This is a genomic window from Kitasatospora sp. LaBMicrA B282, assembly GCF_050325825.1.
Classification (GTDB): Bacteria; Actinomycetota; Actinomycetes; order Streptomycetales; family Streptomycetaceae; genus Kitasatospora.
Window position 1 is genome coordinate 1 of sequence record NZ_JBNQTI010000030.1, and the last position, 56,484, is coordinate 56,484.

General features: G+C 71.0%; 60 protein-coding genes and 1 pseudogene (1 of these 61 only partly in view). 46 read left to right on the top strand and 15 right to left on the bottom strand.

The genetic code is table 11. The annotated features are described in order from the left end of the window. Positions 1-389: 389 nt before the first annotated feature. Entirely contained in the window at positions 390-1,142 is a 753-nt protein-coding gene (locus ACQRUO_RS11270) for an XF1762 family protein (RefSeq protein WP_428315663.1), read from the bottom strand. 305 nt (positions 1,143-1,447) lie between these two features. On the opposite strand from ACQRUO_RS11270, the gene ACQRUO_RS11275 reads away from it, so the two are divergent. From ACQRUO_RS11275 to ACQRUO_RS11310, 8 genes are all read left to right on the top strand, one after another. Further along, positions 1,448-1,867 (top strand): DUF3052 domain-containing protein, encoded by a 420-nt coding sequence (locus tag ACQRUO_RS11275; RefSeq protein WP_428315664.1) that lies wholly within the window; start codon positions 1,448-1,450, stop codon positions 1,865-1,867. Positions 1,868-3,538: 1,671 nt separating this feature from the next. Further along, a complete protein-coding gene (locus ACQRUO_RS11280; protein WP_428315724.1) occupies positions 3,539-4,048 on the top strand; it encodes a transposase in 510 nt (169 codons plus the stop codon). A gap of 315 nt (positions 4,049-4,363) precedes the next feature. Then, positions 4,364-5,170, top strand: a complete 807-nt coding sequence (locus ACQRUO_RS11285; RefSeq protein ID WP_428315665.1) for a S1 family serine peptidase — start codon at positions 4,364-4,366, stop codon at positions 5,168-5,170. A gap of 63 nt (positions 5,171-5,233) precedes the next feature. Next, positions 5,234-6,042 (top strand): IS5 family transposase gene (locus tag ACQRUO_RS11290; protein WP_428315666.1). Its coding sequence is split into 2 segments (ribosomal slippage): positions 5,234-5,573 and positions 5,573-6,042, totalling 810 coding nucleotides; the frame shifts between segments, so codons are not numbered across the junction. Between the two features lie 68 nt (positions 6,043-6,110). Then, positions 6,111-6,485 (top strand): peptidase inhibitor family I36 protein, encoded by a 375-nt coding sequence (locus ACQRUO_RS11295; protein ID WP_428315667.1) that lies wholly within the window; start codon positions 6,111-6,113, stop codon positions 6,483-6,485. Positions 6,486-6,744: 259 nt separating this feature from the next. Beyond that, the gene (locus ACQRUO_RS11300; RefSeq protein ID WP_428315668.1) at positions 6,745-7,422 is read left to right on the top strand and encodes a helix-turn-helix domain containing protein; all 678 of its coding nucleotides are present in this window, start codon (positions 6,745-6,747) and stop codon (positions 7,420-7,422) included. Positions 7,423-7,517: 95 nt separating this feature from the next. Continuing rightward, positions 7,518-9,794 carry a Helicase associated domain protein gene (locus ACQRUO_RS11305; protein ID WP_428315669.1) on the top strand — a complete coding sequence of 759 codons (2,277 nt, stop codon included), beginning with the start codon at positions 7,518-7,520 and terminating at the stop codon, positions 9,792-9,794. Positions 9,795-9,977: 183 nt separating this feature from the next. Further along, positions 9,978-10,109 (top strand): hypothetical protein, encoded by a 132-nt coding sequence (locus ACQRUO_RS11310; RefSeq protein ID WP_428315670.1) that lies wholly within the window; start codon positions 9,978-9,980, stop codon positions 10,107-10,109. A 91-nt stretch (positions 10,110-10,200) separates the two neighbouring features. Here ACQRUO_RS11310 and ACQRUO_RS11315 read toward each other — a convergent pair whose 3' ends face one another. Further along, complete coding sequence (locus ACQRUO_RS11315) at positions 10,201-10,776, bottom strand: 3'-5' exonuclease (protein ID WP_428315671.1); 576 nt, start codon at positions 10,774-10,776, stop codon at positions 10,201-10,203. Between the two features lie 1,425 nt (positions 10,777-12,201). On the opposite strand from ACQRUO_RS11315, the gene ACQRUO_RS11320 reads away from it, so the two are divergent. Further along, entirely contained in the window at positions 12,202-12,594 is a 393-nt protein-coding gene (locus tag ACQRUO_RS11320) for a hypothetical protein (RefSeq protein ID WP_428315672.1), read from the top strand. A gap of 335 nt (positions 12,595-12,929) precedes the next feature. Here ACQRUO_RS11320 and ACQRUO_RS11325 read toward each other — a convergent pair whose 3' ends face one another. From ACQRUO_RS11325 to ACQRUO_RS11350, 6 genes are all read right to left on the bottom strand, one after another. Continuing rightward, positions 12,930-13,115 carry a hypothetical protein gene (locus ACQRUO_RS11325; RefSeq protein ID WP_428315673.1) on the bottom strand — a complete coding sequence of 62 codons (186 nt, stop codon included), beginning with the start codon at positions 13,113-13,115 and terminating at the stop codon, positions 12,930-12,932. Positions 13,116-13,315: 200 nt separating this feature from the next. Then, entirely contained in the window at positions 13,316-13,831 is a 516-nt protein-coding gene (locus ACQRUO_RS11330; RefSeq protein ID WP_428315674.1) for an NUDIX domain-containing protein, read from the bottom strand. Then, complete coding sequence (locus ACQRUO_RS11335) at positions 13,828-14,412, bottom strand: NUDIX hydrolase (protein ID WP_428315675.1); 585 nt, start codon at positions 14,410-14,412, stop codon at positions 13,828-13,830. The genes ACQRUO_RS11330 and ACQRUO_RS11335 overlap by 4 nt, the downstream gene beginning before the upstream one ends. A 76-nt stretch (positions 14,413-14,488) precedes the next feature. After that, positions 14,489-15,880 (bottom strand): sporulation protein, encoded by a 1,392-nt coding sequence (locus ACQRUO_RS11340; protein ID WP_428315676.1) that lies wholly within the window; start codon positions 15,878-15,880, stop codon positions 14,489-14,491. 315 nt (positions 15,881-16,195) lie between these two features. Then, positions 16,196-16,795 carry an HD domain-containing protein gene (locus ACQRUO_RS11345; protein ID WP_428315677.1) on the bottom strand — a complete coding sequence of 200 codons (600 nt, stop codon included), beginning with the start codon at positions 16,793-16,795 and terminating at the stop codon, positions 16,196-16,198. A 21-nt stretch (positions 16,796-16,816) separates the two neighbouring features. Continuing rightward, positions 16,817-17,914, bottom strand: a complete 1,098-nt coding sequence (locus ACQRUO_RS11350) for a helix-turn-helix domain-containing protein (RefSeq protein ID WP_428315678.1) — start codon at positions 17,912-17,914, stop codon at positions 16,817-16,819. A 281-nt stretch (positions 17,915-18,195) separates the two neighbouring features. On the opposite strand from ACQRUO_RS11350, the gene ACQRUO_RS11355 reads away from it, so the two are divergent. The 9 genes from ACQRUO_RS11355 to ACQRUO_RS11395 all read left to right on the top strand — a co-directional run bounded on the left by ACQRUO_RS11355 (position 18,196) and on the right by ACQRUO_RS11395 (position 25,859). Next, positions 18,196-19,389 (top strand): metallophosphoesterase, encoded by a 1,194-nt coding sequence (locus tag ACQRUO_RS11355; protein WP_428315679.1) that lies wholly within the window; start codon positions 18,196-18,198, stop codon positions 19,387-19,389. After that, the gene (locus ACQRUO_RS11360) at positions 19,382-20,194 is read left to right on the top strand and encodes a TauD/TfdA family dioxygenase (protein WP_428315680.1); all 813 of its coding nucleotides are present in this window, start codon (positions 19,382-19,384) and stop codon (positions 20,192-20,194) included. The genes ACQRUO_RS11355 and ACQRUO_RS11360 overlap by 8 nt, the downstream gene beginning before the upstream one ends. Next, on the top strand, positions 20,191-20,733 hold the full coding sequence (locus tag ACQRUO_RS11365; protein ID WP_428315681.1) for a dCTP deaminase: 543 nt from the start codon (positions 20,191-20,193) through the stop codon (positions 20,731-20,733). Before ACQRUO_RS11360 ends, ACQRUO_RS11365 begins: the two co-directional genes overlap by 4 nt. Continuing rightward, a complete protein-coding gene (locus ACQRUO_RS11370) occupies positions 20,730-21,257 on the top strand; it encodes a dCTP deaminase (RefSeq protein WP_428315682.1) in 528 nt (175 codons plus the stop codon). The genes ACQRUO_RS11365 and ACQRUO_RS11370 overlap by 4 nt, the downstream gene beginning before the upstream one ends. Then, a complete protein-coding gene (locus tag ACQRUO_RS11375; RefSeq protein ID WP_428315683.1) occupies positions 21,257-21,961 on the top strand; it encodes a PIG-L deacetylase family protein in 705 nt (234 codons plus the stop codon). The genes ACQRUO_RS11370 and ACQRUO_RS11375 overlap by 1 nt, the downstream gene beginning before the upstream one ends. Further along, a complete protein-coding gene (locus ACQRUO_RS11380) occupies positions 21,958-22,686 on the top strand; it encodes a WbqC family protein (protein ID WP_428315684.1) in 729 nt (242 codons plus the stop codon). The genes ACQRUO_RS11375 and ACQRUO_RS11380 overlap by 4 nt, the downstream gene beginning before the upstream one ends. Continuing rightward, the gene (locus ACQRUO_RS11385) at positions 22,683-23,801 is read left to right on the top strand and encodes a glycosyltransferase family 4 protein (protein WP_428315685.1); all 1,119 of its coding nucleotides are present in this window, start codon (positions 22,683-22,685) and stop codon (positions 23,799-23,801) included. Before ACQRUO_RS11380 ends, ACQRUO_RS11385 begins: the two co-directional genes overlap by 4 nt. Positions 23,802-23,868: 67 nt before the next feature. Continuing rightward, complete coding sequence (locus tag ACQRUO_RS11390) at positions 23,869-24,624, top strand: formylglycine-generating enzyme family protein (RefSeq protein ID WP_428315686.1); 756 nt, start codon at positions 23,869-23,871, stop codon at positions 24,622-24,624. Between the two features lie 131 nt (positions 24,625-24,755). After that, on the top strand, positions 24,756-25,859 hold the full coding sequence (locus tag ACQRUO_RS11395) for a UDP-N-acetylglucosamine--N-acetylmuramyl-(pentapeptide) pyrophosphoryl-undecaprenol N-acetylglucosamine transferase (RefSeq protein ID WP_428315687.1): 1,104 nt from the start codon (positions 24,756-24,758) through the stop codon (positions 25,857-25,859). Between the two features lie 19 nt (positions 25,860-25,878). Here the strand turns inward: ACQRUO_RS11395 and ACQRUO_RS11400 are convergent, their stop codons facing one another. Beyond that, a complete protein-coding gene (locus ACQRUO_RS11400; protein WP_428315688.1) occupies positions 25,879-26,241 on the bottom strand; it encodes an HIT domain-containing protein in 363 nt (120 codons plus the stop codon). A 195-nt stretch (positions 26,242-26,436) separates the two neighbouring features. On the opposite strand from ACQRUO_RS11400, the gene ACQRUO_RS11405 reads away from it, so the two are divergent. From ACQRUO_RS11405 to ACQRUO_RS11450, 10 genes are all read left to right on the top strand, one after another. Continuing rightward, positions 26,437-27,291: a sugar phosphate nucleotidyltransferase gene (locus ACQRUO_RS11405; RefSeq protein WP_428315689.1), complete on the top strand. Its 855-nt coding sequence runs from the start codon at positions 26,437-26,439 to the stop codon at positions 27,289-27,291. 71 nt (positions 27,292-27,362) lie between these two features. After that, the gene (locus tag ACQRUO_RS11410) at positions 27,363-28,133 is read left to right on the top strand and encodes an aminoglycoside phosphotransferase family protein (RefSeq protein WP_428315690.1); all 771 of its coding nucleotides are present in this window, start codon (positions 27,363-27,365) and stop codon (positions 28,131-28,133) included. Between the two features lie 34 nt (positions 28,134-28,167). Then, positions 28,168-28,983 (top strand): class I SAM-dependent methyltransferase, encoded by an 816-nt coding sequence (locus ACQRUO_RS11415; protein WP_428315691.1) that lies wholly within the window; start codon positions 28,168-28,170, stop codon positions 28,981-28,983. Between the two features lie 95 nt (positions 28,984-29,078). Continuing rightward, on the top strand, positions 29,079-29,606 hold the full coding sequence (locus ACQRUO_RS11420; RefSeq protein WP_428315692.1) for a hypothetical protein: 528 nt from the start codon (positions 29,079-29,081) through the stop codon (positions 29,604-29,606). Next, positions 29,603-30,490: an NAD(P)-binding domain-containing protein gene (locus ACQRUO_RS11425; protein WP_428315693.1), complete on the top strand. Its 888-nt coding sequence runs from the start codon at positions 29,603-29,605 to the stop codon at positions 30,488-30,490. The genes ACQRUO_RS11420 and ACQRUO_RS11425 overlap by 4 nt, the downstream gene beginning before the upstream one ends. Continuing rightward, entirely contained in the window at positions 30,487-31,209 is a 723-nt protein-coding gene (locus ACQRUO_RS11430) for a hypothetical protein (protein WP_428315694.1), read from the top strand. The genes ACQRUO_RS11425 and ACQRUO_RS11430 overlap by 4 nt, the downstream gene beginning before the upstream one ends. 217 nt (positions 31,210-31,426) lie before the next feature. Further along, on the top strand, positions 31,427-32,422 hold the full coding sequence (locus ACQRUO_RS11435) for a hypothetical protein (RefSeq protein WP_428315695.1): 996 nt from the start codon (positions 31,427-31,429) through the stop codon (positions 32,420-32,422). 58 nt (positions 32,423-32,480) lie between these two features. Continuing rightward, a complete protein-coding gene (locus tag ACQRUO_RS11440; protein WP_428315696.1) occupies positions 32,481-33,602 on the top strand; it encodes a tyrosine-type recombinase/integrase in 1,122 nt (373 codons plus the stop codon). Beyond that, positions 33,599-33,925, top strand: a complete 327-nt coding sequence (locus tag ACQRUO_RS11445) for a helix-turn-helix domain-containing protein (protein ID WP_428315697.1) — start codon at positions 33,599-33,601, stop codon at positions 33,923-33,925. The genes ACQRUO_RS11440 and ACQRUO_RS11445 overlap by 4 nt, the downstream gene beginning before the upstream one ends. Next, positions 33,922-35,775 carry a hypothetical protein gene (locus tag ACQRUO_RS11450; RefSeq protein WP_428315698.1) on the top strand — a complete coding sequence of 618 codons (1,854 nt, stop codon included), beginning with the start codon at positions 33,922-33,924 and terminating at the stop codon, positions 35,773-35,775. The genes ACQRUO_RS11445 and ACQRUO_RS11450 overlap by 4 nt, the downstream gene beginning before the upstream one ends. Positions 35,776-35,863: 88 nt before the next feature. Here ACQRUO_RS11450 and ACQRUO_RS11455 read toward each other — a convergent pair whose 3' ends face one another. The 4 genes from ACQRUO_RS11455 to ACQRUO_RS11470 form a co-directional block, all read right to left on the bottom strand. Then, complete coding sequence (locus ACQRUO_RS11455; RefSeq protein ID WP_428315699.1) at positions 35,864-36,610, bottom strand: hypothetical protein; 747 nt, start codon at positions 36,608-36,610, stop codon at positions 35,864-35,866. A gap of 412 nt (positions 36,611-37,022) precedes the next feature. Beyond that, the gene (locus ACQRUO_RS11460) at positions 37,023-37,727 is read right to left on the bottom strand and encodes a PP2C family protein-serine/threonine phosphatase (RefSeq protein WP_428315700.1); all 705 of its coding nucleotides are present in this window, start codon (positions 37,725-37,727) and stop codon (positions 37,023-37,025) included. 120 nt (positions 37,728-37,847) lie between these two features. Continuing rightward, positions 37,848-38,513 carry a hypothetical protein gene (locus ACQRUO_RS11465; RefSeq protein WP_428315701.1) on the bottom strand — a complete coding sequence of 222 codons (666 nt, stop codon included), beginning with the start codon at positions 38,511-38,513 and terminating at the stop codon, positions 37,848-37,850. Between the two features lie 216 nt (positions 38,514-38,729). After that, complete coding sequence (locus ACQRUO_RS11470; RefSeq protein WP_428315702.1) at positions 38,730-39,158, bottom strand: hypothetical protein; 429 nt, start codon at positions 39,156-39,158, stop codon at positions 38,730-38,732. A 1,056-nt stretch (positions 39,159-40,214) separates the two neighbouring features. Here ACQRUO_RS11470 and ACQRUO_RS11475 point away from each other — a divergent pair. After that, positions 40,215-42,716 carry a hypothetical protein gene (locus ACQRUO_RS11475; protein WP_428315703.1) on the top strand — a complete coding sequence of 834 codons (2,502 nt, stop codon included), beginning with the start codon at positions 40,215-40,217 and terminating at the stop codon, positions 42,714-42,716. A gap of 762 nt (positions 42,717-43,478) precedes the next feature. On the opposite strand, the gene ACQRUO_RS11480 is transcribed toward ACQRUO_RS11475, so the two are convergent. After that, on the bottom strand, positions 43,479-44,429 hold the full coding sequence (locus ACQRUO_RS11480; protein ID WP_428315704.1) for a hypothetical protein: 951 nt from the start codon (positions 44,427-44,429) through the stop codon (positions 43,479-43,481). A gap of 378 nt (positions 44,430-44,807) precedes the next feature. On the opposite strand from ACQRUO_RS11480, the pseudogene ACQRUO_RS11485 reads away from it, so the two are divergent. From ACQRUO_RS11485 to ACQRUO_RS11495, 3 genes and pseudogenes are all read left to right on the top strand, one after another. Beyond that, positions 44,808-45,005 (top strand): annotated as a pseudogene (locus ACQRUO_RS11485) (ATP-binding protein); the annotation flags it as partial. A 42-nt stretch (positions 45,006-45,047) separates the two neighbouring features. Further along, the gene (locus ACQRUO_RS11490; protein WP_428315705.1) at positions 45,048-45,554 is read left to right on the top strand and encodes a DUF1877 family protein; all 507 of its coding nucleotides are present in this window, start codon (positions 45,048-45,050) and stop codon (positions 45,552-45,554) included. Positions 45,555-45,781: 227 nt separating this feature from the next. Beyond that, positions 45,782-47,287 carry an ISL3 family transposase gene (locus ACQRUO_RS11495; protein ID WP_428315725.1) on the top strand — a complete coding sequence of 502 codons (1,506 nt, stop codon included), beginning with the start codon at positions 45,782-45,784 and terminating at the stop codon, positions 47,285-47,287. A gap of 35 nt (positions 47,288-47,322) precedes the next feature. Here the strand turns inward: ACQRUO_RS11495 and ACQRUO_RS11500 are convergent, their stop codons facing one another. After that, positions 47,323-47,754: a hypothetical protein gene (locus tag ACQRUO_RS11500; protein WP_428315706.1), complete on the bottom strand. Its 432-nt coding sequence runs from the start codon at positions 47,752-47,754 to the stop codon at positions 47,323-47,325. Positions 47,755-48,176: 422 nt separating this feature from the next. On the opposite strand from ACQRUO_RS11500, the gene ACQRUO_RS11505 reads away from it, so the two are divergent. From ACQRUO_RS11505 to mihF, 14 genes are all read left to right on the top strand, one after another. After that, positions 48,177-48,413 (top strand): hypothetical protein, encoded by a 237-nt coding sequence (locus ACQRUO_RS11505; protein WP_428315707.1) that lies wholly within the window; start codon positions 48,177-48,179, stop codon positions 48,411-48,413. 440 nt (positions 48,414-48,853) lie between these two features. Continuing rightward, positions 48,854-49,954, top strand: coding sequence for a hypothetical protein (locus tag ACQRUO_RS11510; protein WP_428315708.1), 1,101 nt, complete (start codon positions 48,854-48,856; stop codon positions 49,952-49,954). Between the two features lie 271 nt (positions 49,955-50,225). Continuing rightward, positions 50,226-50,489: a hypothetical protein gene (locus ACQRUO_RS11515; RefSeq protein WP_428315709.1), complete on the top strand. Its 264-nt coding sequence runs from the start codon at positions 50,226-50,228 to the stop codon at positions 50,487-50,489. Between the two features lie 160 nt (positions 50,490-50,649). Beyond that, positions 50,650-50,892 (top strand): hypothetical protein, encoded by a 243-nt coding sequence (locus tag ACQRUO_RS11520; protein ID WP_428315710.1) that lies wholly within the window; start codon positions 50,650-50,652, stop codon positions 50,890-50,892. Next, positions 50,867-51,391: a DUF6879 family protein gene (locus tag ACQRUO_RS11525; RefSeq protein WP_428315711.1), complete on the top strand. Its 525-nt coding sequence runs from the start codon at positions 50,867-50,869 to the stop codon at positions 51,389-51,391. Before ACQRUO_RS11520 ends, ACQRUO_RS11525 begins: the two co-directional genes overlap by 26 nt. Before the next feature lie 23 nt (positions 51,392-51,414). Beyond that, positions 51,415-52,263 (top strand): DUF5753 domain-containing protein, encoded by an 849-nt coding sequence (locus ACQRUO_RS11530; protein WP_428315712.1) that lies wholly within the window; start codon positions 51,415-51,417, stop codon positions 52,261-52,263. Between the two features lie 142 nt (positions 52,264-52,405). Continuing rightward, positions 52,406-52,564 carry a hypothetical protein gene (locus ACQRUO_RS11535; RefSeq protein ID WP_428315713.1) on the top strand — a complete coding sequence of 53 codons (159 nt, stop codon included), beginning with the start codon at positions 52,406-52,408 and terminating at the stop codon, positions 52,562-52,564. Further along, positions 52,561-52,758, top strand: coding sequence for a hypothetical protein (locus ACQRUO_RS11540; RefSeq protein ID WP_428315714.1), 198 nt, complete (start codon positions 52,561-52,563; stop codon positions 52,756-52,758). Before ACQRUO_RS11535 ends, ACQRUO_RS11540 begins: the two co-directional genes overlap by 4 nt. Before the next feature lie 161 nt (positions 52,759-52,919). Then, entirely contained in the window at positions 52,920-53,165 is a 246-nt protein-coding gene (locus ACQRUO_RS11545; protein ID WP_428315715.1) for a DUF397 domain-containing protein, read from the top strand. Positions 53,166-53,255: 90 nt separating this feature from the next. Further along, the gene (locus tag ACQRUO_RS11550) at positions 53,256-54,104 is read left to right on the top strand and encodes a cupin domain-containing protein (protein WP_428315716.1); all 849 of its coding nucleotides are present in this window, start codon (positions 53,256-53,258) and stop codon (positions 54,102-54,104) included. 39 nt (positions 54,105-54,143) lie between these two features. Beyond that, positions 54,144-54,449, top strand: a complete 306-nt coding sequence (locus tag ACQRUO_RS11555) for a DUF6087 family protein (RefSeq protein WP_428315717.1) — start codon at positions 54,144-54,146, stop codon at positions 54,447-54,449. Positions 54,450-54,571: 122 nt separating this feature from the next. Then, the gene (locus ACQRUO_RS11560; protein ID WP_428315718.1) at positions 54,572-54,697 is read left to right on the top strand and encodes a hypothetical protein; all 126 of its coding nucleotides are present in this window, start codon (positions 54,572-54,574) and stop codon (positions 54,695-54,697) included. A 1,152-nt stretch (positions 54,698-55,849) separates the two neighbouring features. Further along, positions 55,850-56,233 carry a hypothetical protein gene (locus ACQRUO_RS11565; protein ID WP_428315719.1) on the top strand — a complete coding sequence of 128 codons (384 nt, stop codon included), beginning with the start codon at positions 55,850-55,852 and terminating at the stop codon, positions 56,231-56,233. A 35-nt stretch (positions 56,234-56,268) separates the two neighbouring features. Continuing rightward, a protein-coding gene (gene mihF / locus ACQRUO_RS11570; RefSeq protein WP_428315720.1) for an integration host factor, actinobacterial type crosses the window boundary here: on the top strand, positions 56,269-56,484 show its 5' portion. 99 nt of this gene lie beyond the right edge of the window; 216 of the gene's 315 nt are visible here — the first part of the coding sequence; the start codon lies at positions 56,269-56,271; the stop codon falls past the right edge of the window.

Genomic DNA, 56,484 nt, shown 5'->3' on the forward strand with positions numbered 1-56,484 from the left:
GCCGAACAGACCGCCGCAGGTTGCAAGAAGCGTGACCAGATGGTTCCAACAAGCGTGTCCCGCAGGGTCGAAACCGCCAGGTCACCACACCACGCTGGTTCCATCTATCGTGTCCCGGCACAGCCGTGCGCCCGCAGCGCGGGCGACAGCGTTCGCAAGCCTCCTCCACGGGGCCACGATCGCCGATGATGACCCGTCGCATCACCAAACAGCAGTGCAGCGGCAACGTGAAGGTGCTCAGGAGCGAGGCGGTTCAGCGGACAGCGCGGTTCAGGGGCTGACCAGCAACTGCCTTGATGGCATTCCGGCCGCGGTGTGAGGGTGGGCGTGGCGTTCGTAGCAGCGGGCGCAGCACGTCGACTACATCCGGACACTCGCAGAGGAATCGGTCAGGACCCTGCGAGGCTCTCGCTATCCTGGAGTCGTAGCCGACCTCCTGAGGTTGGTTCGAGGGGCGGCGGGCCACCTGGTCCGCCGCACGGGTGCGGCGCCCGTGATGCCGCGACCGGCGGCCGCGCCAGCCTGCTGTCTCGACAGGGGGTCCACCTCATGGTGGGCGGCCGCCGTTGTGCGACCCGCCTCGTTCTTCGGCAGAGCGCTTGCCTCAGCACAGCCCAGTCGGGAAGAGGGACTGCTGGAGCGCGTGACCGTCGCTGGCGCGCGGCGCAACTTCGCAGCAGCGCGGGCAAGCGGCTGGCATCCCCGGTGGTGGTCTCCCACCGCCGGCGGCCGATGCGCTCCAGCGTAGGGCGCTGGCGTGGGCGGGATGGGGTGTCCCAGCCCGCCCGGGCCCGCCGTACAGCGGCCAGGTGCCAGCCGGCCGCGCGAAGGCTTGTGCAAGGCTCGGGGTCCTGGGTGTAGGTGATGGCGCGGCGGAAGCCGGCGGCGCGGGCGGTGCGCCACACCGCCCCGTACAGAGCTGAGCAGGCGTTGGGCGTGCCGTCGCCGGCCAGTCGGGTCACCTCGATGGTCAGCTCGTCGTCCAGTGCCCGGGCCACGGGGCGCCCGGCGATGGCGACCGCGACGAGCAGGCCGCACTCCAGCGTCAGCCCCAGGCTGAAGCGGTGCCCCCGCGGGGCGCGGTGATGGCGGTGGTGAGGGTCGATGAAGCGGCAGGCCGTGCGGAAGTCGAGCGGGCGCACCGTCAGCCGAGCGGCCCGCCCGTCCCGGTGTCGGTGGCCAGTTCGGATTTCCCGGGTACAGCCACCTGGCGGGGAGTCATCTGGCTGTGCTCGAAGCTGCGCTGGGTCACCACTGCCGGTCTCGGTTTCCAGTACATCCGATGGCCGGCCAGGAGTGCTGCTCGCGCAAGACAGTCGGCGCGACGACCACGGACTGAGCCGGACGGAGTAGAGATTGCAGGTTGTCGCGACAGGAATCCGGAGATCCTGCTTGGCTAGCGGGTGGTGGTGCGTGAGGGGCGCACCCTGTCCGGAAGGAGACTGTGGTGTCGGCGAGCACAGACCAGGCGGAAGAACGGACTAATCCGGCAGCCCGGCTCGGCTTCGAGCCCGGCCAAGTCGTCCAGGAGTTGGGACACGACGAGGACGTCGACAATGACCTGCGCGAGGGCATTGAGGCGGTCATCGGCCACACCCTGGTCGATGAGGACCACGACGACGTGGCCGACGTTGTTCTCCTGTGGTTCAGGGACGAAGATGGCGACCTCACCGACGCTCTGGTGGACGCGATCGGGGGCCTCAACGAGGGCGGCGCGATCTGGCTCCTCACCCCCAAGACCGGCCGGGACGGCTACATCGAGCCCAGCGACATCCAGGAGGCCGCGCAGACCGTCGGCCTCTCCCAGACCAAGACGATCAGCGTCGCCGCGGACTGGAGCGGCACCAAGGCCTCTCCCAAGCGGTAGGAGCTGAACGCCCCGGCCAGTGACCGGCTCCGCATCTCGATGGCATTCGCCCCGCCGAGGGTGTTCACAATCCGTAGCTGGGCATCCGGCTCTGGGGAGCGTAACTGGCCGCCTATGCGGACCGCCAGTGGGGAATCTGTGGCTATCCCCGGGAGGTGATCTTGGCCGCTGACATCCCGGCCGGGGCGCAGCGCCTGCCCGTCAGTACCGGGCGCCTGGTCCAGGTTTGCTCCTGGCGAGGGGAGGGTGGTGCTCTGGTGGTTCATCAGTACCTGACGCTGTCGGGGATCTTGGAAATCGGGCCTCCTGGAGGTGATCAGATTGCTTTGACCTCGGCGCGTTTCTCCACGTCAGAGGCTTGTCAGGTGGTCCTGGTGGAGTGGTTGGGGCGGAGCCCGAGGGGTGTGACCGTTCGGCGAACGGATCGTTCGTGGCGATCGTGGCTGAAGTGGTGGGTGGGGTTGATGGGATCGTGCGATTCACTCGTTCGTGGGCTGACCAGCGGGAACCCACCCTTCGGCAGCGGCTCGTAGTGGGACGGTTGGGCCCCGCGACCTCGGAGGATCGAGATGTGTGTTCGCTCCCGTTCCGGCCTGGTGATTCCGGAGCTGACCATGCGGGTGGCCCGCGCGAGCAACCCGCGCGGCACCACAGCGATGGCGATCCGCGATCACCTCGAAGGGCTGTGGAGCGACGAGGACTTCGCCGAGTGGTACCCGCAGGACGGGCGGCCCGGCCTGTCGCCGGCTCAGCTGGCCACTGTGTCGGTTCTGCAGTTCCTGCTGGAGCTGTCCGACCGGCAGGCCGCGGAGTCGGTGCGGTGCCGGATGCTGGCGGACTTCCGCGAGCGCCTGGCCGAAGATGGCCGTGCCGACAAGCTGCTCGGCCTCGCGCTCGAGAAGATCAAGGCGGTCGGCCTGGTCCGCGAGCGCGGCCGGCAGCGCACCGACTCCACCCACGTCCTGGCCTCCGTGCGCGACCTGACCCGGCTGGAGCTGGTCACCGAGGCGATGCGCGCCGCGCTGGAGGAACTTGCCCGCCGTGCCCCGCACGAGCTGGCCGGCCTGGTCACCGAGGAGTGGGGCCGGCGCTACGGCCGCTCGGCCCGGCTGGGCAAGAACCCCTCCCGGCCCAAGGGCCGGATCAAGGAGACCGGCGACGACGCGCACCTGCTCCTGCGCTACCTGCCCGCGCTCCGCGACGGCGAACAGGTCCAGGCCCTGCGGCAGATCTTCCTGCAGAACTACTGGCTCGACGCCCAGGAGAAGCTGCGCTGGCGCGAGACAGACACCGCCGGCCTGCCGCCCTCCGCCACCGCGATCGTCTCGCCCTACGACCTGACGGCCCGGTTCGCGCGCCGCGGCGACACCCGGTGGAAGGGCTTCCTGGCCCACGTCACCGAGACCTGTGACGAAGGCGCCGTGAACGTGATCACCGACGTGACCACCACGAACGCCGCGACCCACGACAGCAAGACCCTGCCGGTAGTCCTCGACCGGCTCGACCAGCGCGAACTGCTGCCGCTCGAACACTACGTGGACGGCGGATACCTCCGTCGTCTCCAAGCAGCGCGCCGCCCGCGAGTACGGCGTCGGCCTGGTCGGGCCGATCAGGGCCACCAGCACCCGAAAGTCCCGCAAGGGCAACGTCTTCCACCGCGACGCCTTCGTCATCGACTGGGACGCCAAGCAGGTCACCTGCCCCTCGGGGAAGACGAGCGGCTGGTGGACAACGCCCCCGTCCCTCGCCCCGTACGTCACGGCCAGCTTCTCCGTCGCCGACTGCCGCCCGTGCCCGTTGAAGTCGTCCTGCACCCGCACCGACGCCCGCACGGTGACCTTCCTGCCGCGCGAGCTCTACAACATCCAGTCCGAGTCCCGGGCCGAGCAGCAGACCCAGGAGTGGCTCTCGCGCTACTGCCTGCGGGCCGGCATCGAGAGCACCATCAGCGAGTTCGTCAACGGCCACGGCATGCGCCAGTGCCGCTACCGCAGCGCGGACAAGGCCCACGTCCAGCACGTCCTGACGGCCATCGCCGTCAACCTCGAACGCATCGGCGCCCACCTGCCAGCCGCTCCAGAGCGCCGGCCACGGACACCGACCGCCCTGCAGGACTACCTCGACCAGCGCGGCATCGCCCGGCCGCGCTCCTGGCGCGTCGCCACCCACCCCACCGGCTGACCTACACACCGAGAGGGTGAACGAACCCCGAGTCTCCACAGCGGCTCAAGGTTCGTTCACCCCTGAAGCCGAGGCCGGCCAGGAAGCCGAAGCACCCCGCTGACCGGCCGGCCTGTGCCGGAAAGCGGCCCGCCCCCGTCACGACAGTGCGCGCCCGGCCCGGGGTCGGGCGTTCGGTGCCTGGTTCTGGTCTTCGTTCCGGTCGGCGTGGTTCTCGCTCGGATGGCGTGTGTCGGGGGGCAGGTGGGGGCGGTGGTTGGTTGCATGGCATCGGTGCAGCAGGGCGCTGCTTTCACGAGCACGAGGGAGTGAGTCATGTCGTTTCGTTCGGGTGCGCGCCGGACGGGTCTTGCTACCGCTGTCGCGGTCACGGTTGGCCTACTGGCGGGCCCGCAGGCGCAGGCGCTGACCGGTGGTACACCCGCCGGGCCAGGCCAGGACCTGGAGGAGGTCGCGTTCCTCCACCCTGACGGGTCGTTGGCCTGTGAAGGCTCGATCATCAGCGCGACGGCGGTCCTGACCTCGGCGGCCTGTGTGGATGGCGAGCACGGGCTGACCCTCGCCTTCCGCTACGGCTCCCACGACGACCACGAGGGCGGGCACATCGCCTTGATCGGCACCCGGGTGATCCACCCGGACTACGACCCGGCCACACACGACGCCGACATCGCCGTGGTGCACCCCCTCCTGCCCATGGTCCTGGACGCCAACGCACAGCCCGTCCAGTTGGCCACCGCGGGATCGGACCCCGGCCCGGGTGCCACGCTCATCGTTTCGGGCTGGGGCGACGCCACCACGCAACAGCCGGCCCGAGCCTTCCCCCTCCCGGTCATCCCCGATGAACAGGCGAAGCAACTGTTCTCGACCGAGATCACCCTCTCGCAGTGCCAAAGCGCAGTGGGCAGCGACGTCAATCCGACGGACATGCTGTGCGCGCAGAGTCCGGGAGGATCCGCCTGCGGCGGCGACTCGGGCGGCCCGTTGACCCTGGACGGTCCGAACGGCAGGAGCGTCCTAGTCGGCGCCACCTCGTTCGGGATTCAAGGGTGCCCCAAGGGGGCCCCCTCGGTGTTCACCCGAGTCTCGACGTTCAACCAGTGGATCAAGGATATGGCTTACTGATCGTTTCAGAATGAGTTGAGCTGCACTCTTGTGCTCGACGATCTTGGGCGGCAGGCTGTTCCGGTGCGTGTTGATCTTGTTCCGGATGACCTGTGGGAGCGGGTGGCTCCGCTGCTGCCGCCCGCTCCCGAACGACGCCACCGCCACCCCGGGCGGCTACGAGTCCCGGACCGGGCGGCCCTGGCCGCGATCGTCTACGTGCTGCGGACCGGTGTCGCCTGGCGCGATGTCCCCGCACAGGCCGTGGGCTGCTCCGGCGTCACGGCCTGGCGCCGACTGCGGGACTGGACCGAGGCCGGCGTCTGGCCCCGCCTGCACATCGCACTGTTGACCGAACTGCGCCGCGCGGACCTGCTGGACCTGGACGACTGCGCCGTGGACGGCTCGCACGTCCGGGCCCTCAAAGGGGGGATCATGTCGGCCCCTCGCCCGTCGACCGCGCCCGCCCCGGCTCCAAGCACCATGTGATCGTGGACCGTTGCGGCACCCCGCTCGCCGTGACACTCACCGGAGCCAACCGCCACGACGTCACCCAGCTGCTGCCCCTGCTGGACGCGATACCGCCGATCCGAGGGCTGCGGGGACGCCCAAGGCGAAGGCCCCGGCGGCTGTTCGCCGACCGGGGCTACGACTTCGAGAAGCACCGCCGCCTGCTGTGGAAGCGCGGCATCAAGCCGATGATCGCCCGACGCGGCGTCGCCCACGGGTCCGGGCTCGGCAAGGTGCGCTGGGTCGTAGAGCGCGCCTTCGCCTGGCTCCACCAGTTCAAGCGCCTCCGCACCCGTTACGAGCGTCGAGCCGATCTACACCAGGGACTACTCGACTTCGCCTGCAGCATCATCTGCCTCCGGCGCCTTCGAAAGTCATTCTGAAACGATCAGTTAGTGCCTGTCGCCGTCGGCTACTCGAATGTCGGCGTCCCCCCGATGAACGGAGTCCCATGCGTCGCCGCGCCGCTCGTCTCGCTGCCGTCGCCCTGGCCGCCCTCGGCCTCTCGGCCGCCGCCACCCCCGCGACCTTCGCGGACACCCGCGCCACTGCGTGCCCGAAGGGCTACTTCTGCCTCTTCGAAGGCCCGCACGGGACCGGCAGGCTCCTCCTCGCCGAAGACGCCCACATCACGAAGGACGGATTCCATCTCCGGGAGCTCGACGACATCGAGCCCCCCATCCACCCCCGCTCCGCCTTCGACCCCTCCCCGACGACTTCGGCTGCATCGTCCGCCTCAACGACCTGCCGGACTTCCGGGGCCAAGAGCAGGAGACCGACAACTACGGCTTCCACGAGCTCGACGGCCGCCGGGTCGGCTCCCTGACCCCTGACTGCGGCTGAGGTTCGCCTGGGTCTCGTGACCGCCCGTCCGTGACCTGGGGTTCGGGGGCGAAGCCACGGCAGCCGGCTTCGCCCCCGAACCGCTCTCCTACCACTGCCCGGTGCTTCCGCGGCGGGCGCCGTCTGCTGTGCGTCCGCCGGCTCGCCCAGGATGATCACGGCCGGGTGGAGGTCGAGCCGGCAGGTACTGACCGTTCGTCGAACACCTGCGCCATTCCTACCTCGGCGCCCGGGCAGGTCGGGTGACCCTTGCCGTGCCCAATCGGGCATGCGAACCCGACCTTCTCCAAGATCCCCGACAGCGTCAGGCACTCACCAAGGGCAAAGGCGCGGCATTCGTCCAGGCACTGCGCCAGGTAGCCCGCGCCGTGCGCGGCGGAGAGCGGGACGCTGAGGCCCTGCGGGGCATCGCCCAGGAGAACGTGACCCCCCGCCGGACCAAGACCGGGAAGAAGGCCCGAGTCCGGGGCAAGGACATCATCGGCGAGGCCGGCGGGTCGATGACCGGCCGGGCCGGAGCCCAGGCGATCCGCTCCGGCGCGCCGCACCTCGCGCAGGTCGTCCACGCGGCCGCGGAGGCCGACGGGCGGATCGCGATCACCGTCCGCATGCGCAAGCAGCACTACAAACTGCCTGCCGGATCCGAACGGGACTCGGCAGGCCTGCGGCGCGGCGTGGTGCCCCGCTCGGACGGCACCGAGGAGCGCACCTACGGCTCTTCCGCCACCGGCGGATTCAGCGCCCGCGAGTGGTCCGCGCGCGTCGCCTCAGCGCACGGCGACGTCGTCCACGCCGTCCTGATGTGGCTGCAGGAGACCGGCCGCGCCGAGGACGATGCGGAGATCGTCTACCTGGAGATCCGCACCTGGATCCCGCGCACCCGGACCTGGACGAGCGAGGTCGTCATCAACAACGGCTGAGTCGGGCAACGCGGGAGAGTCTCCGCAGCTGCGACACAGGACCAGACCGCCCCGCAACCCGTTCCCCGCACGACAGACCAAGGAGAAGCCCCGCAGTGGACACCGCCACCGCACCGGCCGCCGTCCCGACGGCGGCCGCCGCCCCAGTGCCGGACCAGCCGCCCGCCACGGTGCCCCTGCACTGGTTCCAGAAGGAAGCCGTCGCAGCAGCGGTGAAGGCACTGTGCGACGGTGGCCGCGCCACGATCGTCGCCGCGACCGGATCCGGCAAGACGCTGATCGCCGCCCGCTGCGCCTGGCGTCTGGCCGCGAAGTCGGCGGTGCTGGTCCTGGTTCCCACGATCGAGCTGCTGGAGCAGACCGCCGCCGCGTGGTCGCTCAAGGGCGGCCGACGAGGTCTGTCGATCGCCGCCTGCTCGAATGAAGAGGCCCTGGAGCAGGCCGAGGCCGGTGGTCGGCTGGACGCGCACGTCACTACCGACGCCGCCGAGATCGCCGACCTGGTCGCCTCCGCCCGGCCGGGCGAGCCGGTCACCCTGTACGCGACCTACGCCTCGCTGGAGCGGATCGTCCAGGCCCACCAGCTCTGCGGCATGCCGGCCTTCGACCTCGTGATCATCGACGAGGCGCACCGCACCGCTGGCGCGTCGGCGAAGGCGTGGGCCGCCATCCACACCGACGCCCAGGTCCCGGCTCGGCGCCGGCTCTACATGACCGCCACCCCGCGGATCGCCGACGACACCAAGGCCTCCGACAGCCTGGACACCCTCCTCGACGGCGCGCTCCCCGAGCTCTGCTCGATGGACGACGAGCGGATCTTCGGCAAGATCGTCTACGAGTGGACGCTCGGTCAGGGCATCGAACACGAGTTCCTCGCCGACTACCGCGTGCTCGCCCCCGTCATCACCGACGAGGACCTGCGCGAGCTGCTCAACCTGCCCGCGATCGCCGACCTCAAGTCCCAGTGCACCAACGAGGACCTGCTGCGGCTCGCCCTCCAGGTCGCAGTGCTGCGGGCGATCGAAGACCTCGACCTGCGCAGGGTGCTCACCTTCCACTCCCGAGTGCCGGCCGCCCGCCGGTTCGCCGAGACCCTTCCGGAGGCAGCCTCCCTGCTGCCGGATGCCGAGCGGCCCGAGCACGTCTGGGCCAGGGCGGTAGCCGGCACCGACCGGCTGAAGGACCGGCGCGCCAGGTTCGCCGAGTTCAAGAAGACCACCAGCACCAGCGGGCTCTTGTACGCCATCCTGTCGAACAGTCGTTTGCTGGCCGAGGGTATCGACTTGCCGGCCGTGGACGCGGTGGTGTTCGCGGACCCCAAGAGCTCCGTGATCGACATCGTCCAGGCGATCGGCCGCGCCCTCCGGCAGGCCTACCAACAGGGCAAGGTCGCCTGGATCATCATCCCCGTCTACCTGCCGACCCCGGAGATCGGCGACGACGTCAGCGCGGCCGACCCCGCAGAGGTCAAGGACGCCGGCCCCGGCGTGCGCGCCGAGGCCGACGGAGCGATCGACGCCAGTGCCTTCCGCACCATCTGGCGCGTCCTGCGCGCGCTGGCCGCCCACGACGCCCGACTCGTCGGACGCATCACCGAGCTGCGGACCAACCGGAGCCAGCCCAAGGCGCACGCCGAAGGCGCCGGCGGCACGGAAGGCCAGGGGCAGGCAGTCGAGGCCTTCGGCGAGGAAGCACCAGTGGAGTGGCTCCAGGTGAGCGCCACCGCCAACGCCGCAGCCATCCTGCGGACCCTGAAACTGCGCGCCTTCAGCCCGCGCACCGCCGAGTGGCAACGCCTCTTCGAGCTGGCAGCCGCCTTCTACAGCGAGCACGGACACCTGGACCCGCGCGAGGGCGAGCTGGTCTCCTGGCTCGACCAGCAGCGCTACCTCCACCACGCCGGTCTCCTCCACCCCGCCCGCAAGAACGAGCTCGACCGGATCGGCATGATCTGGAGCAAGCACGCGCACAGCTGGGACCGCGGATTCGCCTACGCGGCGGCCCACCACCACCGCCACGGCGACCTGGCGATCCCCGTCAGCGCCGTGATCGAGGACTACCGCGCCGGCGAATGGATGCGCCGCCAGCGCAAGAACCCCGACCTCACCGCCGAGCAGCAGGCCCGGCTCGACCGGCTCGACCCGCTGTGGCGCCTTGACCCGGACTGGAACCGCTCCTACCGCAGGTACCAGACCTACCTCGCCGCCGGCGGGACCCTCACCGGGCCTGTCAACCGTCCCGGACTCGGCGAGGACCCCACCTTTGCCCCCGGCAAGTGGCAGCGCCGCCAACTCGCCCAAGCCAGCGCCGGCAAGCACACCGAAGAGCAGACCCGACTGCTCACCGAGATCGGGCTCCCGCCCGCAGCCTGACATCGCCCCAATAGCCCGCGGCTGGCCCCGCCGAACCTCGCCTCCCAGGAGCACCACGATGATGGACCGCGACACCACGGCGTCGGCCGCGGCCCCAGGGCAGCCGCCCAGCGATCCGCCGGCCACGCCACGGCCGAGCAAGCCGGCCACCGGAAGCGGCGCAGCGCCCACTCCTTCCTCAACGTGGAGGCGTGGGAGAAGGCGTTGCTGCTCTCCCACGACGGCGTGCTGCCGCGGGGCCTTTCCGGACTCGCGTTCCTCTACCTGCTCGACCTCGTCGCCCACCCCGACCAGCTCGTGGCGAAGCTGCGCTGACGTGGTAGCCCACAGAGCAGCGGTGGCTGGGGCCCTCCGAACTCTCGCAGGGCCCCAGCCCCGTTCGTGCCGACCGAGCTGACCACGCACCTCAGGTCGCGGGGCTGCTGCTCTGCGGCTCCACGGTGATGACGCCGCGGCCCTCGGCGACCCAGGCCAGGATGTCCTTCGCGGCCTCGCAGTCGCCCAGAGCTCGGTGCCCGCCGCCGAGGTGGTAACGCCGGTGCCGGCCCCAGGCCGAGCGTGCCTCCATCAGGCACCACCAGTTCTCCGCATCGGCCAGGCGCCCGGGGCTACGGCCGATCGACTCGGTGTGGCTCGCGATCACCGACCGGTCGTACTCCGAGTTGTACGCCAGCAGGGTCCGCCCGGCCAGCCCCCGTCGCAGCTTCGGCAACACCTCCTCCCAGGTCGGGGCGTCGGCAACCATCGCGTCCGTAATGCCGTGAATGTGCGTGGCGCGGTTCGGGACCTCCGGGTTCACGAGCGTGTCGATCAAGACCCGCCCGGTGTGCGCGTCGATGGCAGCCACCTCGCACACGCGTCCGAAAAGGTCCGTCGTTTCGGTGTCGATCACTGCCGCCACGCCCTTGGCGGACCAGCGCCGGGCGGTCAGGACGGTCTGCAGGCGCTTGCTCCGCAGGTCGATCCCTTCCACGACCTTCACCAGGGCCGAGTCGTCCCCCAGCAGCCTCCGTGAGCAGCGCGCGGGTCAGCTTCAGCTGCTCGGGGTGGTTCCAGGCTGCGGACCAGTCGTCGTCGGCGTTGTCGTAGAGCAGGTGGACCACTGCCTGGTGGCGGTCAGCGAGGATGCCGGCGAGCTTGCGGACGAGGTCGGCGCGCTTCGTGGCCGACATCGCGTACTGCCGCAGCGCGGAGGTGCTCCCCTTCGGTACTGCTCGCACGGCCTCCCAGTCGATGCCGGGCATGTCCCGCACCGCCCAGAGGTCCGCGGTCCGGTACAGCTTGACGCCGACGTATCGGACTCGGCCCACCTGCTTGAAGTGGGTGCTGGCCGGCTCCAGCCACCCTGCGGCCTCCAGGTAGGGGAAGTCGCGCTGGTAGGTGATGTCGAGGAGATCGGCGGCCTCCTGGCCGGCGAGCAGTCGGCGGCCCTCGACCTCTTCCCTGAGCACCCCGTCGGTTGCGAGGGCCTCGACATCGTCGGTGGCCCAGCGACGGAACCGCCCGGCGGGCTTGCCCCGCTGCTCGGCTGCCCAGGTGAACTCCTCCTTGCGCCACCTGCACCGCTCGGCCGCCGCCCGGACGCCGAGCGAGGCCTCGAACCAGGCCAGGCGCTCGGCGACGATCTCGTTCAAGGCCTCCGCGGCCGTGAAGGTCTCGGCGTCACGCGCGGAGTACATCGGGCGGTCGTTGAACTCGCCCATCCGACGCAGCAGTTCACGCTCGGCGAGTTCCTCGACGTCGGAGACCCGAACGCCCTCGATCCCCGTGGCCTTGGTGAGCGCCTCCGCGATCCGCACGGCGCCGAGCGCCCTCAGGTCGTCCAGGCGCGGCATGAGCTCGGGCAGGTCAGCCCGGAGCTGTTCGACTACGGCAGCCGACCAGCGGCCCGACGGGGTGTCGGGGCCGGGGATCACACCGGCGTCGCGCCCCAGCTCGAACAGGTACCGGCCGATGCCGGTCGCCTCGGCCGCCTGGATCGGCCCGTAGTCAGCCCGGGTCGCGGTGCTGGGGTCGGGAGTGCCGGGTGCAGCTGTTGTGGTCATGACTCACGTCCTCGTTCTCGAAGGGACCGAACAAACCGTGACGTATCACCTGAATCTATGTCAAGTAGCAGTGAAAGTGGGCAAGTTGGTGCAATACCCCTTTTCTGTGCGCGCGTAGAGACTCGCCCGAACGGGTGGACATCGAGTCGCGCTGTGCCCCCAGCAGCGGCCCTCCGAGGCGCGATCCGGCAGGGCAGCGTCGCAGTGACGCCCGCAGATCGCGGTCTGCCCGTCAGGGCTCGCCGAAGGCCACGCATCGCGGGGAGTTGAGTCCGCACAGTCGATCTGAGTCAGGGCGCCGCGAAGGTCCAGCGTCGCCACTAGGGTTGACGAAGCGGTGCAGCGACGAAGGCGGGTCACGAGTGAGCAGGCGCAGGATGGACGACGGCCGGCACGGCCCGCGTCACGAGGTGGACTGGGTGGCGTCAGTCGCCGTTGGGGAGACGCGCACCACCCTGGTCTGCCAGTGCGGCGTTCCCACCGCGGACATGGCCGGCCATCTGGCCCACGCCGCGGACGTCCTGCACGTGCCGGGTCCCGCTTGGATCCCCGTCGGCGCGCGCCTCGCGGCGATGCTCGTCGGCGGTGTCGCGCTGTGCCTCGGGCTGATCGCGGGCGCACACGCGGTGCTGACCGGAACCGCGCAGACGGTCGCTCTGGGCCTGTCGCCGGTGGTCAGCTTCGGCGCCACCATGGGCGCCGCCCACGTCCTGCGCGGGTACGTCGTCCCGCTCGCCCCGGCGACCCGGAAGTAGGGAGCTGGCAGGTGGCGGAAGAACCACACCGCATGGACGATGATGCTTCGTTCGTCCTGGCGATGATGCTCCAGGTCATCGCCGCAGTGGACAGGGGAGACCGAGAGCAGGCGGGCAAGCTGATGGATCGGATGCTGCGCGAATCCAGCGACCCCGCCACCACAGCGCCGAGCTCTTGGCCGTTCTGGAAGGCCGCCGGCCGTAGCCCCGCGGTGAGCAGCACTTTTCGAATAGGTACCACGGGTGGCGAGGACGTAGGCGGCTCGCAGGATCACAGCCTCGCACCGCAGGATGCCCAGGGGGCCGTGTTCGCTTCGTCGAGCCGAAGACTCTCGCTATCCGAGCACTGGCTTCAGCAACTGATTGAGGATCGGCTCCAGTAGACCGAAGTAGAAGCCCGCTCCAAGTGCTGCCACCGCCAGACCTTGCGCCGCCCGGACGACTTCCTGCCGCAACAGTCCGCAGAGCAGCACATAGGCCCCAAAGACTGCGACGGTGGCGCCGCCCATCGTGATGAACATGTGCACTGGTGAATCACCCTGAAGTGCTCGGAATCTGACTGCGAACCGTCCCTTTCTAGCGCTCTCTCGCCGTTTACCGCCAGTGAGAATGCGTCGGCCTGGCCACTGCGACCGGCGGGCTCCTGGCGGTGCCGGGGGCCGTCAGCCGTAGTCTCGCGGGGCGGGGCCGATCCCGGCGCGATAGCACTGTCAGGGTGAGGTCAGCGCCAGCTGTAGGTGCGGTCGGTGATTGCGGGGAGCTGGGCGGGCCCCGTCGGCGCGCCCGGGGCCCGGAGCTGGTCGAGGACGTCGCCGACGGCCGGGTAGAGGTGCAGGTCGGCCGCTTCGGGCAGCGGCAGCCAGAGCACCCGGGTGGCGTCCGAGGCGTCCCGCTCGATGGCTGCGACGGTGCTGCGGACGTGCGTGGGCACGGGCAGCACGTGGACGAGGTGGAGCCGGCGGAACAGCTCGTCGCTGCCGGGCCGGGTGGTCAGCTGGTCCTGGACCCAGCGCAGGACGGGCGGGTACGGCAGCCTGGCGACACCGAGGCCGAGTTCCTCCTGCAGCTCGCGCGCCAGCGCGGCCGGGACCTCCTCGGCGGGTTCGACCAGACCGCCGGGCAGCGAGTACTGGTCGCCGTCAGGGCGCTGGCGGTGGATCAGGCAGACCTCGCCCCCGCAGAGGAGGGCGGCGCAGACCCGGATCGCGATGGCCGGCGGGACGAAGGTCTGGGTCACGAGGTTGGTCCCGGAACGGCCAGGCCCTGGGGGAGGGGGGCGATGTTGTCGGCGGTGAGCAGCCCGAGGTGGTCCAAAGCGCGGTATGCCAGTTCGACATCCGTCATGAGCCCGTTGCGGGCGATCTCCTTGAACCTCTCGATGCTGACGAGGTCCACCGTGACGAACTCCATCGGGTCCAGGTTCTGCTCGGCGACGAGCACGCAGTCACGGGCCACGTAGGCGTAGCGCCGGGCGTTGCTTCGGGCGTCGTCCCAGCAGGATCCGGCGAACTCGACGGTCCCCTCGTAGCCGGTCTCCTCCAGGAGTTCACGGGCCGCGGTGTCGCCGGGGTCCTCTCCGTCCTCGATGAATCCGCCCGGCATCTCGTAGAGGATCTCGTCGGGACCGGGGCGGTACTGCGTGGCGATGATGACCTGCATGTCGGGAGTCAGTGCGAGCACGGCGGCCGCGGACGGCTCGCGCAGCAAGTACTTCTTCTTCTCGGTGCCGTCGGGGAGCAGGAAGGTGACCTCGTCCAGGGTCCTTCCCATCACCTCGCCCAACCTGGTGCGGGCCTTCTCGGTCCAGCGTTCGGCCATGGCGTTGTGCCTTTCTCGGTTCTGCCCGGCCGGCTCGTGATTCGCCAGTCGGCCGGAGGCAGGGGGTGATAGTGCGTCAGGCGGTGTGCCCGAGAACCGTCCGGCTCTGGCGGATGAACGTGCTCGCCGCTGCCTCCTTTGCCCAGGGCTGGAGCGAGGTGACGACGTTGCGCAGGTAGTCCTGGGCTCGGGCGGACTCGACGCCCCCCAGGATGCTCAGTGCGCGTTGGCCGACAGCCAGGCCTTGGTCCAGGCGGCCCAGCTGTAGGTGCGCGCTGGCTGTGACGGCCAGGCGGATGCCGGTGGCCCGGGTGTACTGGCCGGACGGCATCGCGTCGGCTTGCGTGCTCCAGCTCAGGGCCGCCTTCGACTGCTTGAGGTCCCGGTGGATCTCGGTGGCGTCGGAGGCGAGACGGGGGAACGAGTAGTACTCCAGCCACTGCGGGTCCCGGCCGTCGTCGCGGATGGCGGACATGAGGTCCTCTGCCTCGCGCAGGGCTCGCGAGGCTGCTGCGGCGTCGCCGGCTTTGCCGTGTGCGCGGGCCTCGGCCAGCTTGGTGAAGCTCAGCACGCGGGGTGCTGCGGCGTGCTTGGCGTGGGTGTACGCGCCCTGGGCCATGTCGATGGCCTCGCTGGGGAACCCGCGGATCAGCGCCTGCAACGCCATGGTGGTCAGGACGTAGCAGCCGGTCTCGGCGTCGCCGCCGGCCTTGGCCATCCGAAGGGCCTGGATGAAGTGCCGCTGCGCCAGGCCGTGCTGCCCTATGTCGAAGGCACTCCAGCCCGCCAGCCGGGCCAGCTCGGCCGTGACGGCGAAGAGCTGACGGCCGATCGGCTCGCTGTAGGTGCCGCTGAGCAGCGGGGACGCCCGTTGGGCCAGGCACGCGTTGACGGAGGAGAGCTTCCAGTTGCCGCCGCCGTAGCGGGCGTCCCACCGCCGCGCCTCCTCCGCGGTCTCGCGCAGTTCGTCGATGTCGGCTTGGCCGACCCGTCGCCCGCCGAGCGTTGTCTCGACCGGGTCTGCGGGGTTGATGAGCCAGCGGGCCGTCGGCGTGGTGAAGTGGGTGATGCCGAACGCTGCTGCGCCGGCGATGACTGTGCGGCGGTCCACGGTGCTCCAGAACTCGGCAGCGGCGGTCACGGCCTGGCCGCGATCCCGAGGGAAGGCCAACCCGGTATCAGCATGCGCCGTGCTGGGTGCCGCCATGCCGATGTCGGCCAGCGTGATGCGCCGGCCGAGCCGCTCGCTGAGGAGGCGGGTGATCAGTTCCGGAGCCGGAGGGTCGGGGATCATCCCCTTCGTCATCCAGTTCGACCAACTGGCGTGGGTGTACTTGCGCTCGTATCCGGCCTGCTCACAGAGATTTCTGAGCCTGAGCGCCAGCGACTTCCTGCTCGCACCGGACTCTGCGACGAGCCGGCTCAGGGCGACGTTCGGTGTCTTGTCCCGGCCCTGCGACTTCGCCACGTGCATACCCCTTCGGATGATCACGCACTGTGCCCTCGTGTTGACGGGGTGTACGAGCCTAGGGCACGCGAAGGGTGCATGGGGGTCGATTCCGTGGTCTATGGACCCCCCTTGTGGCCCTCCCGCGCGCTGACGCGATCGAGTTGGCTAGTCGCACCCACCCGGGCACTGGAACCCCGTACCGGACGGTGCCAAGTGTCGGGGCTGACAGCCCAGTTACGACCTCGTGAGGACGCCATGACCACCTGTCCCGCCTATGCTGGCGGTCTCGGCCCGGCTGGGAAATGCGGGACCTTCCGGCACCGGCCCGTGGGCTCAGCTCAGCGCGGCGGCCCGGCGAAGGCCGCTCTGCCACTGGGCCAGGTCCATCGTCACCGCGACGTCCGCCAGACGCTGCGCGGAGTTGGTCCTCAGCGCGGCCCGGCACCTCTCGATCTTGCCCTGGGTCGGGAACCCGACGACCTGGTACTCCCGGGCCCGGATCAGGCAGTCCAGCTTGTCCGCGTCGTGGGCGCACCGGGCCTCCAGGGTCTCGTCGGCCTCGAACTCGGTGACGGCGCCGAGGAGGGCGGCCTGGACGGCGGGATGGGCCTCGGACACCTGATCGGCCGTCACCTCAAGCGGGTCGGCCGCGGTGACGTAGCGTCGGCTGATCGGAGTGAGGTCCCCGATGCGTGCCTCGTGGAAGTCGTGGAGGACGCACAGCATGGTCGTCCGGGCGGGGTCGGCGCCTTCCATCGCGGCCAGCAGGATCCCGATGAAGGCGGTGCGGTGGCTGTGCTCGGCGACCGTCTCGGCGTGGCTGATGCCGTCGTAGCGCCAGCCGGTACGCGGCAGGTCGCGAAGGGTGCCGTCCTCGAAGATCAGGGCGGCGGTGCCGGCGGCTTCGTCATCGACACGGGGGTGTTCGCTCACCGGTGGCCTCCTGTTGACTCGTCAGTTTGTCTCCTGGAGACGGTAGTGGACCGACTCCAGGTCGTGTCGGGACGTCGCGGAGACGAGCCGGCCGTCGAGCAGCTGGGTGGCGCGTACGTCGAAGGTGCGCGCGGTCTCGGGGTCGGCCAGCGGCAGCCAGGGGTGCAGGCCGATCAAGGTGGTGACGGAGTGGACGTAGAGGTCCACGGTGCCGGGCGCGTCGTGGAGCGAGCCGACCAGGCCGCGGAAGAGCGCCAGAGGATTCCACTGGGCCGGCGCGGGAGAGTGCATGAAGCTGTCGTCGGGCTGGTCGGTCGGCATGGCGCCCAGCCAGTACGCCCAGTAGCCGAGGTTGGCGAGCTCACCGTGCTGGTCGTCGGTGAGGGCGGTGGCGACGAAGTCCCGCAGCGGCTCGGGGTCCCCCTGGCGGGCGGCCACGGTGGCGGCGGTGCGCGCCTCGATCCAGCGGGGCGTGTAGCCCCGCAGGGCCAAGGCCGGGCGCATGGTGCGCAGAGCCTGCTCGGCCCAGTCGCCGGCGTCGGGGGAGGGGTCGTAGCTGGCGAGGTAGAGGGCTTGGCGGCGCAGCAGCAGTGCGCGCTCGCCCGCGGTCGCAGCGCTCTCGGCGACGTGGCGCAGGTGGGTGAAGAAGGCGGCCCGGTCGGCGGCGGCGAGCTGCGGGCCGGCGGGTGTGGGCCCGCGCCGCGCGCTGGCGGCCCGGCCGGCCAGGGTGGGGGGCGTGATCCCACGCACGGCCCAGGCGATCAGATGTGCGGTCTCTCGCGACTGCACCCAGCCCGCCAGCGGGTGGTCCGCCAGGTCGCTGGGTGGGCGCAGGACCGCGGTGAGGATGCGGTCGGCGTCCATCGCCGAGTTCAGGAGCGCGAGCAGCTCGGTGTCGGCACCGAGAAGAGCGAGGCGGCGGCGCAGCTGCAGGAGGTCGGCGGAGCGGGTGTTGGCCAGCGGGCGGCGGCCGGACTCCCAGCCCTGGACGGTGCCGAGGTCAACCCCGACGTCTTCAGCCAGGCGTACCTGGGTGCGCGGCATGCTCTCGCGGACCAACCGCAGCAGGTACCCGGACACCACGCCGACCTCTGCCCGGCTTCGGTCACGGACCGCCACTCCCACTCCTCCTCGATGACGACCAAGGTAAACGGGCGCACCCCGAGCGCGGGTGCTCGGCGGCCTGGTGCGCCACCGGTCGGTCTGGCCGCGGAGTCCACCCGGTGGAGGCTGGCCAGAAACCCGTACTGCGGGTGAGTCCTCATCAAAATCCCTCGCACGTAGCGTAGTTCAACAAGACGGGCCGCCGGACCGGATCGGGCGACAGCTACCCCGACCGACTGCGGAACCGGCACCGCATCTACCACAGGCGTCCCAAGCATTCCGACAAAGGCGGACGTATGCCCACAGAATCCTTGGACTCGGTCACGCTGGTTGCGACGACCGACTTCCACTCCTCCGTCCCCGACGGCCTGGCCACTCTCGAAGCGCTCGCCCGCCTGCGGGAAGAGGGAGCGTTCCTCATCGACGCCGGCGACTTCTACGGCGGCAACTCCTTCCACGAGTTCTCCGCCGGCCGCTACGAGGAGGAGATCGCCGCCGAGCTCTTCCACGCGATGGTGCCCGGCAACCACGACTTCGCCGACCTGCAGCGCCTGCGCGACCCCAAGCGCTACCCGCCCGTCGTGTGCGCCAACGTGGTCCCGCCGGACAGCTACCCGGGCCGCTGGGAGTCCGGGCTGCTTCTGCCCGAGCGCGGCCGACGGGTCGGCGTCGTGGGGTACATCGGCACTCAGGCCTTCAACGCGATCCCCACCGACGAGCGAGCCGGCTTCACCTTCACCGAGCCCACCCCCGCGCTGCTGGCAGCCGAGCACGCCCGGCTGCGCGAAGCCGGAGCCGACGTGGTGATCGGGGTCAGCCACACCGGTCTGGAGCGCGACATCGCCTTCCAGACCAGCGGCCAGAGCCCGTTCGACATCATCGTGGCCGGCCACTGCCACTGCTCCTACTACCAGTGGTCCGCAGACGGCCGTCACGTCGTCAAGGCCCCCGAGCTCGGTGCCGGCCTACTGCGGATCGACCTGCGCGGCGACGGCACCACCTGGTTCACCGTTCACCACCACCGCGGCCCGGCCGGCCGCACCGGCCCCGGCAGCAAGGCGCTCGGCCCCTACCGGGACTGGGGCGAGACCGTGCTCGGCACCCTGCCCGAGCCGATCGCCGACCGCACCGAGCTGGCCCACCAGCTGTGCGAGGGCGCCCGCACCGCAATCGAGGCGGACGCGTTCCTGCTCAACCTCGCCACCCTGCGCACCGGCCTGCCCGCCGCCGTGACCCGGCGCGCGCTGGCCGACGCCGCCCCCTTCGACGGCCCGCTGGTCCGCCTCCAGAGCCAGCACCTGTTCGAGGACTTGGAGCGCCGCGCCCTGGAACACGGCGAGGAGCCGGTGCTCGCCACCAGCGGCCTCGACCGGGGAAGCGTCGTCACCACCGCCTACCTGGCCGGCCGACTGGGCCTTCCCGCCGAGCCGGTCCACCCGCACACCATCCGCAGCACCATCACCGATCTGTTCGGAGGCACCCATGAGTGACCTGCTGGAACTGCCCGCCGGCGACCTGCTCGCCGGGCCCACCGCGCACCGCGCCTTCGCCGAGGCGTTCACCACCCGCGGCGACGGCAAGGCGCTGATCACCTTCGACGACCCCACCGCCCACCGCCTCAACCAGGACCGCGCCCTCGCGCTGCTCTCCTCGCTGGGCACCGTGCTCGCGGTCTACCCGCACCTGGGCCCCTGGAGCGACCTGTCGGTGCGCACCGACGCCGACCCGGCCCGTACCCACGGCACCGGGGAGAACCGGCTCCACATCGACATGGTCGAGCGCGACCTGACGCCCCGGATCATCGCCCTGTACTGCGTGCGCGACGACCCGGCCGCCGGCGGCGCCTCCGCGCTCGCGGACATGTGGGCCGCCGTCGAGTCCCTCGCCACCGCGGACCGCGAGATCCTCCAGCACCGGGCCTACCGCTACTGGGCGGACGAGGGTGTGCACGGCGTCGGCGAGACCCTGGAGCACTTCTCCGTCATCCCCGAGCGCCTGGAGTGGGGCTTCCCTGTCCGCTTCACCAGCAAGATGGGCCCGCACCTGGACAAGGCCGAGCTGCTCGACACCGCGCTCGTGCCGGCCGACCAGGCCGCCGGGGCCTTCGGCCGCCTGGTGGCCGCCGTCTACGCCCAGCGCACCACCGTGCGGCTGCGCCCCGGGCGGCTGCTGATCTGGGACCAGCAGCGCTACGCCCACGGCCGGATGCCGCTAGGGGAGGGCCAGGGCGACCTCGCCCAGGACGAGCGCCGGCTGCTGCAGCAGGCCTACGTCGCAGAGGCGGGAACCCGATGATCCTCACCGGCGCCGCCATCGCCGCGGCCGTCGCGCGGGGCGAGATCACCATCGAACCGTTCGACGCGGCGATGCTCAACCCGAACTCCTACAACTACCGGCTCGGCCCGACGCTCAAGTTCAGCCCCGCCGACGTGATCGACGCCCGGGTGGACACCCCGGTCACCGAGGTCACCATCCCCGAGGACGGGTACGTGCTCCAGCCCGGCACGCTCTACCTCGGCGCCACCGTCGAGACCGTGGGCTCGCGCCAGTACGTGCCCAGCCTCATCGGCCGCAGCTCGCTGGGCCGGCTCGGCCTGTTCCTCCAGGTCACCGCCGACCTCGGTCAACTCGGGGCCTGCCACCGCTGGACGCTGGAGATCGTCGCCGTTCAGCCGCTCAAGGTCTACGCCGGGATGAAGATCGGCCAGTTCAGCTTCTGGGCCCCCGAAGGCCACCGCCTGCCCTACCAGGGCTTCTACGGCCACGTCAGCGAGCCCGTCCCCTGCAACCCGGCCGCCGCCGCCGGACACCGCACCCTGGAGGTCGCCGCGTGATCCTCACCGGCCGCGAGATCGAGCACCGCGTCAAGACGGACGAGATCACCATCGCCCCCTTTGACCCGCAGTGCGTCAGCCCCAACAGCTACGACTTCCACCTCTCGGCGAACATCGCCTGGTACACCGGCGACGTGCTCGACTGCAAGATCGACAACCCGTACCAGCGCTCCACGATCCCGCCCGAGGGCATGGTCCTGGAGCCCGACCGGATCTACCTGGTCTCCACCGCCGAGACCATGGGCAGCCACCACTTCGTGCCGATCATCCGCGCCCGCTCCTCCGTCGCCCGGCTCGGCCTGTTCATCAACTGCACCGCCGACCTGATCGACATCGGCTCGGTGAACCGATGGACGCTCCAGCTGCACGCCGTCCAGCCGGTTCGGGTCTACCCGGGCATGCGGATCGGACAGGTCACCTGGTGGCGCCCGCTCGGCGACATCGAGCCCTACACCGGCAAGTACCAGGGCAGCACGCTGCCGATGCCCTCCCAGGTGTGGCGCGACTTCGAGCAGGGCGTCTGATGCCCGCCCTCATGTCGCCCACCGACCGGGTGGTCGCGGTGGTCGGCCACCCGGACGACGCGGAGCTGATGTTCTACGGCACCCTGCGCGCCTGGGCCGACGCCGGAGCCGACGTGACTGTGTTTGTCGCCACCCACGGCGCCGCCGGCATCTCCCTCGCGGACCAGGCCGCCGGAACGCAGCTGGCACCCGGCGACCGCCCGGCCGAGTCCGCGGCCTCCTACGAGGGCACCGGCATCGCCGTCGAGTGCCTGGGGCTGGAGGACGGCGCGCTGCGCCCCGACCGGCCGCTCGTGTCCGCCATCGAGGCCGCGCTCGCCCGCCTGGGGTGCACGGTGCTGCTCACCCACGCGGTCCACGACGGCAACGACCACCAGGACCACCACGCGGTGGCGCGGGCCGCGCTGAACGCGGCCGTGCGCGTGGCCAGCTGCACCACCGTGCTGCACGGCCAGCCGCACAACGCCCACAGCCACGTGGCGCCCACCGTGCTGGTGGACATCACCGCCTACATCGACGACAAGGTCAAGGCCCTGGCCCGCCACCAGACGCAGGCCGGCCGGTACTACCTGAGCGAGGAGTTCACCCGGCACCGCGCCGCCGAGGCCGGCTACCGGCTGCTCCCGCAGCGGGCCGCCGACGGCCGCTACTTCGAGGGCCTGGTCCCCTCCTTGCTGCTGCTCGGCCAACCGGAGCGATCGTGATCTACATCGAGCAGCCCGCCTTCCTGCCCTGGCTCGGGTTCTGCGAGTCCCTGCTGGTCTGCGACACCGTCGTGCTCTACGACGACGTGCAGTACGAGGACGGAGGCTGGCAGAACCGCAACAAGATCAAGACCAAGGCGGGGGTCCAGTGGCTCACCGTGCCGGTCGCCAAGCAGCACGGCCAGCGCATCGACCAGGCCCGCATCGCGCCGGCGTTCGCCCCCGACACGCTGCTGCGCACCCTGGCCATGGCCTACAGCCGCACCCCGTTCTACGCCGAGACGATGGCCGCCATCACCCCGGTGCTGGAGGCCGGTCACCAGCTGCTCGCCGACCTCAACGCTGACCTGCTCACCCGCATCCGCGACGCGCTCGGCGCCACCAGCCGCCTGCTGCGCAGCTCCACGATGCCGCTGCCGGCCAGCGGACGGATCGAGCGGATCGTCGCGGTGTGCGAGAGCGCCGGCGAATCCACGCTGTGGGCCGGCTCCGGCACCCGGAGCTACCTCGATGCCGCCGCGGTCGGTGCCGCCGGGATCCGGGTGCTCTGGAACGAGTACTACCCGCGCCACCCGGTCTACCCGCAGACCTGGCCCCGCCAGCCCTTCACCCCGGCGCTGTCGGTCGCCGACGCCGCCTGCAACCTCGGCTGGGCCGGTCTGCGGACGCTGCTCACCGATGGATTCACCGCCTACCAGAGCGAGTTGAACGGAGTGCCAGTATGAACCGCACCCGGGTCCTCACCGGCATCGACCTGCCGGTCGCGCCGTCCTGCGGCAGCATGATCCTCGCCGACGACGCCTACGCCGCCGTGGCTGACCGCATCCACAGCACCTTCCTCGGCATGCGGCCGATCGAGCCGGGCTGGCACCGCTTCGACCGCCTCGTCCCGCTGAACACGGCCAAGCACCCGTACGGGCTGGACTACGGCCGGTATGTCGAGGAGCTGACCGCCGAGGTCCGCGAGCTGATCGACCTGCACGAGCCGGATGTGATCCACGCCCAGCACCTGGGCTTCGGCCTGGCCCCGGCGCTGGTGCGCGCGGCCGGCCGGACCCCGGTGATCTCCATCGCGCACGGCACCGACGTGATCGCAGCTGCCGAGTCCGCCCAGGCCCGCGAGGCGCTGGCCGAGGTCGTGGCGGGCAGCGCGGCCGTGGTTGCGCCGAACTCCACGCTGGCCGAGCGCATCGACAAGCTCACCGACCACCGGTACACCAGCCGCCTGGCGATCATCCCGTGGGGGATCCCGCTCGGCGCTGCTCTGGTGCGCCACCGCCCGCAGGAGAACACCGCCGGGCCGCTGAACCTGCTGCACGCCGGTCGGCTGGACGCCAACAAGAGCACCGTCACCGCGATCGAGGCCCTGGCGGTGTCCAGCCAGCAGCACCGCCTGACCGTCATCGGCAGCGGCCCGCAGGAGGAGGCGCTGCGCGAACGTGCCCGCCAGCTGGGCGTCGCCGACCGCGTGGCGTTCGCGCCGTTCATGCCCCGCCGCGAGCTGTGGCGCCGCTTCGACGAGTTCGACTGCTTCGTGTTCACCACGGCCGGGCTGGAGGCCTTCGGCCTGGTCGTGATCGAGGCGCAGGCCCACGGCCTGCCGGTCGCCTACTCGAACGTGGCCGGCATGGCGGACACCCTGGGCCACGCCGGCACCTCGTACGCGGCGGGCGACCCGGCGAGCCTGGCCGCGGCGATCGACGAGTTGGCCCGCGACGTGCACTGGCGAGGCGCCCTGATCCGCGCCGGACTGGACAACTCCCGCCGCTACGACATCGCCAACACCGCCGGACAGCTGGCCGACCTGACCGACAAGGTCGCCTCCGCCGCGCTCACCTGATCCCCACCCTGCTGCCGGCTCGCGCCAAGGCCGCGGGCCGGCAGCGCCCGACCCCGAAGGAGTGCTGGTGCTTACCCTCGTGACCGTCCCGCCCGGCAGCTTCCACCGCCGCCTGGAGAACGACCGCTTCCAGACCGTCCACATCACCAAGACCCTCGCCTGGCAGGAGCGCCCGGTCACCCACGCCCAGTACCGCACCTACCTGGACGCGATCGGCTCCCTGGCCGACCCGGTCCTGGAGATCTGGGAGGGCGGGGACTGGAAGGACGGCCCGCTGTTCTCCGCGGCCAACATCCACGGCGACGACCACCCGGTGGTCGGCGTCTCCTACAACGACGCGCTCAGCTTCATCTCCTGGATCTCCGAGCGCGACGGCCGCCGATACCGGCTGCCCACCGAGGCCGAGCACGAGTACGCCACCCGCGCAGCCTGCTCCTGCGCCCGGGAGTGCACCGCGCTGCGTGTGCCCCAGCGCACCCACGAGGGCCGGGCGTGGCCGGACGCGTTCACGGCCTGCTGGCAGACCGCCGACGCCAACCCGAACCCGTTCGGGCTCTACGGCCTCAACGGGGTGCTCTGGCAGTGGTGCTCCGACTGGTACGCCCCGTACCCGGACAGCGGCGTCGAGTCCGACCCGCAGGGCCCCGCGGCCAAGCCGGCGCAGTCGTTCTGGAAGGGCCGGATCCTGCCGGCCGGCCGGATTATCCGGGGTGGTTCCTTCTCCTATCCGGAATGGTACGGGCGCTGCGACAACCGGCATTTCTCCTTCGCGACGGACCGAAATGTGAATCTCGGATTCCGTCTGGTATTCGAATGCGATTGAGTGACCATCACGACGCCCACCGTGCGTACCAGGAAAGGCCGTTGGTCGTCAGCGTGCCCACCCAGCCAGCAGGAGCAACAGTGACAAGATCACGAACCGTGCGGCAGGGAGGCCGCTGCTACTCTGAGCCGATGAATGGAGCTTTAAAGATCGGAATTACCGGCGGCGGCAGCGCGGGCCACGTCGTCCCGGCCGTGGCCGTCGCCGCCGAGCTGCGCCGCGCCGGAGTCGGCGAGCTGGTGTTCTTCGGCCGGGCCAGCAGCATCGAGGCCGACTTGGCGTCGAAGGCCGGGCTCCGGCTGGCCGCGGTGCCCTCGGCCGGGCTGCAGCGCTACCGCTCGTGGAAGAACGCCGTGATGCCGTTCACCGTGCTGCGCGGGATCGGCGCGGCCTACCTGGCGATGCGCCGCGAGCGGCCCGACGCGCTCTTCTCCAAGGGCTCCTACGTCTCGGTGCCGGTCGGGATCGCGGCCTGGCTCAACCGGGTGCCGCTGCTGATCCACGAGTCCGACCACTCCCTCGGCCTGGCCAACCGGATCCTGGCCCGCCTGGCCCGCACGGTGTGCCTGTCCGAGCCCGGCCACGACATGCCGTCCTGGCTGCGCCGCAAGGCAATGGTCACCGGGCTGCCGCTGCGCGACGACCTCGCCGACGGCCGGCCCGAGCGGCTGCGCGACCGCCTCAGGATCCCGCCCGGCCTGCCGGTGCTGCTGATCTTCTGCGGCTCCAGCGGCAGCACCCGCATCAACGAGGCGGTCCGCCGCCAGCTGCCCGCGTTGACCACCCGGTTCTCCGTCGTGCACATCACCGGCCGCGGCAACCTCGACCAGGCGCTTGCCGCGGTGCCCGGGTACTGGCAGCTGGAGTACCTGCACGACGAGATGGTGGACGCCCTATGGCTGGCCGACCTGGTGATCGGCCGGGCCGGGGCGACCACCCTCGCCGAGCTGGAGGCATTGGCCAAGCCCGCCGTACTGGTGCCCCTGCCCGCCTCGGTCAGCCGCGGGGACCAGCTCGACAACGCGACGGACTACGCCAGGCGCGCGGTGTGCCGGGTCGTCGCCGACGAGGAGCTGGCCGACGGTCTGCCGCTGCTGGTCGCCTGCGAGAAGCTGCTGCCCGAGCTGTTCGGGCATCGGCCGCAGCCCGACCCGGAGCAGATCCACCGGGTCGCCCGCGACCTCGCCGAGCGCACCCTGCGCCTGGCACGGCCGCGCCGGCGCCGACGGCGCTGAACCCCTCGGGGCGGGCCGCTCAGACGTGGCCCTCGGGCAGCTCGCCCCGGAACAGCACGTGCCAGTGCTGGTGCTTGCTCTCCTGGTACTCGCCCAGGTTGGTCACGATGCAGCACGCCCCGTACTCCTCGCGCACCTTCGCCGCGACCGAGCGCACGACCCGCATCACCTTGAGCAGCAGTTCCTCGCCGCCCTCGCCGAGGTCTTCCAGCGACGGCGTGTGCAGCTTCGGCACCACCACGATGTGCACCGGGTACGACGGCCGGGTGTGCTCGAAGGCGAGCACCTCGTCCGTCTCCTCGACGGTCTTGACCGGGGTGTTCCCGGACAAGGCCTCCTGGCAGTAGAAGTCCGACACCTGCTCGGCAACGGCAGTGGTCATGCTGGTCACCCATCCCTAGTGCTTGGGCCCGGCGCCGGTGATCGGCCGCGCCGCCCGGCGGCCAGCAGGCACTGCTGCGCCGTGCCCGGGGTGCGCGGTGGTGCCAGGCAGTCGCCAGCCTACCCGCGTGACCTGAGTGACCATCAATTCGCTTTCACCGCACGATCATCCGATCAACATACGAGGTGAATCGCCATGCCCCTGACCGCCGTCATCGCTGCCGCCGGAGTCGGCAGCCGCCTGTTCCCCGTCGCCAGGGCGATCACGAAGTGCATGCTCCCGGTGCTCAACCGGCCCGTCCTGGACTACGCCCTCCAGGACTGCATCGCGGCCGGCGCGGAGCGGATCGCGATCGTGGCCCCGCCCGGCGAGGGGGCCCGCCAGATCCGCCACTACATCACCGACGACCCCGAACTGCGCGCCTACTTCGAAACCCGCGGGTGGCAGGACAAGTACGAGGCCCCCGCCTTCCCGGACGACATCACCGTCATCGAGCAGCCGCGCACCAGCGGCAGCTACGGCACCGCCCTGCCGCTGATCTACGCCGCCGACTGGGTCGGGCAGGACGACTTCCTGCTGATCTCCGGAGACGACCTGCTGCTGCGACGCGACGGCGGCTCCGACCTCGCCGACCTGGTCGCTGCCCGCAGCGCCGCCGGAACCGCCGGCGCGGTGGCCGCCGCCACGGTGCCCGGCGCCGACGCGCACCGCTACGGCCTGCTTCAGCCGCGCACCGCACCCGGCGGGCACCAGCTGCTGGCCAGCCTGATCGAGCGCCCGACCGACTACCGGGAGCCGACCGCGTACGTCAACGTCTCCCGCACCCTGTTCCCGGCCGCCGCGATCGGTTACTTCCAGGCCGTGCGCCCGGCCGCGAACGGCGAGCTCCAGGCCACCGACGCCGTCGCCGCGTTCGCCGCAGACCACGACGTGCTGCTCCATCCGCTCACCGGCCAGTACCTCGACTGCGGCAACCCCGCCGGGCTGCTCACCGCCTCGCTGGCCGTCGCCGAGCTCCAGGGCCTCACCGCCGAAAACCAACCCGCGTGAGTCGGACGCCGGGTACGCGTTGCAGGGCCGCGCAGTGGGGCACCCACGGAGTCGAGATCCTGGACGACCGCGTGATCAAGCGCTTTCGCCCGACCATGGAGGGCGAGCACGAACGGGAGTGGCGCGCCCTCACCCTGCTGGAGGAGTGGGCGCCGGGCCTGGCTCCGACGCTGATGGAAGCGGATTCGTCCTCCACTGCCCCGGTGGTGAGCATGTCGCGCCTCCCGGGCACCCCTCTGCGAGGCCAAACGGTGACGACCAAGCAGCTGGAGGCCCTGGCTGCGGCGCTGACGTGCATGCACGAAGCCGTCCCTCGCTCTGTGGCAGCACGGCTTCCGCCGCGCCTGTGGAACGAGCACCAGGTCGTCCGCGGCATCCGCGCACGGTACGCGCAGGTACACCGAGGTGACGTGCCGGCCGTGATCCGCAGAGCGGCCGCCGAAGGGTTTCGCTGGCTCAACCGGACCGTACTCGCCTCGGCCCGGTCGCCGTCTGGGCCCGTCTTCGGGCAAGCGGATGGCAACCTCGCCAACTTTCTCTGGGATGGGTCGAGAATCCGCATCGTTGACTTCGAGGACTCGGGACGCAGCGACCGTGCGTACGAACTCGCCGAAGTCGTCGAGCACGTCTCCACCTGGGTGGACACCGACTTCGCCGTCCCCCGCTTCCTGGACCACTTCGATCTGAGCAGAGCGGAGCGGCGACGCCTCCTGGAGTGCCGGCGCCTTCTGGCGCTGCTGTGGCTTCTCCTCCTCACCCTTCAAGAGCCCCAGCAGGTCCGCAATCCCCCAGGCACGGCCGAACTCCAGGCCGCGCGGTTGCGCGGCCTCCTGGGCGGCTGACCTTCAACCCCACCGACACCGAAAGGGCCACACGATGACCCCCGACACCGACGCGAGCCACCTGGTGCACGCCGAGTACGCCGACCTGCGAGCCCTGGCGGACCGTACGGCGACCCACCGTCTCCACAGCATCACCCCGGACGACCCCGAGGCTGCGGTCCGCGACGCACTGCACCTGCCCGACGACCGGCCGCTCCTGGACGTCGGCTGCGGGACCGGCAGCTTCCTCCACGCTCTCCTGCCCCGCCACACCGGGCGCCTGGTCGGCCTGGACACCAGCCCGCAGGCCGTCGAGGCGACCCGCACCGACCGGATCCAGGCCATCGAAGGATCGGCCGAGGAACTCCCTTTCTCTGAAGGTGAGTTCGCGATCGTCACCGCCCGCCATATGCTGTACCACGTTCCGAACCCGCAGCTCGCGCTGGAGCAGGCACACCGGGTCCTTCGCCCCGGCGGGGTCTTCGTCGCCACGGTCAACCACCGCCAAGTCGCCCAGAATACCCTGGACCTGGTCCGCACGATCGTGCAGGAGGCCGGGATCACCCCCGCGCCCGCACCGGTCAACTCCGTCACCAGCGACAACCTGCCCGCGATGGTGACCGCCACGTTCGGCACCGCCGACACCATGCGCTTCGACAACACCCTGGCCCTGCCCACAGCGGAGGCCCTGACCACGTACGCGGCGGCCCTGATGTCCTTCGCCGGCCTCACCCCCGGCCACCCGGCAACCGCGCAGATCCGGGAGGAGATCAGCGAGCGGGCGCGCCGCTGGTTCACCAACAACCCCGGCCGCCGCTGGGAGGACCCCAAGGGCTACTCCCTCGTCACCGCCACCCGGAGCAGCAGGTGACTCGGCAGCGCGAACCCAGCCGATCAGATGCGCTGCTGGAACGGCCTGCCGTGGTGACCCTCGGGCCATCGGGGACCGACGCCCACACAGAGGCGGTGCGGCACTTCGACCAGGTGCTGCTGGCCGCCACCTTCGAGCTGGCCACGCAGCAGGCCATCACCGACGGCCACTGCGCCCTGGTCGCGGCCGGCTACGCCCAGCGGGACGCGCACGGTACGGTGTCCGACCTGTGGGTGGACCTCCACTTCCGCTACGAGGGCAGGGCCTCGCTCCTCCGGGCTTGGGTGGCGCGGACCAAGCCCATGTGCCTGGCGACGCCGGCGGACGTCGAGGTGCCGCGCACGATCGCCCTCCACCCGGCCACCGCGGTCTTCGCCGACCGCTTCGCGCCGTCGGCCCAACGCCAGTACGTCGAAGCGAAGCCGCTGGCCGTGCGCCGGGTCGCCGACGGCCGGGCCGAGGCCTGCATCGGGTCGGTGGACGTCGCCGTGCAGGCCGGGCTGGTCGTGCGCAAGCGGTGGCAGCCGACGATGGTCTGGTGCCTGTACGAGCCCGCCAAGGCCGACGCGCTCACCTGGGGTCTGGACCGGCCACACCGCGCCGAAGGACGAGTGGTCGCATGATCCCTGCTCCACGGCGGGCACCCAGCCCGGCGACGACCATCGTCGTCGCCGGGTACGGGGCGATGACCAGCGGCATCCTGCCCCACCTCACCGCCATGCCAGACACCCGCGTTCACCTGACGAGCCGCCACCTGTCCGAGTCCCCGCACGAAGCCGTCACGCTCATCACTTCGGCCGCCATCACGGACGCGGCCCCGAACGTGCTGATCGGCTGTTTCGAGGACGACGAGCACAGCTGCGCGTTCTGGAGCGACCAGCACGTGGCCGCTGCCCTCGCCCGGCACCGGCCCACCTGCATCGAGCTGTCCACCATCACTCCCGAGCGGGCCGAGCAGTGGCAGCAGGAGATCAGCGCGCTGGGCTCACTCGCCTGGGAATGCCCGGTCACCGGGTCCCGACCCGGAGCCCGCGCCGGAACGCTCTCTGCCTTCCTCTACGCCCCAGGCCACAGCCCCGCCGCTGAGCGAGCCCTGGACGCCTTCACCCACCGCCGCTACCGGTTCACCCAGCCGGGCAACCCGGCCCGCTTCAAGCTCATCTTCAACGCCTGGGGCGCCACGCTGCTGCACGCCGCCGGCGTGTTCGCCCGCACCCTGCCAGCGCACCTCGGCGAGGACTTCCCGGTGGCCGCCACGATCGTCACCTCCGACGGTTGGATGGCGACCCTCGCCGACCAGAAGCTCGACCGGATCACCAGCAGCACCTACGGCGACCCCGACTTCGCGCTGCACCACATGGTCAAGGACCTGCGCTACGCCCGACAGCTGCTGGGCGACCTTCCTCCCCTCGCCGCCGTCCTGGAGGCATTCGAGGACGCCCAGGCACGCCACGGCGCCTACGCCGACTTCACCGCCGTCGCCGACATCGGAGGCACCCACCCGTGATCACCACCGACCTCCCCCTGCTGCTGCAGCGCCTCAAGGAGGAGTTCGCCGACGTCAGCGGCATGTCGGTCGCGCTGTCCGGATCGCTGGCCCGGGGCGACCACCGCACCGGCCGCGGCGGACACATCGCCTCCGACCTCGACCTGATCCCCGTCGTCGCCTGCGCCACCGACGCGCCGGCCGCCCGCGCCGCCCTGGAACCGATCCTGCAGCGCCTGGCCGCCACGTTCCGCATCGAGGCCACCGCCGCGATCACCACCCGTGACGCCTTCCGCAACGCCGCGTACGCCCCCTATCGCACCAGCATGCGCCGCCAGTGGCTGACCGACGGGCTCGCCCTGGGCGAAGACGCGTTTGCCCAGCCCGCCGTCGAACTCCACGAGGTGTTGCCCTGGACGATCCAGCCCATCACCTACTACCTGGCCAAGGCCACTGAGGCCGACCCGGGCACCAACATCGCCAAGGCCCGGCGCGCCGCCTGCCGCCTGCCGCCTGGTGCCGCCATCGAGCTGCCCGACCGCCTGCACGACCTCCCCCGTGCCCTGTGCGACCTGATCAACGAGCGCCGGCTGGTGCCGCTCGACTCCACGGCCCTGTACCTCGACGCGCCGTCTCGGCCCACCATCGCCTCGCAGGTCCGGGACGCAGTCTTTCGTGAGAACCAGGGCCTGCCGGTCCGCGAGTCGGCCGTCACCGCCCAGCCGCCCCCGCTGAACTAGCGCCGGAAGCCGCCGGCCCTGCGGTAATCCAGCTGGTGGGCGCCGGCCGTCTGCGCCCCGGCGCGGTACTTCCGGAGCTCCAGCACTTGGCCAGCCGGGCCGTCGTCGGCAGCACACCGTCCAGCAGGTCCACCGCCGCGCACCGGTCGAGCTGCGCTTGGTGCACGCTTGGTCGTCTCTATACAAACAGCTTGTGCCAGCCGGGTATCAACTAGACATGCCCCTTCCGTTCCACCCACCCGTGGCCGTCGCTCAGGCCAGCCCGATCGCAGAGCTGCCGGCGGAGTTCGACGGCGCCGTGGAGCCGAAGCTGGACGGCTGGCGGGTCCTGATCGACACCGAGCGCGGACAGCTCTTCGGTCGCAGCGGCAGTAACCTGACCGATCGGTTCAGCGACATCGCGGCGGCCGCTGGCTCGCTGGCGCCGGCCATCATCGACGGGGAGATCCTCGCGGTGAACAGCCGCGGCGACATTGAGTTCGGGAAGCTGCAGCACAGGTCACCACGAGGGCCCCGCGCCAGCGACGACTTCTCCATCAGCTTCGCGGCCTTCGACGCCTTGGCCCGCGATGCCGAGGACTTACGGCCGCTCCCGCAGACCGCCCGTCGGCGCCACCTTCTCGACCTCCTCGCGACGTCGTCCCCGCTCATCCGCCCGGTGCCCACAACCGGCGATCCGAGCGCCGCGCTCGCCTGGCTCAGCACTCCGGGCGTCGAGGGAGCGGTGCTGAAGCCCGATGCCGCCTACCGGCCGGGGCGGGCCGGCGGCTGGCTCAAATGGAGGCGCACCCACACCATCGACTTGATCGTCACCGGCGTCACTGCGACCGCACCCGCCCACCAGGCCCTCGTGCTCTCCCTGCCCGACCACGCCGGCCGGCCGCGCGCCGTCGCCGTCACCCTGCCGATCGGCAGCCGGCTGCGCTCCCAGATCGCCCCGCTGCTCCACCCGGTCGGCAAGGCGCGGGAACTGCCCGGCGTCGTGGGAGGACTTCCCGGCAGCCGACCGGTTCGGTACGTGCCGGTGCGCCCCGAAGTCGTCGTCGAGGTCCAGGCCGACCAGGTCGCCCCGACGGAGTTCGCCCGGTTCCGGCATCGTCCGCGCGTCCTTCGCGTCCGGGCGGAATTGCATCCAATGCAACTTTCAGCAGCGCCTGATCCCGACGAATCCGCTGGTCGTCAACCTGGCGACGATCCGAGTGACGACTCCTGACCTGCTGCTTTCTCGCTCGGACGCACGCGACGCGTCATTGTTGCGTTAGATGCAACATGTGAATCTGCAAGATCACCACCCCGGCGCGGCTCACTTGATGCTGCTCGACGGCGTGGTTCACCTGGATCCGGAGCCGGCCGTGCTGCGGGCGATGCTGGACGGCTGGGCCCGGCAGCAGCGCGTGCGGTACTTGAAGGCGGACACGATCGGGCGGCGCGAGTCCCTGGTCAACCGACTGGTCACCTTCTCCAATCAGTACCCGTGGCAGTGGACGGCGCCCGAGGTCGAGGCGTTCTTCGACCAGCTGCGGTGGCGGGGACAGCGGATCGCCGTCTCGACGACCCGGGGGTACCAGGGCCACGTCCGGCTGTTCCTGGAGTTCATCACCGATCCGCGCTACGGCTGGCCGGCGGTGTGCCGGGACCGGTTCGGAGCGGTGCCCCAGCAACTGTTGGACGAGCGCAACACAGTGGCCCACGTCGGCGAGTACGAGGGCGACCCGCGACGGCGGCCGTTCACCTACGACGAGGTCCAGCAGCTGTTCGACGCCGCCGACCAGCGGGTGGAGGACATCCGGCGCCGCGGCCGGAAAGGGGCACTGGCCGCCCAGCGCGACTCCGCGCTGATGAAGATGGTGTACGCCTTCGGCCTGCGCCGCAGCGACGCCTGGGGCCTGGACCTCGCGGATCTGCGCTCCAATCCGAAGATGCGCCAGTTCGGCCGGCTCGGGCTCATCCACGTGCGCTGGGGCAAGTCCTCACGCGGTGCCCCGCCCAAGCGCCGCACGGTCTACCTGGTGCCGGAGATGGACTGGGTCATGCCGGTACTCACGCAGTGGGTGGACCACCTGCGGGCCGCGTTCTCGCCCGGCGCGCACCCCGCACTGTGGGTGACCGAGCGCCGCGGACGCCTGTCCTGCCGTCGAATGGACGAAGTCTTCGTTGAGATCCGCAAGTTGGCCGGGCTCGACCCACTGCTGGACCTCCACTGCCTACGCCACTCGTACATCACCCACCTGATCGAGTTCGGCTACCCCGAGCGGTTCGTCCAGGACCAGGTCGGACACCGCTACGGCTCCACGACAGCGGTCTATACGGGGGTCTCGCCCGAGTACCGTAATCGCCTGCTTACCTGCGCCCTGCGGGACCAGCACGCCGACCTGTGGGGACCGAGCGCGTGATCAAGAAGATGGGCATCTCCTGGAACCTGCGCCTTCGCATGGCGGAGAAGGGCCTGTTCCAGACCTCGGAGCTGGTGCCGCTGCTCGCAGAACGCGGCGTCATCCTCTCGCGCGAGCAGGTCTACCGCCTCGTCACCCAGGAACCGCAGCGGCTGAGCATGGACGCCCTCGCGGCCCTGTGCGACATCCTCGACTGCACCCCCAACGACCTCATCGAGATCCAGGTGGCCAACACCCAGGTCCGCAGGACCGCCGGGGCTGGTCCCGCCGACATCCAGGCCCCCGTGCAGCGAAGCACGATTCGAAGGCCGAAGCTGTCGTGACCGGCACGCCCCCGAAGTGGAAGCTGGAACCCTGCCTCACCTGCGGCCGCCACCGGCGGGTCCACCGGCGACTGCCCGACGGGAACGCGCTGTGCCAGGCCTGCGGCCGGCAGCCACCCGAGCCGTGCGGCGTCTGCAACCGCACCGCGATGGTCGCCGCCCGCCCGGACGGAACGCCCCACTGCACGACCTGCTACGGCCGCAAGCTCCAGCCCGAGCGAACCTGCGGCGGGTGCGGCCGGGTCACCACGATCACCGCCCGAGCCCGCGACAGCCGACCCGACCTGTGCCGACGCTGCTGGGAGAGCCAGGAGACGGTCTGCTCCAGCTGCGGCCGCACCCGCCCCTGCACCCAGATCTCGACCGGCACACCCATCTGCGGCACCTGCCGCAAACGCACCATCCGGCAGCAAGCCTGCGCCCTCTGCCAACAACTCCGACGAGTAGCTGCCCGCTGGCCGCTCGGACCGGTGTGCGCCACCTGCTACAACCACGTCCGCGGCCACCCCGGCCCCTGCACCGAGTGCGGGCAGATCCGCCCCCTGACCGGCCGCACCGACCAAGGAGGCAGCCTGTGCGGCGAGTGCTCCGGCGCCCGCAACGCCTACCTCTGCCCCACCTGCGGATCCGGCGAAGAGACCGACCGCCACGGCCACTGCGCCCGCTGCGTGCTGCGCGAGCGCCTCACCACCGAGTTCACCGCCCCCGACGGCACCACGCCCGACCAACTGGCCCCCCTGGTCCAGGCGCTGATGAACGTCACCCGCGCCCGATCCGTCCTGACCTGGCTCAACCGACCCCACGGCGGGGCTGCCCTCCTGCGCAGCCTGGCGGCCACAGGCACCGAGGTGACCCACGAGGCTCTCGATACCGAAGCCAACCGGCCCGCCGTCGTCGTCCTGCGCGCCACGCTCGTCCACCTGGCCATCCTCCCCGAGCGCCACGAGGCCCTCGAACGCCTCGCACCGTGGCTGGAGCGCAAGATGGCCGACGCTCCGCCCGAACACCGCAGACTCCTACGTGCCTACGGCAGCTGGGTCGTCGTGCGGGACGCACGCCGCCGTGCCGACCGGACGCGGTTCACCGCGCAGAGCCTGGCCCGCAAGCGCAGCCACCTGCTGTCCGTGATCGTGTTCCTCACCTGGACGACCGAAACCGGCTACGCATTGGACGTCATCACCCAGCGGCACATCGACGACTGGCTCGACGCCGGCGGCCCCTCCCGCCGCTCCGTCCGCGGCTTCCTCCGGTGGACCGCACAACGCGGCCTCACCGCCGACCTCGACGTCCCGTGGCCCCGCCGCTCACCCGAACCACGGAACTGGTCCACCCCCGAGCAGCGGTGGGAACTGCTGGACCGCTGCCTGAACGACGACAACCTTCCACTCGACGTCCGCGCCGCGGCCTGCCTCACCCTTCTCTACGGCCTCAGCGGCCAGCGCATCACCGAACTGACCACCCGCCACCTCACCGGCGGCGAGCACCCCACGATCCGGCTCGGCGAACACCCGGCCGCTCTCCCCCCGACCGTCTTCCGCCTCCTGGCCCACCAGGCCGAGCTCGCCGTCACCGCCTGCGCGATCGCCCGCACAACCGCACGCCCGGATGCACCCTGGCTCTTCCCCGGCCAACTCGCAGACCAGCCCGTCACCGCCCACCACCTCACCAGCAAGCTCCGACGACACGGCTTCCCGGTCATCCCCCTGCGCAACTCCGCCCTGATCACCCTCGGCGCAGACCTGCCCCCATCCGTCCTCAGCTCCCTGCTCGGCATCAGCATCACCAGCGCCTTGAAGTGGACCCGACGCGCCGGCCGCGACTGGAACACCTACTTGGCCAGCCGCGCCTGACGGCCGCCTGGCTCCCAGTCCGGGCCGACTGGGGAACGCAGTGAAGGCGGACCCGGGACCAGCCCAGGGCCGCCTTCACCGCGCCCTACTAGGCTCCGCGCGAGAGAAACGCGTCGGAGCTGTAGTAGCTGCCGCACTGTCCCTGATTCTTCACCCCGGGCAGGAATTGCTTACCGTCAGAATTAGAGGGGGCGGGGATGGTGGTGCTCCACTTACCGGTGGTGGCGCTGGTGGGGATGGTCTGGACGTTGCTCCTGTACGGGTAGTTGGTGGGTTGCGGGGTGTTCCCTGCGGACGGCACGTAGTTGTACGAGCTGGTCATCCAGCCGGCGTCGCAGGCGGCTTTCCCGGTGCTGTAGGTGCCGGAGATGCGCAGGTTGCCGGACGAGTCCGGGGTGGCGTCGTCGACGGTGATGTCGCCCACGGCGCCGGAGTCGTAGGTGACCTCGGCTTGGGCAAGGGTGTTGCCGAGGGGGTCGGCGAGCGTGGCGGTGATCGTCACGTGCTGGCTCCAGTTGGGACCCGATCCGAGCAGGCCGGTGGCGAGCGTGCCGTTGATCGGGGTCCCGGCTTGGGCAACGAGACAGAGCTGGGGAATCGTCTCGGTGGCGGTGTTGCCGGCGTCGTCGGTGGCCTGGACGGTAAGGGTCTGCAGGAGGCCGCCGTCACACGAGTACGTGCCGGACCAGGCGAGAGTGTTGCCGGTGACGGTGACCGTAGGCAGGTCGATGCCTTGTCCGGCAGGCTCGGCGGCCTGGGCTGGCACGCAAAGAGCAAGAACGGTGAAAGCGGCGGCAGCCGAAGCCGTTAGCAGCGCGAGAGGGCGGCGGGACAAGCAGGACTCCTCAGGTCGGAAGCGTTCCGGGGGCCACCGGTCAGCGGCCCCGTAAGATCGCTTCCCGAGATCGGCATGTTCACACCCACAACCCGATGAACGTATCGGCCGATAGCGGCACATAGTCGCCCTGGTTCCCTTCCTGCAGGTGTGCTGCGCGGGTCGTCCAGAGATCATGATCGACAGAGAATACGGCGCCCTCCGAATACGTGCCTGTTACCAGCTAGACGGGCGGATCTCACGGTGGGCCGGTTCATCGAGGATGGGCAACGCCGAGCCGAGGGAAGGCTCGATCGGCCGCACGGTGCACGGGGTTGACGCCGGGCAGTGTCTGCAGCGCCGGCACGGCCGTGACGCTGCTCTGGCGTCGCCCGCGGACGTGAGTTCTGGCGGTCCGAAGGTTGATCGTCTGTCAGTGGTACTGCAGGACGATGGCGGTGGCGTCGTCGCGTTCGCCGTTGCGGCCGGCGCGGGCGGCGGCGACCAGGGTGTCGGCGAGGTCTTGCGCCGAGCCGTGGTGTGTGCGGATGAGGGTGTGGAGTTCCTGGTCGTCGATGCTGTCGTGGATGCCGTCGGTGGTCAGGACCAGCAACCCTCCGGCCGGCACCGAGACGTAGGCGGCGGTGGCCGGTACCGCCAGGCCGAGGGTGACGCTGACGTAGTCGGCCAGGGCCGTCACCGGTACCTCGCCGGCGCCGCGGGCTGCGCGGGTGAGGTAGGCGGCGAGGTTGTGGTCGGTGGTGAGCTGGCGGACGTCCTCACCGCCGTCCCAGTGGTAGGCCCGGCAGTCGCCGGCCCAGACGAGCTCGGCGCTGCCGTCCTCGCGGGTCACGGCGAGGACTCCGACCGCGTCCGGGCCTGGGTCGTGCACCAGCAGTCCCGCTGACAGCAGCCCGGCCAGGGCCCCGCGCACCGCGCCGACGCGGGCGGCCGTCTCGGCGAGCATCGGCGCCAAGCGGACGATGTCTGGATCGTGGCCCATGCCGTCGACCAGGGCGAGGGCGGTCTGCCCGGTGCTCGTGGAGGTGTAGGTGGCGGCGGCATCCGCGTTGGGGCCACTCGTGCCCTGACGGCTGGCCACAGCTGTGATCAGGCGGATGCTTTCCGTGGTGTCCATGGGCAGCAGCCTACGCAGGACCGGCGGGGGCCGATTCACGTTCGGCTAACGCCCGGGCCCCGCCCCGGGTGGGGTGGGCGGCCCGACGGGCTCCGGGTGCGGGGGCGTGCGGCGTGAGCGTCATACGCAGGCTGTGCTTTCCGCTGCGGTGAGCAGGGCCAGTACCGCGCGGGCGTAGGCCTGCGCCCTCTCCCACACCAGGCCGGCGTCCGCCACGGCCTGCTGTGCCTCCTCGCGGCGGCTGGGCCGTACCCACAGGCCGCCGGTGCGGCCTTCCTCTACGGCCACCCCGGGCCACTGCGCGGGCGTGTAGCGCTCGAACATCCGGTTGCGGGCCTGGTGCCCGGTCAGGCTGGCCTGCAGCAGGCGTGCCTGGTGTGCGACGTCCTGGACCAGTGGGTCGCTCGCGCCGGCGATCCGCAGTTCCGGTCCGGGTACCGGCAGGGCCCGCCAGATGCCCCACTCTTCGCCGACGGCCAACGCCACCCACCACGCGGGCGTGCGGGGTCCCGGCGCCTGCCAGATGCGCGGAAGGCGCCCGGGCGAGCGTCCCGCGGCCCTGCGGTGCAGCAGCTGCCGGGCGGCGGACAGCACCGACCGATCCGCGGCCCGGCTGACTGCCACCGCTTCGCGGATGCGGGCCAGGGCCTGGTCCACGGCCTCGGGCGCCGCCGTTTCGTCGAACTCCCGGCGGGCGAGCGCGAGGAGGGTGGCGGCCTCCTCGGACCGGGTGAGGCGATCGGCGAGAGCGGCAGCGGCCGCCGGCCACGAGCTGTTGCAGGTCATGCCCCCACCCTTCCCAAGGTCCAGCGCTGCTCACGCCCCCGATGGGCGTGAGAACAACTCCGCGCGCCCCGGCGTGCTCCCGCTCCCGTCGACGGACAACCCGTTCGCCACCTGCCCCGCGCTGTTGCACGGTCGATGTCCAGCAAGCTCTTCTCCGCGGTGGTCACCGGGTGCATGCCGGCGTCGAGGGCCGGTCGCACCCGCCTGGGCGGGAGCCTAGCGCCGTGCCGCAGGCGCGCGGTGGGTGGCCGCTGGTGGCGGCAGGCCGGCCTCATGGCCGACCACGCCCCCACCGGCGACCTGTACGGCCTGCCGCGCAGAGACTTCATCTCCGCCCGCGACCAGGCGGTGCGGGAGGCCCGCGCCGCCGGTCGGCGCGGGGACGCTGCCCGCCTGGCCGCGCTGGGCCGACCGACGACCGCGGCGTGGGCCGTCAACCAGCTCGCCCGCCACCACCAGGATCGGCTGCGGGCTCTGCTCGATCTCGGCGCCGACCTGCGCGCGGCCCAGCGCCGTGCAGCAGCCGGCGCAGTCCGCGAGCTGCAGGCCGAGCGGCAACGCCGGCTCGCCATGCAGGTCGACCAGGCTGCCCAGGGCGCCCGGCAGGCCGGCCAGCCGGGCCGCGGCGTAGGCGCGCTCGGCCACGACCCGGCCACCTGGGACGAGTACGGGCAGTGGTTGCTCAAGCCACGGAGGCGGGTCCGGGCCGCGGCCAGCGACACGAGCTTGCTGCGCCTGGTCGGTGACCTGTGCCCGCGGCTCTTGAGGAGCCCGTCATCTACGTGGGCGGGGCCGCGGCGGGGGTCAGCCGCCCCAGTGGGTGTCCGGGGTCAGGCCGCCCCAGTTGGTGTCCCGTCGGGGGCGGTGGTGTCGATTGGTCGGCATGAGGGGTTTCCTTCTCGGTGGTGCTCGGCGGCCGGGAACAATGAGGTGGCCGCCGGCGGGCCCATGGGTCCTCGGCCAGGTGGCCGAGCGGGTTCACGTGCCCCAGGACGTGTCCCCAGTGCTGTTCCGGCCCCAGCCGCTGTCGAGCTTCCACCCGGTGTCGGACCGCAGGGTCATCATGGCCGCACCCCCTTTTTGTGATCATCACTGTCGTCCGTGACATTAGAAGATCCCACCGGCGTTGTCACCGCGCTGGGCCGCGTGTGCGGCTTCAGTGGCCGGGTTGCTCGGACGGGGTTTCGAATGGGGCGTGGCCAGGCGCTGCGCCGCCGAGCGCGGTTGGCCCCCACCGGCGACACACCGCCGCTGGAGACCCACGGTGTCGATCCCGGACCGTGCGCTCGCCGTCCTCGCCGCCCATCGGGTGGCCGCGGCCCGAGCCTGCGCTGTGCACCTCGTTCTTGCGAGCGCTTAGGTCTTCGGTGCCGATACACCCGATGGGCCTGGGACCAGTACACCGCCGCGGCAGCCTCCCCCGACCCCGCAGCAGGCCCGGGCTCCGGCTACTCGACCGAGCGGTGTCTCGACCGGTTCGACACCGCGCTCATCCCCCCGGGTCTGCGAGACCGGAGTGCGGTCACCTGACCCCACGCCCCGGCGCAGCGGCCCTGACCCGCGCCGGACGCCGGCGGCCGCGCAGCCACCGGCGCGAGGACCTCCACCGGCGGACGGAAAACGGCAAATCGGCCCGGCCCGGGCCTGTGGTCCCGACACAATGAGCACATGGCCCCGTACCCGAGGTAAGGACCGTGCTCTGTGGCGCTGCCCCCGCTCAGCGATCCGATCACCGCCACCGGCCGTGCCGGCAGCAAGGCACATCGGCTCGCCGACCGGCTCGTTCGAGCCGTCGGCGCCGGCGACGACAAGACCACGCTCGCGGCCATCGCCCAGGTGCAGTCCTCGGGACAGGACCCTGCGGCCGCAGCCCTGCTCACCGCGTGGATCGTGCGCGGGGCCCCGGCCGCATGCCGACTGCCCGACGGCTCCCCGGACATGGGAACGCTCACCCACACCACACCGCAGGACCTGAAGACCGCCGGCTCCCAGACCAAGGCGTTCGGGCCGGATCCGCAGCACGTGCGCGCCACGGGCGGACAGGCCCGCGAGGTGATACAAAAGGCGGCCACCCTCGCCCAAAGCCTGCCGGAGCGCCGCCGCGACAGCGCAGCCACCCAACTGTTCGCCCGCGAGTTCCGCCTGAACCCGGACCTGTCCGCCGTGGTCCTGAGCCTGCTTGCCGAGGCCTGCCTCCCCCTACGCCGCGACCAGGCAGCCCCCGACCCGAGCGCGGCAGCCGACGCCGCCCGCTACCTGGCGAACATCACCGACAAGCCGTCAGCTGACCGCGCGCTGGAGCAGGCCCGGCGCGACGGCTTCGACCTGGGGCACCTCAGGGACGCAGCAGGCGAGCGCCTCACCAGCGACATCCGCCGCCTGAACAACCCGAAGACGCCCGGCACCGGGGTACCCGCCCGGGTCGAGGCGCTGAACCACCTGATCGAGAGCATCCTCATCGCCGAGCCCGCACCGCCACAAGACGATCAGCCCCTCGAACTGGTCGCGCTCCTCGTGGAGGCGGCGAGGAACGGCGATACGGACATCGTGGCGGACCTGACCACGCTGGCACAGCGGCGCGAGCTCCTGCCGAGCGCGGTCGGGATCCTCGTGTCGAACCTCAACCGCACCTGCCCGGACGACGCCCGCACACCCGACGGTCGCCCGGACTTCCACTACCTGTGCGGCACCACCGACCAGGAGAAGTTCCTCGACCGCCAGGACCGCCACACTCCCCAGCAGCGGCGGGAGACAGCCAACCTCTGGACGACCACCCGGGCCGCCGTCGAACTCCTCGAGGCCGCGCAGAGCAACCTGCGCACCAGCGGCCACCAGGACAAGACGATGACCCTGCTGCGCACCGGCTTCGCGGCCAGGCCCAAGTTGATCGCCCCGGCGGTGCGGGCCGCCGCCGAGGCCGTGGCCTTGTGCACCGCCAGCGCTGGCCTCGACCCAGGCAGTGGCCAGGAGCGGGCCGCAATCGACTACGACGGCCACGCCCAGCGGGCCGACCCCTCGACGACGCCACTGCCGCCACTGCCGCTTCCCGGCGGCGAGCGTTACGAGGACGACCCCGTCGACGCGTTCGACTTTGCCCAGCCCGCCGCCTCACTGGCCGCCCGCTGGCGCGACAAGCTCGCGCGCCACCTCGCAACGCCGGAAGCCTTCGTCCAAGCAGTGCGCCGGATCGACCATCGGGCGCTGCGCCCGGCGGTGGCGTCCCGACTGCGCGCCACCAAGATCCTGCTTGGGCAGGAGCAGGACCGGCTGCGTCGCGCTACGCTCTATCACCTCAATGGCCGACTGACCGGCCTCGCCACCGCGCAGCGCTTCGCGCCGCGTGCCACTCCCATCACCTGGGACCGAATCCGCACCCAGGTCGGGTTCATGACCTTCGAGCGGCCGATCGCCGCCGGCCCCGATATCCCGATCGTCGCGGTCTCCTGGAGCCCCTGGCACGCCGGCTGGGAGCCCTACCCGGACGCCGCCCCGCAGGCGGAGGCCGCCGCACTCGACCGGCCGGCATGGTGGCACCGCGACCCCCACGCCGATCCGGAGCCGCGCAAGCACTACTTCGACGCCACCGCCACCCTCCGCGGAGCCCAGGCCGGGCTGCTCGCGAAGTCCTCCCGGGAGTACTTGTGGGTCACCTTCTACAGCCCGGCACCCGCCGGCGCGCAGGAGCCGCTGGCCCGGGTCTCGGACCTCGTGGTGCCGATCGGCGCGCACCTGCCCGAGGGCGGGCCGGGCGCGGGCAGCCGATTGTCGTGGCTTCGCGCCCTGCTTGCGGCATGGGACCGGCAGACCGACCCCGAGCGGCGCCCGGGCGACGTCGCCGCGGTGGAGCGGGCGATCGAGGTTCCACGCCCCGACCACCGGGCCAAAGGGAAGAAAGGGAAGAGCACGCCGCGTCGCGCCGACACCGTCCACGTCGTCACCGACGAGGACATCCCGCCCGCGCGGCGGTGCCCCGCAGACCCACAGGTCCAGGTGCCGGCACCGCGCACCGAGCCCGAGTACGGCCTCGTGATCCAGACCAAGGGCACCCAGAGCCACTGCTTCGCACCGCGCGGCGAGCACCGCCGCCACCTCGAGGCAGGCCAGCCCTGCCCCCACCACCGCGACATTCCGCTGACCCCGCAGTACCGGCGCCACCCCGATCTGCCACTGCGCACCACGCAGACGGTGCACAAGCCGACGTAGGCGAGCACACCGGCTCCCCCGGGACGCCCACCCTCGTGCTGGGCGTCCCGGATCGGCGAAGGCGTAGCCTCCGTCCGTCGGCCGATAGCAGCGTGGGCCCCATGAGCGAAGAGACCGCTGGCTGCGTAGGCGGGACCAGGATGCCGTCGTCGTAGGTCTGTCCAGTTCCTGGAGCTCAGGCCAGCTTGAGGGCCACGTCACGCGCGATCAAAACGATCAAGAGAGCCATGCGCGGCCGGACTTCCTTCCGCCTCCTACGGATCCGTATCCTCACCAAGCACTACTGAAGCGGCCTGCCGCTACGGCTCTGGGAGCACAGTGAACTGGTCGATAGGACCGCGGCTGCGATCGTGGCGAGCGCGAAGTCAGGGCTGGGACCCCGACATTGTCCGTGCTCTGCGGCTGCCGGTGCCACTCACGACTCAGGAGCGCGCTCGCGAGCTCATCCGGCAGGTGAAGGTGCCCGCGGCGATCAGCGAAGTCCGTTCAGCAACGGGCTACGACCGCCAAGACGCCAGGTATGTCGTACTCGCCTTGATGTACGGCTGGAAACTACCGACACGCCCGTCCCCGCGCCCCCGGAACACCCCAGAGCCTGACCCCTCACCGGCTGCTACCGCTTGATCATTCACGCAGATTCGGTCAGAGCCAACGTCAACGAGCCCTACCAGCCCGGCCTGCGGCTACCCGCCGACGGCACGCACCTCCCCGGCCCCGCGTGGTTCCGGTCGGTCGGGCTCCGGCGGGCATTCGCCTTGGGGGTCAGGGCTGATCTTCCTGGCCGCCAAATTGGTCCCGGGATGCGGCCGCGGCCTCATGGGCACAGTGCTCGTGCATCCAGCGCTTGCGGGCCCCTCCGGCCGTCAGGACCAGGGCGTAGCGGTCGCCTTTGGAGATCGGCTCGAGGCAGCCGCGACACGGTCCGTTGAACTTGGCCGGGCCCAACTCCTTGACCAGCAGAACCGGGGTGGTTGGTGTGGGCGGCGCCGGGGCCGGTGTCGAAGGGGCCGGTGCCGTATCGGCTTGCTCCAGAACGTCGCGGGCGTCTGTGAGGCCGTTCTGCACGTGCCGGATCCAGTACTCGCCGCCGTACATCGCGCCGGAGCGCAGGGCGCTGCGGATGGTGCCCAGGTGCCCCACGACCTGGTCGAGGAGCGTGATCGGGGCCGGCGCGTGGGAGCGGCAGTGCTCCCCGACGTGGTTGAGCTGGGACCGCCGGCAGCGGGCGCCGTGGGGGCTGGTGCCGACGCAGTGGACGGCCGAGGGAAGCCGGCTCTGCCAGTGGATGTCGGACTCCGGGATGCCGGCCAGAGCCAGCGCCTTGGGGTAGAGCTCACTCGCCTGGGCCTCCAGGTCCTCCCAGGAGGGGAGCGATCGCTCGAGTGGGGGCTGGGGGAGCAGGGACAGTCCCCGGCCGCGCCGCGCCGTCAGGGTGCCGACGGTGCGCCAGGACTGCAGGGTGAGGTGCAGGGTGCTCTCGCAGCCGTGGCGGCAGCCGACATCCAGCACGAGCAGGTCGCCGGGCGGGTACGGGTCGGCGAGCTCGCACACGCTCTCCAGGCCCTTGAAGTGCTCGCCACTCTCCAGGTCGATGCTGTAGGCGTCCTCGGGCCGACCTGGGGCGCCGAGGTGGTGCAGGGTGCGCAGGGTGGCAGGAGCGCCACCGCAAGTCGGGCAGACCAGCGTCCCGCCCGCGGTGCGAGCCAGGAGCACGACCTCCTCCTCGGGCTCTGGTGATTGGCCGTCAGCGAGGTCGCTCACTGGACGGCCTTCCCTGCAACGCGCGGGCGCGCCGGGCTGGACAGGCGAGGGGAGGAGGATCGTGCGAGCGGGCTGGGCCTGGTCCAAGGGTGCACAGGCCGGCGGGTGACAGGGAGAGGCGACCGGACGGCTCCGGTGCGATGAGTTGTCATGTCGGCGAATCTAGGAGCGGCCGACCGGAGATCAGAAGGCCCTGAAGGAGCGATTGACCTCGGGGTCTGTCGTCCCGCACACCTCCGTTCTGCGGGATCTTAGCCGCACCTCCAAGTCCACGCCCCGACGCAGGGCGCGCAACGGATCACGTTGCGCCGCCGGTGCACCACCCACTCCCGCCAGGGCCGGTCCCTGATCGTCACCAGCAACCGGGCGCCCAGCGACTGGTATCCGCTCTTCCCCAATCCCGTCGTCGCCGAGTCGCTGCTGGACCGGCTGATCAACACCAGTCATCAGGTGATCATGAACGGCCCCAGCTACCGGCCGAACAAGCGCCCCAAGAATCCGGCCGGCCGGACTGAAGGGGCCCGCTGAACTGGCTCCAAATCCGGTGGACAGCGTCGGGATACTGCCATCATGGCCGTCACCCAGCAGCTTGCCCGAGTCCCGGCGGAGTACCTTGCCGCCTGTCGTCAGTCGGCCGAGGAATCTCCGGACGGAGATCACCACTGGGATCCGCCGTCAGCGGACTGTCTCGACCTCGACTGGTCACCGAGCATGCTGAGGCAGGCCTTCGAGCTGGCGCGTCTCGATGCTGTCCACCTGGAGGCGCTCAAGCGCGCCACCGAGGGCGACACCGACATTGACCTGGGCTTTCTCAACACATACCCGCACGAGATCGGTCTCTTCGGTCCTCCCCCGACTGGCCTCTCGCCAGCCGCAGTCTCCCAGGTGTCGACACGCCTCGAGGAGATCGACATGCAGATGATCCGGCCGGCCCTGGACAGCACTGCTGGCTCCGCGATCGGCCGGGAACTCACCGGCGATCGGAACGAGTACTTGATGGGACACTTCCGTGCCCTGCGGGACTTCTACGAGGGTGCCGCCCATAGGGGCCTTCTCGTCGTGCTCTGGTGGGACTGAGTAGAGGTCAGCTGGGCGACGGCAGATCGGTTCGCGTCGGCCGGCAGACCCCGGGGAATTCCGTGACCACAACCGCGGGGAATTGCGGCTCTTCGACACTTTCCGTGAAACGGACAAGCTCTGGGTAGCCCTCGGTCGTGGGGGATCAAGCTCCTGAGCTGCTGAAAGTCCTATTTCCGCACCTGGATCAGGTCCTGGTCGACCGGATCGTCCGTGTCGGCCGGTCAGTGCGGATCATTGCGAGATGCGTCGCCCCGATGGCTCGGTGCCCCGGATGCGTCACTGGCTCGTCCCGGGTCCACAGTCGCTATCGGCGCCGACTCGCCGACACGGCCGTCGGCGGCCAGACGATGGCCATCGACCTCACGGTGCGACGCTTCTTCTGCGGCACCGCAGAGTGCCCGAAGCAGACGTTCGCCGAGCAGGTCGACCAGCTCACCTTTCGGCACGGTCGCCGCACAATGAGCCTGCAACGCGTCCTGGAGAAGATAGCGCTGGCGCTCGGCGGGCAGGCGGGACAGCGCCTCGCGGAACATCTGGCGCACCCGGTCAGCGGCTCGACACTGCTACGGCTGATCCGCCGGCTCGACCTCCCGCCGGTCGGCGACGTGGCGGTGCTGGGGGTGGACGAGTTCGCCTTCCGGCGAGGTCGGAGGTTCGGCACGATCCTGATCGATATGGAGACCCACCGCCCGTTGGACGTCCTGCCCGACCACACGGCGGATACCTTCGCCGCCTGGCTGCAGGACCGCCACCACGTCCAGACGATCTGCCGCGACCGTGGCGGCTCGTTCGCCGAAGGCGCCCAGCGAGCCCTGCCCGGTGTTCCGCAGGTCGCCGACAGGTGGCACATCCTCCACAACCTGGCCATCGCGGTCGAGAAGGCCGTCCGACGACATCGCACCTGCTTGGCACCTCCCGCACCCGACCCCGGCGACACCGAGACCGGGGCCGGCCAGACGCCCCCGCTCCTGGACCAACCTGCCCCGGGACGGCGCGAGCAGACGACCCGGGCCCGCTGGCAGGAGGTCCGCCCGCTGTTCGAGAACGGCATGACCCTCCAGGCGATCAGCCGGCACACCGGCTACGACCTCACAACCGTTCGCCGATACGCGCGCGCCACCTCCGCTGAGGAACTTATCCGGCCTCGCCAGCGCACCCGGACAGACCTCGACCCCCACAAGGCACATCTGCTCCAGCGGTGGGAGGAGGGATGCGACAACGCCGAAACACTGCGCACCGAACTCGCAGAACGCGGCTACACCGGGTCCCGCAGGACGGTCCGCCGATTCCTCAACACCCTTGGCACGTCCGTCCTCCGGCAACCACCGCCAGCTCCAACACCCGCCGTCCCGGACGTGGTGCGCTGGATCATCGGCCGCCCGGAGAACCAGAGCGAGTCGGCCAACCAGCGCCTCAAGGACCTCTGCACGCGCTGTGCTCACATTGCCGCGACCTGCCGGCTCGCCCGCGGCTATGCCTCGCTCCTGAGACGCCGCGACGGCCACCGCCTCCAGGGCTGGCTCGCCGAGGCCGAGCAGAGCGAGATCACTGAGCTCCACTCCTTCGCGAAGGGCTTGCGCCAGGACCTCGCCGCCGTCACCGCCGGGCTCACCACGGACTGGAACTCCGGCGCGGTCGAGGGGCACGTGAACCGGATCAAGATGATCAAGCACCAGCACTACGGCCGAGCCGGATTCGACCTCCTCAGGCGTCGCATCCTGCTCGCGTGAAGATCACCCGTCCTGAGGAAGATCGGCGAGCGGGATCATTGGGGCGGGGCGACCGGCTCCAGGTGATCAGTCTCCGGGTTGAGCAGGTAGGCCAGGGCACGGCGGTCGGTGCCAAGCGCCCCCAAGAAGAGGTCGACAGCGCCGTTCACGTCCTCGTACGCGCGCTCCACCGCGAGGTCGACAAGCTGCTCGGGGGACATCTGGTAGCTGACCATGAACTTGACGCCCTTCACCTTGAAGGCAGCGCCCTCCACTTCACCGAGGTCATCCCAGCCGTGCTCCAGGGTCAGCCGCAGGCGCTGGACGACTGCCTCCATCGGCACCCGCAGATACGCCACGATTCGGTAGTTCCAGGAGGCGACGACCAGCAGGCTCTGCTGGTACGCCGGATTTTTGCCTGTGTAGTAAGGAATCTCAACGGCTGGCTGCCAATCTTGTTCCGGCCCGGGAATCTCGATCTCCGCCATCGCCAGGCTCCCCCTCTGTGACCCACCCGTGCTCAACACGCCCACGGTAGCCGAGAGCCGACAACGGGCCATGCCAGACCCGGAGGGAGCGTGGTGCTGGCCGGACCAGCCAGCTCGACCGATGCAGCTCGTGAGCGATTCACGGAAAGTGTCGACGATCGCGCAATTCCCCGCAGCTGTGGTCACGCAATTCCCCGGGCTCTGCCTGCCGACGCGGAGTGATCGTCTTGTCTTGTCTGTGCCCTCGCCCGGGTGACCTCTACTCCGTCCCACCAGAGCACGACGAGAAGGCCCCTGCGCGCGGCTTGCCCAGATGACGGTGTGTCACTCCTTCGAGGGCGTGGCGGCATGGACTGGCCCGGGGTTGGTCACGGTGCTTGCGACTGGGTGGCATCATGGCGCCCCGCAGTCGAGGAGAACCCGTGCGTCGCAGTACCGCAGCACTCGCCACAGCCGCCGCTGCCCTGGCCGGCGCCGTCCTCTTCACCGGCACTGCCCGGGCCCAACCCCTGGCTGGGTCCCATGTCCGGTTCTCCGATCCGCCGGTTACCTTCCGCCAGTGTGAGGAGGGCGGCGGCTGGGTGGCGACCGACATCGCCAGTCGCCGGGAATTCTGCGTGGGCGGGCGGTACAACGGCCGGTACGTCGACTGGGAGTGACCGGCCTGCATGGGCGGGCGTGGAAGCACGCCGAGGGAGCGGTGGCGCTGTTCAACCAGGCCGTGAGGTGGCTGCGTCGCCACCGGGTTTTGCTGCCTGGGGTGTCGGTGCCGGCCGAGCAGGTCGCCGCGGTGCGCAAGGCCGTGGGTGGGTGGCTGCCGCGCACGATTGGGCGAGTGCGAACGGTCGTTGGTAGGTACGGGTGGGGGACTTGGCGGGTGTGTTGCGGCTCGCTGTGTGTGGGGTGGGTGACGATCGGTCCGGTGGCACCTGATGCCTGTTCCACCGCCCGGGCTCTTCTGGGCCGTCTTTCCGGGAGGCGTCCGTGGGCGGGAGCGGGTGGGTGGTGCCCGCCGTGTCCGAGGAGTCGACGAGTATCCGCTGTCATCTGGTGCCCGAGGGGCCGGGGCGGGCGGGTGGAAGGGCGGTATCGAGTGGGGTTGTCGCGTTCGACCGGCTGGCTGGCCGGTCTGACGGTGCTGGGGCTGGCGTCCGGAGGTCTGGTGCTCCCGTCGACGGCGGTGGCGGCGTCGGGTGCCAAGCCGGTGCGCTCTGTTGTCTTCAAGCCGCGCAAGGACGGCAAGGGCCAGATCTGGAAGGTGCCGAAGGGGGTGAAGAAGCTCGACGTCTACCTGTGGTCACCCGGTGGTGGTGGCGGCGGTGGCGGCGGCGCGGGTGGCGGCGGCGGCGGTGAGGGCCGGGCGCTGGGTTCTGGGGTGACTGACAGTTCCGGGGTGGGCGGGGGCGGCGCGGGCGGGGCCGGCGGGGCCGGCGGTGGTGGCGGGGGGTCGGGCAGTTTTCGGCACTGCGTGTGGAAGGTGCCCGGCGATGGGGCCTCGTTGGACATCCTCGTGGGTGCGGGCGGTGCGGGCGGCCAAGGCGGCAGTGGCGGCAAGGGCGGCTCGTCGGGGACCAACGGGCTGGGCACCGACGGCAGCAACGGCAAGAACGGCAACTCGGCCGCCGCCGGCAGCCAGGGGCGAACCACCCGGGTCCTCGTCATCGCCCCCTACCACTACACCATCGTTGGGGGCGATGCCGGTGAGGGCGGGGGTGGCGGGGGCGGGGGCGCCGGCGGGGCCGGAGGCAACGAGAAGGGCACCTCGAACACCGCCGGCCCCAAGAACGGGGGCAAGGGCGGCGCCGGCGACGACCACAGCTACTCCAACCCGCAGAAGTGCTCGATCACCTTCGGCAAGGCCGGCGCCGCGGGTAGCCCGGGCGGTGACGGCGCCGGCACGAAAAAGGGCGCGGATCTCGGCGGGATCGGCGGCGACGTGGGCAAGGGCGGCAGTCCCGCGGCGCCCCTGGGCACCGCAAAGATCACGCTTCCCGACGGGAGCGGGTTCACCGCCCCGGCAGGCACCGGCGGGGGCGGCCTGGCCGGCTCCTACGAAACCTCGCCGACCCGGCTGCCGGCCGCCGGAGGTGCAGGCGGCATGGGCGGAAAAGGCAACGCCAGCCCCAAAGACGGATACACAGGCAAGACCGGCCAGAACGGCGTCAAGGGCGGAGACGGGCTCGTCCTGATCGCCTGGTGAGACCTCAACCCACAACAACGGGCCCCGGGCGACGCCCGGGGCCCGTTCCTTGTCCCTCCGCCGCGCCACCCGAGCACAACACCCTGCCCGCTCCCGCTTCTGGCCGTTCCAGTCCCCGAGGCCAGGATGCGCGCACGGCTGACCCTCACCAACACCGATGGCCTCGCCCCTGACGGGGCGAGGCCATCACCATGAGGCGGCTTACTCACAAGGGGCAAATCCCCAACACGCTGTCCTTGACAGGGAAGACGACCGCGGCGCGGGCCCGGCGGTGTGGCGGCGCTTCGGCCGCACCGGCTGGCATACCCTCACCGGCGCGCTGGACAACCCGGATGGTGACCGGCTCCTCGCCGTCGAGCGCCAGGCCGCGGCCGCCGCCCGCCGCGACTGCGAGCAGGCCGCGCGGGAGGCGAGCCGTCCGGCCCGCACCTGCCGCTCGGAGTCGTTCTCGGACGAGCGGTGGGCGGAGCGGGAGCGGGGCTGGCCAGGCTACATCGGCTGCCTGATCGCCGACGGCGAGATCCGTCCCGCCTGACCGGGCCTGTGGCCCCACCGTCACGGACCGGGACGCCGGCGACCCGGCGTGCGAGACACCCGCGCGCCCTTGACGGGGTGTCACTCGCGGGTGGACCGTCGTGCAAAGCCACGCAACCGGCTTGGTACGGGAGGGCATCATGACGTTACGGTTCGCCGGGGTGGACCCCAACACCGGCAAGGACGAGAGCCCGATGGTCTGGGTGGACGACGAGAACAAGGAACTGGTCGTCCAGGGCCTCAAACCCGGCCAGGCGCTCCTGGCCGAGATCGGTTCGACCGAGTGGGTGCCCGGCCACTCGGTCGGTACTCCCGACCACGAGAACGTGACCCGCATTCCGCTGCGCATGGCGGCGATCATCAGGAAGGCGCTGGACGATGCCGAACGTGACGGCTTTCTCTGAGCAGCTGGCCGCTACCCGGCACTCCGCGGTCCACCTGGAGATGCGCGACTCCTACGGCGTCGTTGGGGAGGCCGAGCAGTTCGAGACCTTCCGCCGTACCGGCGTGCGCCCGGACCTCGACCCCGAGGGCGAGGACTGGTCCGACTGGGTGCCGATGATCCGCGCCGCGGTCGCCCGCGGCGTGGTGATCCGCCGGGCCCGGATCGTCTCCGAGCCGGTCACCGAGTACATCCGCTTCGAGCACGCCGGCACCGTCGTCAACCTCGCGGCCGGCGAGCAGGTGCGCTGGCTGCCGCGCCGCCGGGCCTGCGACCTCGCGCTGCCCGGCAACGACTTCTGGCTGTTCGACGACACGATCGTCCGCTTCAACCACTTCACCGGCGACGGCGCCTCCGCCGGGCCGCAGATGTGCCAGGACCCAGCCGTGGCCAAGCTCTGCTCGGATGCGTTCGAGGCGGTATGGGAACGCGGCATCCCGCACGAGAAGTACACCGTCTGACACCACCCCAGGACAGCCAGCCCGTGCCCACCTCCCCGTCCTCCAGCGCCCAGGAAGCCCGCCTGGCCCTGGCCGCGCGCCTGCGCGAGATCATGCTGGATGCCGGTCTCCAAGGGCAGGAGCTGGCTGCCCGTTGCGGGTGGAACGGCGCCAAGACCTCCCGCATCATCAACGCCAAGACCGCGCCGTCGGAGGCCGACATCCGCACGTGGTGCCGCGCCTGCGGTGCCGACGACCAGGCCGAGGACCTGATCGCCGCCAACCGGGCCGTGGACTCCATGTATGTCGAATGGCGCCGCCTCACCCGCACCGGACTACGCCGGCTTCAGGAGTCCGCGGTCCCCCTCTACGAGCGCACCCGACACTTCCGCTCCTACTCCTCGCGCGTCGTGCCCGGTGTCCTGCAGACCCAGGCCTACGCCACCGCCCTGCTCGCCACCGTCGCCGACTTCCGCCGCACACCCAACGACGTCGCCGAAGCCGTCAAGGCGCGCCTGGCCCGCTCCCGCGTCGTGCGCACCGGCCACCACCGCTTCGCGATCCTGGTGGAGGAATCCGTCCTCTACTACCGCCTCGGGACCACCGAGACGATGACCGAGCAACTGACGCACCTGCGGGCCGCCATGACGCTGCCGGCCGTCTCCCTTGGCGTCATCCCCTTTACCGCGCAGCGCACCATGTGGCCCGTGGAGACCTTCAACATCTTCGACGACGCGGAAGCCGGCGTGGAACTGCTCTCCGCCCAGGTGACCGTCACCACCCCCAGCGAACTCGCCCTCTACGCCCAGGCTTTCGACCGGCTCAAGAACTTCGCGGTGTACGGGGAACAGGCACGCGCCCTGATCCTTCGAGCGATCGACTCCCTGGGCTGAAAGTCTGCAAACGCATGCAAACGCGTTGAAGCTGTACTCGGCCATTGCCTACCGTCGTTGTCGCCGCCCGGGCAGGACCAACCGATCTCCCTGGTCCGTGGTAGCACCGGGCGGCCCCGTCCCTCGATGGCTGGAGTCCGCCATGCTCACGCTGCTGCCAGCACGGCCCCCGACGAGCGACCTGGTGGTCAGCGTGGAGGGCCGGACGGTGGTCTACGTCCCGAACCGCGAGCGGGCCCGGCGCCGCGCGTTGGTGCTGCGACAGCTCCAGGCGACCCGGCGCCGGCGGGGGCGGCGGTGATCAGCGTGGACTGGGTGCCGCTGGAGAAGCGACGCCGAGGGCTGACGATCCGCTCCTACCACGTGGCAGCGGACGGCACCCGCTTCGGCGACTCCGGGGTGGTCGAGGCCGATCCCGAGGACGTATCGGTGTACGACCGCCACCCCGCTGCTGGGTGGCCGGCCTGCGGGTGCCCGCGCTGCCGACCCGCCTAGCGCCCACCCCGCAGCCCCGTCACCTCGCCGCCCCGGGAACGGCGCCGTGGTGACGGACCCAGACCAGGCCGCCTCGCCGCGGATCCGGCAGCGGCCTGCGCAAGGGGCGGTAGCCCTACCGCCCCTTGGCACCACCACACCGAGATGAGAGGAGGCCCGGCATGAGCCAGGCCGTCACCGTCGAGAACTACCACCCCTGCGGCGCGCCGCAGGGGCTGACCTGGATCAAGTCGTCGAAGTCCAACATGCAGCACCTCGACGACAGCATCGGGATCGCCCTGGACGGCGACAGCATCCTGATCGGGATCACCACCGACCCGAGCCAGGTCCCGCTGACCGCCACCCGCACCAAGCTGAAGGCGCTGATCGAGGGCGCCAAGGCCGGCGAGTTCGACCACCTCGTCTGATCCATCCGAAAAGGGGGTGTCCCCTGAGAGCGGAATTCTCCGGGGACACCCCCGCCCTCGATCACACCACACCGATCCGAAGGACCCCAGGTGAGCCTCATCACCCGACTCGTCACCGACCCGCTCCAGTTCCTCACCGCCTGGCCCACCCGGTCGGCGGTCTACGACCGCGACGCCGACGACCTGGCCCGGCTCTTCAACCGCGACGACGCCCGCCGCATCATCGCCGACCCCACCCTGCGCAGCATCGAGCTGGGCCACGTACGCAACGGCGCGCTGGTGCCGGACCGCCCGGACGCCGACCACCCCACCGCGACCCTGGTCCTCAACGGCCTGCACCTGACCTGGCCCCCGCTGCGCGACGCCACCCGCCAGCTGGCCGCCGAGCTCGGCCACCCCATCACCGCCAACGTCTACTCGACCCCGCCAGGCTCCACCGGGTACGGGCCGCACTGGGACACCCACCACGTCCTGCTCGCCCAGGTCGAGGGCCACAAGACGTGGAAGCTCCACCCGCCGATCGTTCAGGACCCGCTCGACGCCCACCGCTGGACCAAGGTCGGATTCAGCGGCGAGCAGCTGAAGCAGATCGAGGCCGACGCCGACACCCTCACCCTCACGGCCGGTCAGGTCCTCTACATCCCCCGCGGCTGGGTGCACTTCGGACACACCACCACCGAGCACTCCCTCCACATCACCTTCGGCGTGCAACTGCTCACCCGGCACTGGCTGCTCGGCCGCCTCCTCCAGCAGGCCACCGACGACCCGAAACTGCGCGCCGCCCTGCCGCCGGGCCTGTCCGCCTGGTCGATCGAGGACTTCACCGCCCAGGCCCGCAGCACGCTCTCCGACTTCCTGCTCCACCTGCACGTCAACCTCGCCACCGCCGGCGAGATGCTCCAGAGCGCACAGCAGTGCGCGGTCCTCCAGATCGCCTAACCTCACCAGAGGCCCAATCGCCTGCAAAAGGACGTGACCGTGCTCGGCCCCGACGACGACATGCAGGACTGGTACCGGGACCGAGCCGGCCGCACCCCGGCCCCCGGAACCCGCGACGCGATCCTCCTCGACCGCGCCGCACAAGCCGGCGCCCACCCCTTCGACGACACCGCACGCCTGGTCGTGGAATGGGACGGCACCGCGTGGCAGCCCGTCTCGGTCGCCACGAACTACGCCGAGGCCTACGGGCTCATCGCCCAGGCCGGACCCGACCCCCTCTTCCCGCAGCCCGACACCCCCGTCGCCCTGCTGCGCAAAGGGTCCGGCCGCCACCGAAAGCAGTAACCCCCGGGAAGGCTTGAGTGGGCAAACACCGCAGGCTCTGCGACTGGACAGGGTGTCGTACCCGCGCCCACCTGATCGACCTGGAGACCCGCCGCCACTTCTGCCTGGATTGCGCTCTCGCCATGCTCTACGCAGCCCAGGACCCGATCCTGCAGTTCCACGAGCTCGATGACTCCACCGCGTACTCCACCGCGCTGCGCGAGCGCTCGATCATCGGACTGCGCATGCGCCAACGGCCCTTCAGCTAGGAGCGGGGCCTCGGCATGTCTGCCGGCCGGCGCGGCCGTGCTGTGTATCGGCAGGTCAGCCGGCCGCTGCGGCGAGCACCACCACGGTGGCGTCGTCGCGGATTCCGTCCCTGTCGGCGCGAGAGGCGGCCACCAAGGCCTCGGGCAGATGCTGCGGCTCGTCCTGGTGGCCGCGCTGTCGAAGAGCTGGGGGTCCAGCTGACCACCATCGGGAAAGTGGTGTGGGGTGTGGGCCGAGCCAGCCGAGCCCGCCCCGCCCGGCCGGTAGTTTCGGCGCGCGTCGGAACCCGGTCGACGCCGGGGGTTGCTCCAACGGTTGCTCCCACCGGTGGTCCGACGGTTGCTCCGAGAGTTGCAGGGCAAGTTGCAGGGCAAGTTGCAGCGGCCCTTCGGCCGCCAGCGGCATCCGCGCAGGTCACAGGCCCTGGGTAAGCCCCCTCCCGTCGCGGACATCTCTTTCTACACCCCCTGGTGTGGAAAGAGATGTCCCTCTTCCCTCCGGCCGCCGGCCCGGCGACCCGCGGCTGCGACCACGGCAGCCGGCCGGGTCGGTTCCAGATGCGGTCCTGCATGCGGTTCCGGATGGGGTCCTGGCCTCCGGCCTGGATGGGGTCCTGGCCGCGGTCCTGCACCCATCGGGGACGGCCCGGTGTTGTCGCAGGTCAGCGGCCGGGTATCAAGGTACGGAAAGGCTGACAACCTCTCTGGGGACCTGCCTGTTGCTGTGGGGCGGGGTGCTGCGGTCGGTCGGGGGCGCCTGCCGCGGGCCGGATCGGTCGGCGCCCGGCGCTGCCGTGCGCGCGGCCCAGGGCGCCCGGCGGGCCTGTGACAGCCCCTCAGGCCCGCCGGGAAGAACCCGGGCCAGCGCGGCAGGCCCGGGTGCGGCTGGTCGGAAACCGTGCTGATTGGGCTGGCGGGTGCCGGCGGCGTGGTCGAGGAGGTGCACCGGTTCCTCGTGACGACGATGTGCTTGGGCCAGCGGTCGCGGAGGGCGCAGCCGCGGGACCCGGATGTGTCCGCCCGTTCTGTGAGGCTGGTTGTTCGTGCACCCATCAGGGCTGTTCGGTGTCTGACCGTGTTATCCGGCTGCGATCACGGGCAATGGATGCGCGGTGTCGGGATCAGTTGACGGTGACGGAAGGGAGCATGCGGATGGGTGGCGGTCTGTTCGACGGACTTGGTCAGGCGGTCGACGGGGTTGTGGGCGCGGTGCTGGGGGTGTTCGAGAGCCCCGCTGATGCGGTGGCCCAGGGGGCGGATGGCCGCCTGGAGGAGCAGGAGGCCCAGAGTCTGGCGGATCGGGCCCTGACGGTCATGGCCGAGGTCCTGGAATGTGACGTCGAGGCCCTGCAGCCCGAGACGGACCTCCGAGCCTTGGGCGCGGAGGAGGAGAGCCTCGCCGTCATGGCCTGGCTGCTGGAAGCGGAGCTGGACTTGGAAGGCCTGCTCGAAGAGGCGGACGACTGGCAGACGGTGGGCAGTGTCCTGTTCGGTATCGGCGAGGAAGCGGCCGCCGAGCAGACCTCCGCCGCCTGACCTGCCCCCCTTCACCATCAACCAAGGAGAACCCCATGAGTCTGCCGACCATGACCGCCGAGCAGCGCACCGAGGCGCTGGCGAAGGCGGCCGCAGTCCGCAAAGCCAGATCGGAACTGATCGGGAAGGTCAAGGCGGGCAAGGTGTCGGTTGCCGAGCTCCTCAAGAAGGCCGACACCGACGATCTCGTCAAGAAGACCAAGGTCGCCGCGGTCATCAAAGCCCTGCCGGGAGTAGGCCCGGTGAAGGCC

What these genes read in the sequence shown, in the direction of transcription:
- ACQRUO_RS11325 (WP_428315673.1), bottom strand. Translation starts at nt 13,115, where the DNA reads ATGTTCATCACGATGGGCGGCGCCACCGTCGCAGTCTTTGGGGCCTAT.
- ACQRUO_RS11525 (WP_428315711.1), top strand. Translation starts at nt 50,867, where the DNA reads ATGCCGAACGTGACGGCTTTCTCTGAGCAGCTGGCCGCTACCCGGCAC.
- ACQRUO_RS11465 (WP_428315701.1), bottom strand. Translation starts at nt 38,513, where the DNA reads ATGACCTGCAACAGCTCGTGGCCGGCGGCCGCTGCCGCTCTCGCCGAT.
- ACQRUO_RS11545 (WP_428315715.1), top strand. Translation starts at nt 52,920, where the DNA reads ATGAGCCAGGCCGTCACCGTCGAGAACTACCACCCCTGCGGCGCGCCG.
- ACQRUO_RS11560 (WP_428315718.1), top strand. Translation starts at nt 54,572, where the DNA reads ATGCTCTACGCAGCCCAGGACCCGATCCTGCAGTTCCACGAGCTCGAT.
- ACQRUO_RS11395 (WP_428315687.1), top strand. Translation starts at nt 24,756, where the DNA reads ATGAATGGAGCTTTAAAGATCGGAATTACCGGCGGCGGCAGCGCGGGC.
- ACQRUO_RS11285 (WP_428315665.1), top strand. Translation starts at nt 4,364, where the DNA reads ATGTCGTTTCGTTCGGGTGCGCGCCGGACGGGTCTTGCTACCGCTGTC.
- ACQRUO_RS11415 (WP_428315691.1), top strand. Translation starts at nt 28,168, where the DNA reads ATGACCCCCGACACCGACGCGAGCCACCTGGTGCACGCCGAGTACGCC.
- ACQRUO_RS11500 (WP_428315706.1), bottom strand. Translation starts at nt 47,754, where the DNA reads ATGGCGGAGATCGAGATTCCCGGGCCGGAACAAGATTGGCAGCCAGCC.
- ACQRUO_RS11425 (WP_428315693.1), top strand. Translation starts at nt 29,603, where the DNA reads ATGATCCCTGCTCCACGGCGGGCACCCAGCCCGGCGACGACCATCGTC.
- ACQRUO_RS11295 (WP_428315667.1), top strand. Translation starts at nt 6,111, where the DNA reads ATGCGTCGCCGCGCCGCTCGTCTCGCTGCCGTCGCCCTGGCCGCCCTC.
- ACQRUO_RS11535 (WP_428315713.1), top strand. Translation starts at nt 52,406, where the DNA reads ATGCTCACGCTGCTGCCAGCACGGCCCCCGACGAGCGACCTGGTGGTC.
- ACQRUO_RS11490 (WP_428315705.1), top strand. Translation starts at nt 45,048, where the DNA reads ATGGCCGTCACCCAGCAGCTTGCCCGAGTCCCGGCGGAGTACCTTGCC.
- ACQRUO_RS11335 (WP_428315675.1), bottom strand. Translation starts at nt 14,412, where the DNA reads ATGGCCGAACGCTGGACCGAGAAGGCCCGCACCAGGTTGGGCGAGGTG.
- ACQRUO_RS11435 (WP_428315695.1), top strand. Translation starts at nt 31,427, where the DNA reads ATGCCCCTTCCGTTCCACCCACCCGTGGCCGTCGCTCAGGCCAGCCCG.
- ACQRUO_RS11565 (WP_428315719.1), top strand. Translation starts at nt 55,850, where the DNA reads ATGGGTGGCGGTCTGTTCGACGGACTTGGTCAGGCGGTCGACGGGGTT.
- ACQRUO_RS11375 (WP_428315683.1), top strand. Translation starts at nt 21,257, where the DNA reads ATGCCCGCCCTCATGTCGCCCACCGACCGGGTGGTCGCGGTGGTCGGC.
- ACQRUO_RS11460 (WP_428315700.1), bottom strand. Translation starts at nt 37,727, where the DNA reads ATGGACACCACGGAAAGCATCCGCCTGATCACAGCTGTGGCCAGCCGT.
- ACQRUO_RS11355 (WP_428315679.1), top strand. Translation starts at nt 18,196, where the DNA reads ATGCCCACAGAATCCTTGGACTCGGTCACGCTGGTTGCGACGACCGAC.
- ACQRUO_RS11400 (WP_428315688.1), bottom strand. Translation starts at nt 26,241, where the DNA reads ATGACCACTGCCGTTGCCGAGCAGGTGTCGGACTTCTACTGCCAGGAG.
- ACQRUO_RS11365 (WP_428315681.1), top strand. Translation starts at nt 20,191, where the DNA reads ATGATCCTCACCGGCGCCGCCATCGCCGCGGCCGTCGCGCGGGGCGAG.
- ACQRUO_RS11405 (WP_428315689.1), top strand. Translation starts at nt 26,437, where the DNA reads ATGCCCCTGACCGCCGTCATCGCTGCCGCCGGAGTCGGCAGCCGCCTG.
- ACQRUO_RS11360 (WP_428315680.1), top strand. Translation starts at nt 19,382, where the DNA reads ATGAGTGACCTGCTGGAACTGCCCGCCGGCGACCTGCTCGCCGGGCCC.
- ACQRUO_RS11385 (WP_428315685.1), top strand. Translation starts at nt 22,683, where the DNA reads ATGAACCGCACCCGGGTCCTCACCGGCATCGACCTGCCGGTCGCGCCG.